The sequence below is a fragment of the Burkholderia sp. Ac-20345 genome (genome assembly GCF_017104825.1).
In the GTDB taxonomy this organism is placed as follows: domain Bacteria; phylum Pseudomonadota; class Gammaproteobacteria; order Burkholderiales; family Burkholderiaceae; genus Burkholderia; species Burkholderia lata_B.
The window spans coordinates 112,558-170,228 of the sequence record NZ_JAAGPO010000004.1; the positions used below are offsets into that span (position 1 = coordinate 112,558).

General features: G+C 64.7%; 47 protein-coding genes (1 of these 47 running past the window's edge). 27 read left to right on the plus strand and 20 right to left on the minus strand.

Translation table 11 applies throughout. The features are described 5' to 3' along the window. The 3 genes from G3O06_RS03660 to G3O06_RS03670 form a co-directional block, all read right to left on the minus strand. Positions 1-219: the 5' portion of a hypothetical protein gene (locus G3O06_RS03660; RefSeq protein ID WP_174972446.1), read on the minus strand. The gene continues 54 nt to the left of window position 1, outside the view; only the first 219 of its 273 coding nucleotides appear in the window; its start codon is at positions 217-219; its stop codon lies off the left edge, out of view. A gap of 852 nt (positions 220-1,071) precedes the next feature. Beyond that, entirely contained in the window at positions 1,072-1,704 is a 633-nt protein-coding gene (locus G3O06_RS03665; protein ID WP_174972444.1) for a 2OG-Fe(II) oxygenase, read from the minus strand. A 99-nt stretch (positions 1,705-1,803) separates the two neighbouring features. Then, the gene (locus G3O06_RS03670) at positions 1,804-2,784 is read right to left on the minus strand and encodes a hypothetical protein (RefSeq protein ID WP_205815036.1); all 981 of its coding nucleotides are present in this window, start codon (positions 2,782-2,784) and stop codon (positions 1,804-1,806) included. Positions 2,785-4,111: 1,327 nt separating this feature from the next. Between G3O06_RS03670 and G3O06_RS03675 the strand changes: the two genes are divergently transcribed. The 4 genes from G3O06_RS03675 to G3O06_RS03690 all read left to right on the plus strand — a co-directional run bounded on the left by G3O06_RS03675 (position 4,112) and on the right by G3O06_RS03690 (position 8,258). Then, entirely contained in the window at positions 4,112-5,461 is a 1,350-nt protein-coding gene (locus G3O06_RS03675; protein ID WP_205815037.1) for a reverse transcriptase family protein, read from the plus strand. 327 nt (positions 5,462-5,788) lie between these two features. Further along, on the plus strand, positions 5,789-6,118 hold the full coding sequence (locus G3O06_RS03680; protein WP_027792132.1) for an H-NS histone family protein: 330 nt from the start codon (positions 5,789-5,791) through the stop codon (positions 6,116-6,118). 296 nt (positions 6,119-6,414) lie between these two features. Beyond that, entirely contained in the window at positions 6,415-7,662 is a 1,248-nt protein-coding gene (locus G3O06_RS03685) for an MFS transporter (RefSeq protein ID WP_205815038.1), read from the plus strand. 44 nt (positions 7,663-7,706) lie between these two features. After that, positions 7,707-8,258 carry a DNA-binding protein gene (locus tag G3O06_RS03690; protein ID WP_205815039.1) on the plus strand — a complete coding sequence of 184 codons (552 nt, stop codon included), beginning with the start codon at positions 7,707-7,709 and terminating at the stop codon, positions 8,256-8,258. Between the two features lie 56 nt (positions 8,259-8,314). On the opposite strand, the gene G3O06_RS03695 is transcribed toward G3O06_RS03690, so the two are convergent. Then, positions 8,315-9,211 carry a DUF1932 domain-containing protein gene (locus tag G3O06_RS03695; protein WP_205815040.1) on the minus strand — a complete coding sequence of 299 codons (897 nt, stop codon included), beginning with the start codon at positions 9,209-9,211 and terminating at the stop codon, positions 8,315-8,317. Positions 9,212-9,382: 171 nt separating this feature from the next. After that, positions 9,383-10,636, minus strand: a complete 1,254-nt coding sequence (locus G3O06_RS03700) for a LysR family transcriptional regulator (RefSeq protein WP_205815041.1) — start codon at positions 10,634-10,636, stop codon at positions 9,383-9,385. 453 nt (positions 10,637-11,089) lie between these two features. Here G3O06_RS03700 and G3O06_RS03705 point away from each other — a divergent pair, with 453 nt between their 5' ends. From G3O06_RS03705 to G3O06_RS03740, 8 genes are all read left to right on the plus strand, one after another. Further along, on the plus strand, positions 11,090-11,644 hold the full coding sequence (locus G3O06_RS03705) for a hypothetical protein (RefSeq protein WP_205815042.1): 555 nt from the start codon (positions 11,090-11,092) through the stop codon (positions 11,642-11,644). 81 nt (positions 11,645-11,725) lie between these two features. Then, positions 11,726-13,030, plus strand: a complete 1,305-nt coding sequence (locus G3O06_RS03710; protein ID WP_205815043.1) for a gallate dioxygenase — start codon at positions 11,726-11,728, stop codon at positions 13,028-13,030. Between the two features lie 123 nt (positions 13,031-13,153). Continuing rightward, on the plus strand, positions 13,154-14,503 hold the full coding sequence (locus tag G3O06_RS03715; RefSeq protein ID WP_205815081.1) for an aromatic acid/H+ symport family MFS transporter: 1,350 nt from the start codon (positions 13,154-13,156) through the stop codon (positions 14,501-14,503). Between the two features lie 68 nt (positions 14,504-14,571). Then, positions 14,572-15,597, plus strand: coding sequence for an amidohydrolase family protein (locus tag G3O06_RS03720; protein WP_205815044.1), 1,026 nt, complete (start codon positions 14,572-14,574; stop codon positions 15,595-15,597). 2 nt (positions 15,598-15,599) lie between these two features. Continuing rightward, positions 15,600-16,283: a 4-carboxy-4-hydroxy-2-oxoadipate aldolase/oxaloacetate decarboxylase gene (ligK, locus tag G3O06_RS03725; protein WP_205815045.1), complete on the plus strand. Its 684-nt coding sequence runs from the start codon at positions 15,600-15,602 to the stop codon at positions 16,281-16,283. A 14-nt stretch (positions 16,284-16,297) separates the two neighbouring features. Then, positions 16,298-17,005, plus strand: a complete 708-nt coding sequence (locus G3O06_RS03730; protein ID WP_205815046.1) for a substrate-binding domain-containing protein — start codon at positions 16,298-16,300, stop codon at positions 17,003-17,005. 280 nt (positions 17,006-17,285) lie between these two features. Next, the gene (locus G3O06_RS03735) at positions 17,286-19,049 is read left to right on the plus strand and encodes a tannase/feruloyl esterase family alpha/beta hydrolase (protein WP_241019501.1); all 1,764 of its coding nucleotides are present in this window, start codon (positions 17,286-17,288) and stop codon (positions 19,047-19,049) included. Positions 19,050-19,122: 73 nt separating this feature from the next. Continuing rightward, positions 19,123-20,340, plus strand: coding sequence for a porin (locus G3O06_RS03740; protein ID WP_205815048.1), 1,218 nt, complete (start codon positions 19,123-19,125; stop codon positions 20,338-20,340). Positions 20,341-20,409: 69 nt separating this feature from the next. On the opposite strand, the gene G3O06_RS03745 is transcribed toward G3O06_RS03740, so the two are convergent. The 5 genes from G3O06_RS03745 to G3O06_RS03760 form a co-directional block, all read right to left on the minus strand. After that, positions 20,410-21,510: a polyamine ABC transporter substrate-binding protein gene (locus G3O06_RS03745; protein ID WP_205815049.1), complete on the minus strand. Its 1,101-nt coding sequence runs from the start codon at positions 21,508-21,510 to the stop codon at positions 20,410-20,412. Between the two features lie 237 nt (positions 21,511-21,747). Beyond that, a complete protein-coding gene (locus G3O06_RS48860) occupies positions 21,748-21,969 on the minus strand; it encodes a hypothetical protein (RefSeq protein WP_254609118.1) in 222 nt (73 codons plus the stop codon). Positions 21,970-22,577: 608 nt separating this feature from the next. Continuing rightward, complete coding sequence (locus tag G3O06_RS03750) at positions 22,578-23,510, minus strand: ornithine cyclodeaminase (RefSeq protein ID WP_205815050.1); 933 nt, start codon at positions 23,508-23,510, stop codon at positions 22,578-22,580. Between the two features lie 11 nt (positions 23,511-23,521). Then, the gene (locus G3O06_RS03755) at positions 23,522-24,580 is read right to left on the minus strand and encodes a proline racemase family protein (protein WP_205815051.1); all 1,059 of its coding nucleotides are present in this window, start codon (positions 24,578-24,580) and stop codon (positions 23,522-23,524) included. 119 nt (positions 24,581-24,699) lie between these two features. Continuing rightward, positions 24,700-25,662, minus strand: coding sequence for a LysR substrate-binding domain-containing protein (locus G3O06_RS03760; protein ID WP_346779481.1), 963 nt, complete (start codon positions 25,660-25,662; stop codon positions 24,700-24,702). A gap of 576 nt (positions 25,663-26,238) precedes the next feature. Between G3O06_RS03760 and G3O06_RS03765 the strand changes: the two genes are divergently transcribed. Both G3O06_RS03765 and G3O06_RS03770 read left to right on the plus strand, forming a co-directional pair. Beyond that, positions 26,239-27,291 (plus strand): proline racemase family protein, encoded by a 1,053-nt coding sequence (locus G3O06_RS03765; RefSeq protein WP_174972409.1) that lies wholly within the window; start codon positions 26,239-26,241, stop codon positions 27,289-27,291. Positions 27,292-27,393: 102 nt separating this feature from the next. Then, entirely contained in the window at positions 27,394-28,365 is a 972-nt protein-coding gene (locus tag G3O06_RS03770; protein ID WP_174998579.1) for an Ldh family oxidoreductase, read from the plus strand. A 74-nt stretch (positions 28,366-28,439) separates the two neighbouring features. Here G3O06_RS03770 and G3O06_RS03775 read toward each other — a convergent pair whose 3' ends face one another. From G3O06_RS03775 to G3O06_RS03790, 4 genes are all read right to left on the minus strand, one after another. After that, positions 28,440-29,456 (minus strand): DMT family transporter, encoded by a 1,017-nt coding sequence (locus G3O06_RS03775; protein WP_205815087.1) that lies wholly within the window; start codon positions 29,454-29,456, stop codon positions 28,440-28,442. Further along, on the minus strand, positions 29,416-29,613 hold the full coding sequence (locus G3O06_RS03780; RefSeq protein WP_174972405.1) for a tautomerase family protein: 198 nt from the start codon (positions 29,611-29,613) through the stop codon (positions 29,416-29,418). The genes G3O06_RS03775 and G3O06_RS03780 overlap by 41 nt, the downstream gene beginning before the upstream one ends. 82 nt (positions 29,614-29,695) lie before the next feature. Then, positions 29,696-30,940: a Xaa-Pro peptidase family protein gene (locus G3O06_RS03785; RefSeq protein WP_205815053.1), complete on the minus strand. Its 1,245-nt coding sequence runs from the start codon at positions 30,938-30,940 to the stop codon at positions 29,696-29,698. A 281-nt stretch (positions 30,941-31,221) separates the two neighbouring features. Then, the gene (locus tag G3O06_RS03790; protein WP_205815054.1) at positions 31,222-32,142 is read right to left on the minus strand and encodes a LysR substrate-binding domain-containing protein; all 921 of its coding nucleotides are present in this window, start codon (positions 32,140-32,142) and stop codon (positions 31,222-31,224) included. A gap of 334 nt (positions 32,143-32,476) precedes the next feature. Here G3O06_RS03790 and G3O06_RS03795 point away from each other — a divergent pair, with 334 nt between their 5' ends. From G3O06_RS03795 to G3O06_RS03805, 3 genes are all read left to right on the plus strand, one after another. After that, positions 32,477-33,736 carry an aromatic ring-hydroxylating dioxygenase subunit alpha gene (locus G3O06_RS03795; protein WP_174972401.1) on the plus strand — a complete coding sequence of 420 codons (1,260 nt, stop codon included), beginning with the start codon at positions 32,477-32,479 and terminating at the stop codon, positions 33,734-33,736. Positions 33,737-33,744: 8 nt separating this feature from the next. Then, positions 33,745-34,896: a hybrid-cluster NAD(P)-dependent oxidoreductase gene (locus G3O06_RS03800; protein WP_205815055.1), complete on the plus strand. Its 1,152-nt coding sequence runs from the start codon at positions 33,745-33,747 to the stop codon at positions 34,894-34,896. A 172-nt stretch (positions 34,897-35,068) separates the two neighbouring features. Beyond that, positions 35,069-35,998, plus strand: a complete 930-nt coding sequence (locus G3O06_RS03805) for a GlxA family transcriptional regulator (RefSeq protein ID WP_174998582.1) — start codon at positions 35,069-35,071, stop codon at positions 35,996-35,998. Between the two features lie 96 nt (positions 35,999-36,094). Here G3O06_RS03805 and G3O06_RS03810 read toward each other — a convergent pair whose 3' ends face one another. After that, positions 36,095-37,159 carry an ABC transporter substrate-binding protein gene (locus G3O06_RS03810; protein WP_205815056.1) on the minus strand — a complete coding sequence of 355 codons (1,065 nt, stop codon included), beginning with the start codon at positions 37,157-37,159 and terminating at the stop codon, positions 36,095-36,097. 414 nt (positions 37,160-37,573) lie between these two features. On the opposite strand from G3O06_RS03810, the gene G3O06_RS03815 reads away from it, so the two are divergent. Both G3O06_RS03815 and G3O06_RS03820 read left to right on the plus strand, forming a co-directional pair. Continuing rightward, on the plus strand, positions 37,574-38,377 hold the full coding sequence (locus tag G3O06_RS03815) for an N-formylglutamate amidohydrolase (protein ID WP_205815057.1): 804 nt from the start codon (positions 37,574-37,576) through the stop codon (positions 38,375-38,377). 77 nt (positions 38,378-38,454) lie between these two features. Continuing rightward, positions 38,455-39,465, plus strand: a complete 1,011-nt coding sequence (locus G3O06_RS03820) for a LysR family transcriptional regulator (protein ID WP_174972391.1) — start codon at positions 38,455-38,457, stop codon at positions 39,463-39,465. Here the strand turns inward: G3O06_RS03820 and G3O06_RS03825 are convergent. Further along, positions 39,444-40,319, minus strand: a complete 876-nt coding sequence (locus tag G3O06_RS03825; RefSeq protein ID WP_241019489.1) for a TetR family transcriptional regulator C-terminal domain-containing protein — start codon at positions 40,317-40,319, stop codon at positions 39,444-39,446. The genes G3O06_RS03820 and G3O06_RS03825 overlap by 22 nt on opposite strands. A 248-nt stretch (positions 40,320-40,567) precedes the next feature. Between G3O06_RS03825 and G3O06_RS03830 the strand changes: the two genes are divergently transcribed. The 7 genes from G3O06_RS03830 (at position 40,568) to hutG (ending at position 52,062) form a co-directional block, all read left to right on the plus strand. Continuing rightward, entirely contained in the window at positions 40,568-41,716 is a 1,149-nt protein-coding gene (locus G3O06_RS03830; protein WP_174972387.1) for a branched-chain amino acid ABC transporter substrate-binding protein, read from the plus strand. Positions 41,717-41,921: 205 nt separating this feature from the next. After that, a complete protein-coding gene (pruA, locus tag G3O06_RS03835) occupies positions 41,922-43,532 on the plus strand; it encodes an L-glutamate gamma-semialdehyde dehydrogenase (RefSeq protein WP_174972385.1) in 1,611 nt (536 codons plus the stop codon). A 182-nt stretch (positions 43,533-43,714) separates the two neighbouring features. After that, positions 43,715-44,788, plus strand: a complete 1,074-nt coding sequence (locus G3O06_RS03840; RefSeq protein ID WP_174972383.1) for an ABC transporter ATP-binding protein — start codon at positions 43,715-43,717, stop codon at positions 44,786-44,788. Between the two features lie 245 nt (positions 44,789-45,033). Then, positions 45,034-46,296: an ABC transporter permease gene (locus G3O06_RS03845; RefSeq protein WP_241019490.1), complete on the plus strand. Its 1,263-nt coding sequence runs from the start codon at positions 45,034-45,036 to the stop codon at positions 46,294-46,296. A 4-nt stretch (positions 46,297-46,300) separates the two neighbouring features. Further along, positions 46,301-47,131 (plus strand): ABC transporter permease, encoded by an 831-nt coding sequence (locus G3O06_RS03850; RefSeq protein ID WP_174972379.1) that lies wholly within the window; start codon positions 46,301-46,303, stop codon positions 47,129-47,131. Between the two features lie 85 nt (positions 47,132-47,216). Beyond that, complete coding sequence (gene putA / locus G3O06_RS03855) at positions 47,217-50,957, plus strand: bifunctional proline dehydrogenase/L-glutamate gamma-semialdehyde dehydrogenase PutA (protein WP_205815059.1); 3,741 nt, start codon at positions 47,217-47,219, stop codon at positions 50,955-50,957. Positions 50,958-51,258: 301 nt separating this feature from the next. Further along, positions 51,259-52,062: an N-formylglutamate deformylase gene (hutG, locus tag G3O06_RS03860; RefSeq protein WP_205815060.1), complete on the plus strand. Its 804-nt coding sequence runs from the start codon at positions 51,259-51,261 to the stop codon at positions 52,060-52,062. A gap of 127 nt (positions 52,063-52,189) precedes the next feature. Here the strand turns inward: hutG and G3O06_RS03865 are convergent, their stop codons facing one another. From G3O06_RS03865 to G3O06_RS03880, 4 genes are read right to left on the minus strand one after another with little or no spacing between them, the layout of a single operon-like run. Beyond that, positions 52,190-53,119, minus strand: coding sequence for an electron transfer flavoprotein subunit alpha/FixB family protein (locus tag G3O06_RS03865; RefSeq protein WP_174972373.1), 930 nt, complete (start codon positions 53,117-53,119; stop codon positions 52,190-52,192). Then, positions 53,120-53,869 (minus strand): electron transfer flavoprotein subunit beta/FixA family protein, encoded by a 750-nt coding sequence (locus G3O06_RS03870; RefSeq protein WP_205815061.1) that lies wholly within the window; start codon positions 53,867-53,869, stop codon positions 53,120-53,122. 1 nt (position 53,870) lies between these two features. Continuing rightward, the gene (locus tag G3O06_RS03875) at positions 53,871-54,491 is read right to left on the minus strand and encodes a HutD family protein (protein ID WP_205815062.1); all 621 of its coding nucleotides are present in this window, start codon (positions 54,489-54,491) and stop codon (positions 53,871-53,873) included. A gap of 7 nt (positions 54,492-54,498) precedes the next feature. Continuing rightward, on the minus strand, positions 54,499-55,686 hold the full coding sequence (locus tag G3O06_RS03880) for an FAD-binding oxidoreductase (protein ID WP_205815063.1): 1,188 nt from the start codon (positions 55,684-55,686) through the stop codon (positions 54,499-54,501). A 565-nt stretch (positions 55,687-56,251) separates the two neighbouring features. Here G3O06_RS03880 and G3O06_RS03885 point away from each other — a divergent pair. Then, complete coding sequence (locus tag G3O06_RS03885; RefSeq protein WP_346779482.1) at positions 56,252-57,601, plus strand: MFS transporter; 1,350 nt, start codon at positions 56,252-56,254, stop codon at positions 57,599-57,601. Positions 57,602-57,671: the final 70 nt, after the last annotated feature.

Sequence of the window (57,671 nt, forward strand, 5' to 3'; positions counted from 1 at the left end):
GATAAAAAGGTTTCTGTTTTCCGAGTATGCCTGGTAAATAATTGAATAAACTTCCTTGGCACTGAACGAGTAGGCACCGTCGTTGATGGTCACCAGCAGGTTGCCGCTGGTGTCGGTTTCGATCTTGTCGATCTTGCCGGCCTTGCAAAGCGCCTGGGCGGACGCGCACGTGGAGGCGAGCATCAGTGCTGAAAACAGCACGGTTGCGATCTTCTTCATGAATTTCCTTTGAAAATGAATGGAATAATGCGATTTGACGACGTCGGTCACGTCCGGAGCGACAGATCTGTCTCTCCGGATTGCTGATTCACAAGTGTCTGGAAATCAACGGTGGCCTGGCAAGGGGAAACTTTGCGACAAAGCACGAATGCAATGATTCGTGCTGCGCCTCCGTTATATCGTTGATTTCTGCTCGCGGTGTTGCGGCGCACAACACAGACTATTTAGTTGGATTTGAGAATTCCAATCGAATTAATTTATCGTTAATCGGGTTCGATAATTTTTTGTTTGAATGTGATTTCATTGAATTCTGCGTCTCGTTGTTTTTGTTTTTAGATTGTTTCGGTATTTAAATAATCGGCGGCGAATATTGATTCGATGGTTGATGGTGGCGCGGGCATGGCAGGTGCAACGCACGGGTGTCCATCGAAGTTCGGGCGTGCGGTTCGTCCGGTCGGCTTTTCGCTAGCTTGATCAAGCCACGATGACCCGCTGGTTCTCGCGTTCTTGCTCTTGCCAACGGCCGATGAGGATCGACGGCGCCCGGTCGATGGCCGGGCAACATTGAACGGGATTTCGTACGTGGCGCACACCGGCGTTTTGCGGGAGGATCCGGCACCGGCCGCGAGCCCCCGGCGGGGATGAAGCGACAAGTCGCGCCCGATGGACTGACGCGAACCCGGGAGCAAACGGCACCTTGTCGAGGAGGCCCGCGGCATCCTGCCTGCGATCACGATCGCAGTGCCGATCGACATGACGTCACGGCATTCGACACAACGCGCGATGCCATTCCGGCGGTGCCGACGTTACCTGCGGAAACGCGGCACCACGGCACCACGACAGCGCCCGAACTCACTCGAGCATGGTGCGGCGATAGAAGGCTTTGCGCTGTTGCGATTCCTTTTCGCCGTACAGGAATGTCACCAGCGAAAAGCGGCGCCCCGATACGACCGGGGTGACTTCATGGAGCATGCGTCCGGAGAATACGATGGCGCCGCCGCTTTCCGCGCGATACAGATCCTCGCAAAATTCGGGAAATCTGAGGCAACCGCCTTCGTATTCGCCCACGTTGAGATTGATCGCGATTGCGAAAAGGCGGTGGGAAACGCCCTCCAATATGTCATCCCGGTGCGGCTTGAAGTAGCCGCCTGTCGATGCTTCGTAGCACCCCACTCGAAATTCCTCGAAGCGTGTCACATCAAACCGAAATGCCATTTGTATGGCCGGGCAGACTTTTTCGGTAATGTGAACTTTCAACTCGTCAAGAAGATCCGATTCGCCGATGAAATGGTCGAGACGCGCCTTGACTTCACGATCGTACATTCGCTTGAGGCTCCCGTCGGTCTGCTCGACCATCATGAATGATTCCTCGCTACCGGTATGCCAGAGATCGATGAGCTTTTGCCGCGTTTCATGGGGTATGACATCCGGAATGATCAGAACAGGCGCCGCTTGCGTGACGATATTGCTCTCGATGGTAGTCATATTGGAATCGCTCTTCTGTTTTGGGTGATGTGCAGATCGCAGAATGCGCGTCGATGACGGCCGGCGCGCATCTGCAATCTGTAAGCGTTAGCTTAAAAATTACTGAGATTTTGAATCGGAGGTTTCGGCACGGGCGGCTTCGACACGGGCCGCCTCGACCCGGCTGGCTTCGACGCGGGCCGCCTCGACACGGGTGGCTTCGACCCGGGTGGCTTCGACACGGGCGGCTTCGACGCGGGTGGCTTCGACACGGGTGGCTTCGACACGGGTGGCTTCGACGCGGGTGGCTTCGACACGGGTGGCTTCGACGCGGCTGGCTTCGACGCGAGCGGCTTCGACACGAGCAGCTTCAACCCGAACGGCTTCAACGCCAGACGCTTCGACGCGGTGAGCTTCAACCGAGCGGGTTGCCTCTGCCACGCGTGCGGCTTCAACCGACCGAGTCGCTTCCACTGACCGAGCGGCCTCGACCGACCGGGCGGCTTCAACCGAGCGGGCGGCCTCGACCGACCGAGCAGCCTCAACCGACCGGGCGGCCTCAACTGCCCGGGTGGCTTCAACCCCGCGCGCAGCTTCCACCGACCGAGCGGCTTCGACCAAGCGTGCAGCTTCCACCGACCGAGCGGCTTCAACCCCGCGCGCAGCTTCCACCGACCGAGCGGCTTCGACCAAGCGCGCAGCTTCCACCGTCCGTGCGGCTTCGACCGAGCGTGCAGCTTCCACCGAATGAGCGGCTTCAACCGAACGAGTCGCTTCAACCGACCGGGCAGCCTCCGCGATCGACTTGCTGCGAATGAACGCCGAGCCAATCTGATTGTTTGCTTCAATGCGCTCAAATGCGCGGTGCGCTTCCGCAACTCTTGCTGCTTCCACGCTCGCGGCTTCGACCCGGTGGGCCTCGACACGGGCAGCTTCGACCTTTTGAGCTTCTGCGAGTACGGCTTCGACCTGCTCGACTTGCGCGCGAACCGCTTCGACCTTCTGAGCCTCGACTCTTGTGGCTTCCACGCGGCTTGATTCAACTGCTTGTGCTTCTGCGACCTTATTTTGTGCATCCGCTGTTGAAGTATTTGCGGCCATTTTTGGTCTCCAAAATAGAAAATCGTTGTGTCGCCAACGAAGGTTGCAGTAAATGCTTGATGCCCCATATTTTGCGGAAAATGCGCGGCATCGGAATTAAAGGTAGCACCGAGAAAGGCGACTTCAAGCTGTATTTATTTCCAGTTATTTTTGGTAAATGAGCTTCGAATTAATTGACGGCGATGAAATGTGGATATTGAAACAATGGGTGAAGTACGTCTTTAAATTAAGCAGTGTTTTATGAAGTGGGTGGCGAATAATTTATTGCAATGTGTTCGCGAAGTTCGGAGGCTGTATTTTCTGTTGAAAAAAGATAAGGTGGGTAAATTGATATGGTGGGCGGCATTGGACGCACGGATGTCAATCGAGTCAGCGAAATGCTTGATTGTTTCAAGTGCTTTGTAAGCATCGGGGCGCTGGTTCGAGCCCTGTAGTCGTCGGTCGCTCCCAGGCACGGGAAGCTCGCCAGTCCTGTTGTGCCGTCGGCAGGTTTTCTGCCGCCATCCGGGCGTTCGTGGAAATCCTTCTGCACGACGCCCGTGTGCAAGTGGGTAAGTAGTCCGGTCGACGCGGCCCGATCTTCGACCGGGCGGCGCCGGCCCCCGTTGAACGACGGCACGAACCTCGGATTGATTGACCCGAGCCGCCCGTCCCCAACGACTCGATGTCGATTGTTCGTCTCGGCATCAGTGAATTTTTCAGATTGAAAAATCGGATGTCGGGTTGTATTGGCGGATATTGAATTTGATAAATAATTTATCTGCTTGGCAAGGCAGAAGATCGAATGGTGGGGTTGGTTGAAATTGAGGGAGGCATGATGCGAAAGTGTATTGGTTATCTTATGTGGTCCGTCAGGATCAAGGCAGTCAATCGGGTCGTATGAAAAAATCCAATTTCCCCATTGCCGCTTGCGGACGCATTTGGTGTGACCGATATGTGTCAAGCGGATTCTGGCAGTGAAAACTCGGCGGACTCATTGCTGGTCAGGGAATTTGTGTATCGAACAGGAACAAAGTGTGAGCGGCGCGACGGTCTCAAGGCGTTGAAGGCGACCCGGAGCACCGCATGGGTCGCGCTCGTGAATGCCGCGGCGGCGCCGGATCGAGCCCCGGTTTGACACGCGGCGTTCGCGGCCATTAAAGTCGCATCGCGGGCCGGTGGGTCAAGCACACACCCGGAACAGGCAGCCGATGTTCCAGGACTACGGGGCTACCCCGTGGATGAGATCGACACCCCGATGCATCGCAAGGGGCCGGGTTGCGCGTTGCGCAACGCCACCCCTCGCAGTACCGGTCACGTTGGCTCATCGTCCCGCCCATCTTTCTCCATGTCTTCATCCCTGCACGACACTACCCGCACGATTGCCGAAGCGATGCTGGCCGGTGCGCCCGAACGCGCCGGCGTCCTGTCCCGGATGGCCGCCGTGCTCGGCGGCGCGCCGCAGTGGACCCACGAAGTCGCGGATGCCGCGCTCGCACGTTTCGGTGCGCGCTGGGCGGACGTCGACATCGATGCGCTTGCGGCGGACCTCGCCGATGCGCCGGCTTTCGTGCTCGCCTGGTACGGCAGTGACCGGCCCGCCGCGATCCGCGTCGTGCGGCGTCCGCTGGCTCAGCGGCCGTTGCCTGCGCCGCTCGCGGGCTGCGACGTGCCGCAATGGGCGACGCCCGGCGATCTTGCCGGCTGGCTCGGCGTGAGCGTGCCGGAACTCGACTGGCTGTCCGACCACTGGCGCGTCGACGCGCGCAGCAGCGCGACGCCATTGCATCACTACACGTACGTGGCGCACGACAAGCGCAGCGGCGGCAGCCGCCTGGTCGAGATCCCGAAGGGCCGGCTGCGCGAAGCGCAGCGCCGCATCCTGCACGGGCTGCTCGATCGCATCGCGCCGCACGGTGCGGTGCACGGTTTTCGCAAGGGGCACGGGATCGTGTCGTTCGCGGCGCCGCATGCGGATCGCGATGTCGTCGTCCGTTTCGATCTGGCGGATTTTTTCGTATCGATACGCGCCGCACGCGTTCACGCGCTGTTCGTCACGCTCGGGTACCCGGCCGAAGTCGCGCGCACGCTCACCGGGCTGTGCACCAACCGCGTACCGTCCGCGCGGCTGCTCGCGCCCGACCTGCGCGACCGGTTCGACTGGATCGGCCGCCAATGCTATCGCGAACGGCATCTGCCGCAGGGGGCGCCGACGTCCCCGGCGCTGGCGAACCTGAGCGCGTTCCGGTTCGACATGCGGCTCGCCGCGCTCGCGCGTTCGCTCGGTGCCGCCTATACGCGCTATGCCGACGATCTCGCATTTTCCGGTGGCGGCGCGCTGGCGCGTGACGTCGAGCGGCTGCAGGTCCGGGTCGCCGCGATCGCGCTCGAGGAAGGCTTCGCGCTGCAACTGCGCAAGACGCGCGTGATGCGGCGCGGCATGCGGCAGCAACTGGCCGGCGTGGTCGTCAATCGTCATCCGAATCTGGCGCGCGATGAGTTCGATCTCCTGAAGGCCATCCTGACCAACTGCATCCGGAGCGGGCCGGCATCGCAGAACCGCGATGCGCATCCGGACTTCCGCGCGCATCTCGCCGGACGTGTCGCGCATGCGGCCGCGCTGAACGCGTCGCGCGGCGCGAAGCTGCGCGCGCTGTTCGACCGGATCGCTTGGGAAGCCCGCGAAGTCGGCCTTTAACCGGACGTATCCGCATCGACACCGGCCGACGTGTTCTGCAACACGGCGCCGAGCACTGCTATCATTCGCGCCATGCCGCGCCAGTGCCATGGTGCGGCGCTTACTTGCCGCCGCCGTTCGCCGTGCTTTCGTACACGGCGGGCTGCGCGTCGCCGGCCCGGTCCTGTCTGCCATTGATTGACGCACGACGTCGTTTAGTGCGTATCGCGCAAGCCATGCCGGCTCAGGCAGACGATTCAGACATTTGACAGCCCCCATCGGCGGAACTTCGTGGTAGGTTCCGCCATCGGAGCTTTTTGCGAAAACATGCCCAAAGAGGATGAATACATGACCCAGGCCCTGCAGGAACTCGAAGCACAACTTCGGGACCTGAACATCAAGCTGTCGGATGCGAAGCAGAAAGAGAAGCAGGCCGCGCTCGCGGCATTCAAGGAACAAGTCGAGCTTTTGGGAATTTCGCAGCAGGAAGTGCTGAGCGCGCTCGGTTACATCGTCCAGCGAAAACGCAAGGCACCTGCCAAGTACTACGATCCGACGACCGGCCGCTCATGGTCGGGCCGCGGCCCGCGGCCGAAATGGCTCGAAGGCAAGGATCTCGATACGCTGGCCGTCGACCGCGAGGCCAAGACCTGGTGGCCCGGAGACGATCAGGGTTGAGGCCGGCCGGGCCGCCAGGCCACCCGGCGCCGTCCGGTTCGCGCAAGCGGGCCGGACGGCAACGCTCCGCCAGCATGCTGCTTTTCATTCGGTGTCCGGCCTGACCGCGACATCACCGGCTTCGCCGCCGACACCGGATCGCCGTTTTTCCCTCCCGCTCATTGCCCGCAGATTCCCGCTCGCCGTTCCGCAAGCGGGTGCCGACGCGCGCGCGAACCATCGTCACCGGGGGCTGCCGGCCCTTCGCTCACGGGCACAGGCCTTAAAATGTCGCCGGACAATCGTGGCGGGACACCATGGCAGCAAACATGAATTCTTCGTCGCTCGGCGGCCCGTCGGCCCCGCGCGTGGAGCAGGTCGGCGCGTACGCGTGGAAAGCGCTGGCCGGATCGGCGATCGGCTATGCGATGGACGGCTTCGACCTGCTGATTCTCGGCTTCATGCTGCCGGCGATCACGGCGGCGCTGCAACTGACGCCCGGGCAGGGCGGCGCGCTGGTCACGTGGACGCTGATCGGCGCCGTCGCGGGCGGCATCCTGTTCGGTGCGCTGAGCGACCGTTACGGGCGCGTGCGCGTGCTGACCTGGACGATCCTGCTGTTCGCGATCTTCACCGGGCTGTGTGCGTTCGCCCAGGGCTTCCAGGATCTGCTGGTGTACCGCACCATCGCGGGCATCGGGTTGGGCGGCGAGTTCGGGATCGGCATGGCGCTCGCGGCGGAAGCGTGGCCGGCCAGCAAACGTGCCCGCGTGTCGTGCTACGTCGCGCTCGGCTGGCAGGCCGGCGTGCTGCTGGCCGCACTGCTCACCCCGTTCCTGCTGCTGCACATCGGCTGGCGCGGGATGTTCCTGGTCGGCGTGCTGCCCGCGCTGCTCGCCTGGGCGATGCGCAACAAGCTGCACGAGCCGGAAGCGTTCGTGCAGCGCGCGACGCAGCCGAAGGCCAACGCGTTCCGCCTGCTCGTCGCGGACGCCCGCACCGCGCGCATGAGCCTCGGCATCGTGATCCTGTGTTCGGTCCAGAACTTCGGCTACTACGGGATCATGATCTGGCTGCCGACCTTCCTGTCGAAACAGATGGGCTTTTCGCTGACGAAGTCGGGGCTGTGGACGGCGGCGACGGTCGTCGGGATGATGATCGGCGTCTGGGTGTTCGGGCAACTGGCCGACCGCATCGGGCGCAAGCCGACGTTCCTGCTGTACCAGTTCGGCTCGGTCGTGACGGTCATCGCGTACGCGCGGCTGTCGGACCCGACCGCGATGCTGTGGGCCGGTGCGCTGATGGGCATGTTCGTCAACGGGATGGTAGGCGGCTACGGGGCGCTGATGTCGGAAGGCTATCCGACCGCCGCACGCGCGACCGCGCAGAACGTGCTGTGGAATATCGGCCGCGCGGTCGGCGGCTTCGGCCCGGTCGCGGTCGGCGCGCTTGCCGCGCACTATTCGTTCCAGACGGCCATCGCGCTGCTCGCCGGCCTCTACGTGCTCGACATGGTCGCGACGCTGTTCCTGATTCCCGAGCTGAAGGGCGTCGAGCTCGAATGAGCGCGGCGATCGCGCGCAACCCGGCGACTTCACCAGAAACCACGATGCAACAGAAGAACAAGACGATCGGCGTGATGGGCTCGGGCAAGGAGCCGTGGCTCGCGTTTGCGGAGCCGCTCGGCACCTGGCTCGCGCGGGCCGGTTTCAACCTGCTGACGGGCGGCGGGCAGGGCGTGATGCTGGCGGTCGCGCGTGCGTTCACCGGCGTGCCCGGGCGGGCCGGCCGGTCGATCGGCATCCTGCTGACGCAAGCTGATCCGCTCGCGGGCTTCGTGCCCCTCGACGGCTATCCGCATCCGTTCGTCGACATCCCGATCCTCACGCCGCTGCCGCGCCGCGAGCCGGATGCGGCGCCGCACACGATCAACCGCAACTACGTGAACGTGCTGAGCAGCGACCTGATCGTCGCGCTGACGGGCGGGCACGGCACGGCCGAGGAAATCGCGCTCGCGCGGCGCTGGCGCAAGCCGCTCGTCTGCTTCGGGCCGGACGGTGCGTTTTGCGAGCTTGCGGTGGGCGCTACGTGCACGTCGTCGCTCGACGACGTGATCCGCTTCGTGGAAGACGCGTTTTCGGCGGAGCAGGCGCTGCGATAGCGCATCGAACGGCGTCGCACGCGGGTGTCGCGATGTCCTCGCGGCATGGCCGGTTCCTACGTTGTCCGGCCGTCCAGCAGGTCGAGCGTCTGCGCCCAGTCGAACGGCAGCAGCGGGTCGTAGTCGAGCCCGCGCTCGGTCATCCTGTCGACGAAGCGATCCTGTACGCGTGCGCATGCCGCGCTCATCTCCGGCGCGATGCCGCCTTCGCGCAGCGTCTCGCAGACTTCGCGCATTTCCGCCGCGCGGCGGCGGCCGTGTTCGGCGACGCGGCTGATCAGGTAGCCGGGAAGGTCGGGCACCGTCGCGAACTGGTCGAACGTCTTCCGCAACGACGCGAGCACGAGCGCGTCGGCGCCGTACGCGCGGGCGGCGCCCAGGCATTCGACGGTCAGCGCCTCGATGCCCTTGATCATCACGCTGCGGCACATCTTGGCCGCCGACGCGACGCCGACCCGCGCCGACACGGCCCGGGCATTGAAGCCGAGCGCCTTCAGCTCGTGCGCGACCGCTTCGGCTTGCGGGCCGCCCAGCAGCATCGGCACGGCGAGCCCGTACGGCGGCACGGGCGCCATCACGGCCGCTTCGACGTAGTGGCCGCCGGCGGCTTCGATCCGTTGCTGGCCGTGCTGCTTCAGCGCCGGTGATACCGAGTTGATGTCGATGAAGGTCTGGCCCGGCCGGATGCACGCGGCCACGGCGTCGGCGACGTCCGCGTCGGACGACGCCGTGACGGCGGAGACGATCCACCGCACATCGCGAACCGCATCGGCGAGGGTGGGCGCGACCCGCACTTTCATGCGCGCGGCCCTGTTGCGCATCGCCCGCGCGGCGTGCGCATCGTCGAGCAGCCGGTCGTACATCGCCACGCGCACGTTTTGCGCAGCCAGCGCACCGCCGAGGAGGCTCCCTGCCTCGCCGAATCCGATGAATGCGATCGTCGAATCGTTCATGCGTGTCGCTCCTTCACGATAGGGGACGGCGGCGCTCACGACGGACGGTATCCGGCGCGCTGATGACGGCACCGCGAATCGATGCCGGGCCGACCTGCCGCCGCTGGATATTGTCGGTTCATGTCCTCCGCGCGGGCAATGCGAACCCGCCGCGACAGCCATGCGCTCTGCTTATCGCACGACGGCAGCGTGCGGTGCACGCGCAACCTCGGTTGCCACGATGCGGATCGCGTCGATCAAAGCACGCGCGGCCGGCGAAGGCGGGCTGCCGATGCGCGTCATCAGCCCGATATCGCGCGTCGTCTCGCGCATCGGCGGGACGTCGAGCACGGCCAGCAAGCCCGAATCGCACTCGTAACGGAGCTGCTGCGCGGACAGCACCGCGAGCATGTCGGTGTGCAGCAGCAGGCCGCGGATCACCGCGAGGTCGGCCGTCTCGACCGTCGGCATCGGCGGCTTGAGCTTCATCCGGCGGAACAGCGCTTCGAACAGGCCGCGTGCGGGCGAATGAATGCGCGGCAGGATCCATTGCGCGCTGGCGAGGCTCCTGATGCCGAGGTTGCGCACGCCGGCGAGCGGGTGATCGCGCCGCGCCAGCACGACGAGGCTCTCCGACATCAACCGTTCGTTTCCGAGGTCGCTCGTCGGGTCGCTCGCGCGCAGCGCGCCGAGGATGAAGTCGATGTCGCCCGCGCGCACGCCCGCGACGAGCGCTTCGTACGCGCTTTCGTCGGTGATCACGCGCACCTTCGGGAAGCGCGTGACGACGCGTGCGACGGCCTCGGGCAGCATCAGCGTCCGGCCGAGCGGCAGCGCGCCGACGGTCACGATGCCCTGGATACTGCCGTGCAGCGCCGCGACGTCGTCGGCGACATGCCGCAATTCGTTCAGCGCACGCCGCACGTGCAGCAGGAACGTTTCGCCGTCGGTCGTCAGCAGCAGGCCGCGCGGATGGCGATGGAACAGCGCGAACCCCGCGCCGCTCTCGAGAATCCGGATCGCGCTGCTGACGGCCGGCTGCGTGACGCCGAGCGTGCGCGCGGCGCTCGGCATGTGCCGGTGCCGCGCGAGCGTCGAGAACAATTGAAGCCGCCGCGTGTTGAGCAGGTAGGCCGGCAGCCCGCCTTCGGCCGATGCCCGCCGGCGCGACTGGCGCAACGCGCACCAGTTCGCCAGCTCGCCGAGTTCGGCGAACACGCGCTCGCCGCGCTTCAACACCGCGCGCCCGACCGGTGTCGCGAGCATGCCCGACGGTTTTCGGTCGAACAGCGGCTCGCCGAGCGCCGTTTCGATTTCCTGCACGGCGCGCGTGACGGCCGATTGCGCACGAAACAGCGTCGCGGCCGCGCGGCTCACGCTGCCGGCAACGGCCACACGCTGCACCGCGTACAGGCATGCGAGGTTCGGGAGTTCGGTGTCGTCCATGGTGCGGTCAAGTGCGGACGGGCCGCATGGCGTGCCGGTTGGTGCGCGGCGCGCCGGCGGCAGATGTCGACCGACTTTACCGGAACGGCGGCGCAGCAGCTTGCATCGTGCTTATCGGCCTATCTGTTTTGTTTATCGGGTTTGGCGTGCGTGGACCGATGGCGGCACTCGTGATCCGGCGTGCGGCCGGGCGCGTGTGCCCTACCCGGCGGGCCTTCCGGCTATCCATCGGATGAATGGCGTCGCTGTCGAACACCTCAATGTCATGCCGTTTCGACGAAATTTAAGGGTTTTCCCCTGCTACGTGATGCGGTCGTCGATTGCGTACTTTCGATCCCGGCAGCCGCATCGGCGCAGTTGCCGGCGTAGCGGACCGCCATCTGATTCATTGTTTGTCCGACCACCCCGGGCGTTGCGCGAGCGATGCGCCCATCTGACGAGCGAGGCAGCGCAATGGGACGACAGCAGACATTGGGAGCCGGCAAGCCGGCGGGCGGCATGCACGCCGATGCATCGCCGGGCCGGGCCGCTTGGGCGGACACGGTGCGCGCGGGCATGCGCGGCGGCGTGGCGGGCGCGGTGCTGATCTGGGTCTACGAGGCGCTGGTCTGGGTCGGCGCGCAGCACCTGATGCCGCTGGCCGGCATCCCGCGCAACGCGACGGGGCTCGTGTTCGGCAAGGGCGTGCAGGACGCGCTCGGCATCGGGTCGTATTTCATCGGCACGGCGATTCATTTCGCGTTCGCGATCGCCTGGGGCATCGTGTTCGCGGCGATCTGGCCGTGGTTCCGCCGGCGCGGCTTCGAAGCGACGTTCGTCGCGCTGTTCTTCGCGATCGTCGCGTGGATCGTGATGCACGTGATGATCATGATCGCGTCGAGCAACCACCCGAACTACTTCGACCCGAACGTGATCATCGGCGGGTTCATGTCGCACTTTGTCTTCGCTGTCCCGCTCGCGCTGGTTGTCAAGCGCAGCCTGGCGCCGCAACCGCGCGGCTACGCGTAGGCAGCGGACGCACACCATTCATTCTGTCGCGGCCGGCCCGGCGGGCCGGACCGCAATCGAGCATCAGGAAGGAGCATTGGCATGGCACGGATCATCGGGGGCATCGCGGCCTCCCACACGCCCACGATCGGGTTCGCATTCGACAAGAACAAGCGCGACGACCCCGTGTGGGCACCGATCTTCGAGAACTTCGCGCCGCTGGCCGCGTGGCTCGCCGACCGGCGCCCCGACGTGCTGCTGTTCATCTACAACGACCACGTCACGTCGTTCTTCTTCGACCACTACTCGGCGTTCGCCCTTGGCGTCGGGCCGCAGTGGCATCCGGCCGACGAAGGCGGCGGCGCGCGCGACCTGCCGCCGATCGCCGGGCACCCGGCGTTTGCCGCGCATATCGGCCAGTCGCTGATGGCCGACGAGTTCGACATGTCGTTCTTCCAGAACAAGCCGCTCGATCACGGCTGCTTCTCGCCGCTGTCGGTGCTGTGCCCGCACCAGCCCGACTGGCCGGTGCGGCTGGTACCGCTGCAAATGGGCGTGCTGCAGTTGCCGGTGCCGTCCGCGCGCCGGTTCTACCGGCTCGGCCAGGCACTGCGCCGTGCGATCGAAAGCTATCCGGAGGATCTGCGCGTCGCGATCGTCGCAACGGGCGGGCTGTCGCACCAGGTGCACGGCGAACGAGCGGGCTTCAACCATCCCGAATGGGACGAACGCTTTCTCGACCTGCTTGAGCGCGATCCCGAACGTCTCGCCGGCATGCCGCTCGCCGAATACGCGACGCTCGGCGGCTACGAAGGCGCCGAGGTCGTGATGTGGCTCACGATGCGCGGCGCGTTGCCGGCCGGCGTCGTGTGCCGGCATCGCAGCTACTACCTGCCGTCGATGACGGGTATCGCGACGGCCGTCTACGAGCCGGCGGACACCGATATCGACACGGCGGCGGCCGAACGGCACCGGCAGCGGATCGCGGCCGAGCTCGCCGGCGTCGAGCAGTTGCCGGGCACCTATCCGTTCACGATCGCGAAGGCGGTCGACGCGTACCGGATCAACGACTATCTGCATCGGATGATCGAGCCCACGCATCGCGCGCAGTTCCTGGGCGACCCCGAAGCGAGTTTTGACGAGGCCGGCCTGACTGAGCAGGAGCGCGACCTGATCCGCCGGCGCGACTGGCCGGGCCTGCTGCGCTACGGTGTGATCTTCTTCCTGCTGGAAAAGCTCGGTGCGGTGACGGGTGTATCGAACCTGCATATCTACGCGGCGATGCGCGGCGAATCGCTGGAAGCGTTCCAGCGCACCCGAAACGCGCCCGGCGCGCTGTATTCCGTCGCGGGCAAGAGCGCGGGGCCGCTCGGCTGGGACGGCGCGGAGCAGCAACGCAACACGTGACGGGTGACGAAGGCGCGTAACCACGCGCGCCTTCGTTCCACGGTTTCGGCAACGTACCAGGCCATATAAATAGGATGACGAATCGATATGAGCGATCGTCGCCAAGGAGACAGGAGAGACATGATGGGAAGCGGAAAGGCAATCGACATCAAGTCGTTCATCGACGACCGGCCGGTGACACGCTACCAGTGGTTGCTGGTCGTGCTGTGCTGCCTCGTCGTGATCGCCGACGGGATGGACGTCGCGATCATGGGTTTCGTCGCGCCGTCGATCATCCATGACTGGGCGATCTCGCGGCCCGAGTTCGGGCTCGTGATGAGCGCGGCGCCGATCGGCCTGGTGATCGGCGCATTGGTGGCCGGCCCGAGCGCGGACCGGTTCGGGCGCAAGCGCGTGCTGATCGCGTCGGTATTTCTGTTCGGCGTGTTCACGATCGTGACGGCCCAAGCGCATACGCCGTTCGAGATGGCGATGCTGCGGCTGCTGACGGGCATCGGTCTCGGCGCGGCGATGCCGAACACGACGACGCTGCTGTCGGAGTACGCGCCGAAGCGGATGCGTGCGTTGATGATCACCGTGATGTTCACGGGCTTCAATCTCGGCTCGGCGTTGATCGGGTTCGTCGCGGGCTGGCTGATTCCGCTGCACGGCTGGCGCGCGGTGCTGCTGTTCGGCGGCACGCTGCCGCTGCTGCTGATTCCGCTGCAGATATGGCTGCTGCCCGAATCGGCCCGGCTGCTGGCCGTGCGCGGCGCGCCGTCGCAGCGCATTGCCGCGTTGCTGAACCGCGTATGCGGCGGGCAATTCGCCGGCAACGAGACGTTCGTGTCGAACGAGCCGCCGCTGCCGACGCGCAGGCCGATCGGCGTGCTGTTCTCGCAAGGCTACGGGTTCGTCACCGTGTCGCTGTGGATCACGTATTTCATGGGCCTGCTCGTGATCTACCTGCTCACGGGCTGGCTGCCGACGCTGATCAAGGACGCGGGCCTGTCCGTCGGCACGGCCGCGAACGTGACCGCGATGTTCCAGATCGGCGGCACGATCGGCGCGGTCGGCGTCGGCTGGCTGATGGACAAGGTGCGGCCGGCGCCGGTGATCGGCGCCGCGTATCTGGGCGGCGGGCTGTGCGTGGCGGTGCTCGCATGGGCCGGGGCGCTGTCGTCGTCGCTCGCGCTGCTGGTGTTCGCGGCCGGCTTCTGCATGAGCGGCGCGCAGACGGGGCTGAACGCGTATGCGCCGGGACGCTACCCGACGGTCGCACGTGCCACCGGCGTGAGCTGGATGCTCGGGATGGGGCGCTTCGGCAGCATCTTCGGCTCTGCGATCGGCGGCGCGCTGCTGGGGCTCGGCTGGAAGTTCGACGCGATCCTGTCGATGCTCGCGGTGCCGGCCACGCTGGCCGCGATCGCGATCATGACGTCGCAGCGCGCGCCCGCGCCCGAACCGCAGGAACTGGAAAACCCGGCGCACTGAGCGCGCCGCGCCGAACCGGCGCGGCGGCCGGCACGCGGCGGAACACGTCATCACACGCAGGAGTTGCAATGATCATCGACATTCACGGCCACTACACCACCGCGCCGAAGGCGCTGGAGGCGTGGCGCAATCGCCAGGTCGCGGCGATCAACAGCCCGTCGGAGCGGCCGAAAGTCTCCGAGCTGAACATCGGCGACGACGAGCTGCGCGAATCGATCGAGCTCAACCAGCTCAGGCTGATGCGCGAACGCGGTCTCGACCTGACGATCTTCAGCCCGCGCGCGAGTTTCATGGCGCATCACATCGGCGATTTCAGCGTGTCGAGCACGTGGGCGGCCGTGTGCAACGAGCTGTGCCACCGCGTGCACCGGCTGTTTCCCGATCACTTCGTGCCGGCCGCGATGCTGCCGCAGAGCCCGGGCGTCGATGTCGCGACCTGCATTCCGGAGCTGGTCCGGTGCGTCGACGAATACGGCAATGTCGCGATCAACCTGAATCCCGATCCGTCCGGCGGCCACTGGACTAGCCCGCCGCTGTCGGACCGCTACTGGTACCCGGTCTACGAGAAGATGGTCGAGTACGACATTCCCGCGATGATCCACGTGAGCACGAGCTGCAACGCGTGCTTCCACACGACGGGCGCGCACTACCTGAACGCCGATACGACGGCCTTCATGCAGTGCCTGACCTCCGACCTGTTCCGCGATTTCCCGACGCTGCGTTTCGTGATTCCTCACGGCGGCGGCGCTGTGCCGTATCACTGGGGACGGTTTCGCGGGCTCGCGCAGGAGCTGAAGAAGCCGCTGTTGAAGGACCACCTGCTGAACAACGTGTTCTTCGACACGTGCGTGTATCACCAGCCCGGCATCGACCTGCTGACCGGCGTGATTCCGGTCGACAACATCCTGTTCGCGAGCGAGATGATCGGCGCGGTGCGCGGGATCGATCCCGAAACAGGCCACTACTACGACGACACGAAGCGCTACATCGACGCGTCGTCGCTCGATGCGCTCGCGCGGCACAAGATCTACGAAGGCAATGCCCGGCGCGTCTATCCGCGCCTGGATGCACAACTGAAAGCGAAGGGGCAGTGATCATGAACGAACTCGGCGTGGTTTACCGCACGATCCACCGCGCGGACGCAGGCGTCGCCGCGCGGCTCGGTGCGCTCGGCTCGGCGACGGTGCACGAGGCGATGGGCCGCACGGGCCTGCTGAAGCCGTACATGCGGCCGATCTACCCGCGCGCGTTGGCGTCCGGCACGGCCGTCACCGTGCTGCTGCATCCGGGCGACAACTGGATGATGCACGTCGCGGCCGAACAGATCCGGCCGGGCGACGTGGTCGTCGCGGCGATCACCGCCGACTGCACCGACGGCTATTTCGGCGACCTGCTCGCGACGAGCTTCAAGGCGCGCGGCGCGCAGGCGCTGATCATCGACGCGGGCGTGCGCGACGTCGCGGTGCTAGAGGCGATGCAATTCCCGGTGTGGAGCAAGGCGATCTCCGCGAAAGGCACGATCAAGGCGACGCTCGGTTCAGTGAACGTGCCGGTCGTGTGCGCGGGTGCGCTCGTCCATCCCGGCGACGTGATCGTCGCGGACGACGACGGCGTGGTCGCGGTGCCGGCCGCGCGTGCCGCGCAAGTGCTGGAGAAGGCGCTGGCGCGCGAATCGAACGAAACCGCGAAGCGCGCTAAGCTCGCGTCGGGCGTGCTGGGCCTCGACATGTACGACATGCGCGAGCCGCTGCGCCAGGCCGGCCTGCGCTATATCGACTGATGCGGGCGGCAGGGATGACGCAGACCGCATGCGCGGCGACGGCCGTCACCGGCATCTCGTCGATGGCGACGCGGCCGGTGCTGGCGCGACTGGCGGCCGCGCATTCGGATGAAACGGGATGCCGCGTGTCGATCACGTCCGTCGGCGGAGTCGACGCGGCGCGGCGCGTGCGGGCCGGCGAGCCGTTCGATTTCGTCGTGCTCGCGTCCGACGCGATCGAGCGGCTTGCTGCCGATGAGCATGTCGACGGGAGCAGCCGGGTGGATGTCGCGCGTTCCGGCATCGCGGTTGCGGTGGCGGCAGGCGCGGCGCGGCCGGAGATCGGCACCGAAGCAGGCGTTCGCGACGCGGTCCTGCGCGCCGGCCGGATCGGCTATTCGACGGGGCCGAGCGGCGCGCACCTGAATCGCCTGTTCGTACGCTGGGGCATCGCGGACGCGATCGCGCCGCGTATCGTCCAGGCACCGCCCGGCGTGCCGGTCGGCGAGATGATCGCGGCGGGCGACGTCGACCTCGGTTTCCAGCAGTTGAGCGAGCTGATGCACGTGCCGGGCATCGACGTCGTCGGTGTATTGCCGGAAGCCGTTCAGGCCGTCACGGTGTTTTCCGCAGCGGTGTGTCGTGCGGCACGCGATCGCGCTGCTGCCGCACGGTTTCTTGCTTGCCTGGCATCGCCGCACGCCGATCGCATCAAGCGCGAACACGGGATGGAGCCGGCGTAGGGCCGAACGGTGCAGCCGCGGCGGTGGCTCGCCGGAATCGATAAACGGATCAGATGGGAATTGGTCGTCTTCGCAACGCGCTCGCGCAGTGAGCTTAGTTATGCTGATGAAGAAGACGGTCATGTGAAGGTTCGATTCACTCGAGGTATCGCAGACGTTTCGTGAAATCGCCGCATCGTCACCTGACGACGCGGCAAGCCAACCAGAACGACAGGAGACAGGAATGCAGACGAACTGCAGGGCAGGGTGGAGCGCGCGCGAATGGCGTCGCGCGGCAGGCATGCGGCGCGATGCGCTGATCCGGATACTGGCGATCGGCATGATGGGCTTGTGCGCGATGTTGGCCGGCTGGTCGAACGCGGCGAGTGCGGCAAGTGCCGCGAGCGCTGCCGGCGGCCTCGCGAATCTTCCAGCGGTGATGCCGGCGATGTCGTGCCCGGCCATCGCGGCGCTCGACCTGAGCGGCGTGACCGACGGCACCGTCACGATCACGTCGGCGGTGCTGCTGCCCGCCGGCACGGTTGTCGGGAACAACACGCTGCCGGCACCCGTGTGCGACGTGAAAGGCACGATCGGCCCGGGCGCGTCGCTGTTCGAACTGCAACTGCCGACACAGGGCTGGACGCAACGCTATCTGCAGACGGGATGCGGCGGACTGTGCGGCAACCTGTCGGTCAACGCGCCGATGGCGTCGACCTGCGTGCCGGTGACCAACGGGACGATCGCGATGGCCGCGACCGACATGGGCCACGAAGGCGGCAACGATGGCTCATGGGCGCTCGACCCGAAGGCGAAGCTCGACTTCGCGTATCGCGCCGAGCATGCCACCGCGCAGGTGGCCAAGGCGATCATCGGCAAGTTTTATGCGCGGCCCGCTCGCTATGCGTACTTCGACGGTTGCTCGGACGGCGGCCGCGAAGCACTGATGGAAGCGCAGCGCTTTCCCGACGATTTCGACGGCATCGCGGCCGGCGCGCCCGCGAACGACCTGATCGTGCAGAACACGTTCCATCACGCGTGGCCGGCCGCGGTCAACACGGACCCGAAGACGGGCAATGCGATCCTGCTCGCCGGCAAGCTGCCGATGCTGCACGCCGCGGTGCTGAAAGCGTGTGACGGGCTCGATGGCGTGGTCGACGGCGTGATCGACAACCCGCGCGCGTGCCGGTTCGATCCCGCGACGCTGGTGTGCGCGGCCGGACAATCGACCGCGACGTGCCTGACGCCGCAGGAAGCCGACGTCGTGCGCCGCATCCATGACGGCGCGACGACCGCCAACGGCACGCGACTCGAACCGCTCGTATCGCGCGAATGGGGTTCGGAGCTGAACTGGAGCCTGTTCGTGCCGGCCACCGCCACCGCGCCGAGCGGAACGATCAGCTTCGTGCTGCCGTTCCTGCGCTATCTCGACTACTACAACGCGTCGTATCCGTCCGCGACGATCGGCGACATGAAGTTCACGCTCGACGCGTTCGCGAAGACGGTGCCGGTGTCGAACTACCTGGCCGCGACCGATCCCGATCTGGGTCACTTCGCCGGCCGTGGCGGCAAGCTGCTGCTGTGGCACGGCCTCGAGGATCAGCACATCTCGCCGCGTTCGAGCATCGCGTATTACGAAGCGATGAAGAAGACCATGGGCGACGCGCTGGTCGACCGCTTCGCACGCTTCTACCTGTTCCCGGGCGTCGCGCACTGCGGCGGCGGGCAGGGGCCGGACGTATTCGACGTCCTCACGCCGCTGATGGCATGGACCGAGTCGGGAGCGACGCCCGGCAAGATCGTCGCGTCGATCGTCGATGCGAACGGCAACACGACACGCACGCGTCCGGTGTTTCCGTACCCCGCCAGCGCACGCTACACGGGCAGCGGCAGCACGGACGACGCGGCGAACTTCGTCGCCGATACGCCGAGGGCCGACCCGTATGTGGATCTGCACTGGGCCGGCGAATGGCTGTACTCGCCGGGCTACGAGGCGCAGTGCCGGGTCAATGGCGCGCAGCTTGTCTGCACGGGCGGCAACGGCTGGCGTGCATACCGACCCTGACGTCCGTGAGCGGGCGGCAAGCAACCATAAAGACAATTCACTTACTCGAGAAGACAAGGAAGGAGACGGATACATGAAGCAACAGGCATTGCGGATGGCGCTGACGTCCGGCGTCGCGCTGGCCGCTGTCGCGCCGGCGTTCGCGCAGAGCAGCGTGACGCTGTACGGGATCGTCGACAACGGCATCGGCTACCAGAGCAACGCGACGACGGTCGGCTCGACGAGCGGCGGGAAGTCGGTCGTCCGGATGAACCAGGGCGTGTGGGCCGGCAGCCGCTTCGGGCTGAAGGGCAGCGAGGATCTCGGCGGCGGCACGAAGGCGATCTTCACGCTCGAATCGGGCTTCAACTCGGCGACGGGTGCCGCGCAGTACACCGACGCGATCTTCGGGCGCCAGGCGTGGGTCGGGCTGACCAACGCCACGTACGGCACGCTGACCGCCGGCCGGCAATATGCGTCGTACTACCAGACGATGTCGCCGTTCAGCCCGACCACGTGGATCACCGGCTACTACGGCGCGCACCCGGGCGACGTCGACGGCCTCGACACGATCTACCGTGCGAACAACACGATCGAGTACACGTCGCCGAAATGGTACGGCGTGACGTTGAGCGGTTCCTACTCGCTCGGCGGCGTGGCCGGCAGCACGAACGCGGGCTCGACATGGGCGACCGGCATCCAGTACGCGGCCGGCCCGTTCGGCGCGGGCGTCGCATTCGAGCGCGTGAACAACTCGAACACAGCCGGCGGCACGTGGGGCGCGAACTCGACGACGTCGAACGGCGGCGCGCAGATCGGCGTGTCGGCGATCACGAACGGCTACCAGACCGCGAAGGCGCAGCAGCGGTTCGCGGTGGGCCTCAGCTACCGGTTCAGCGATGCGTGGGACGCGACGGCGACCTACACCAATACCGAATACATCCCGGGCGCGGCGTCGAAGTTCTTCAATACCGCGATCTTCAACACGGCCGGCGCGGTGCTGCACTGGAAGCCGTCGGCGGTCTGGGATTTCGGCGCGGGCTATGCGTACACGCGTGCGACGGAATCGAACGGCATCACCGACAGCGCGCAGTATCACCAGTTCAACCTGTCGCAGTACTACTCGCTGTCGAAGCGCACGGGGTTGTACCTGCTCGAAGCGTACCAGCACGCGAAGGGCAAGACGCTCGGCACGAGCGGCGCGGGCAGCATCGTCGACGCGACCGCGACGCTGGGCGACGGGTTCAACACCGCGCCGTCGTCGACCGGCAACCAGTTCGCTTTCGGCGCGGGGATCATTCACCGGTTCTGATGCGGAAGTGACCGCACGTGCCTCCGGCCTGGACGGCCGGAGGCGCGGCGGCGTGTCACGTGATGACGTTCAACGTCCCGTCTTCAACTGCGCCCACAGCCGGTTTTGCAGCCGGCGAATCTCGGGCGGCATCGGCTTGAGCAGCGTCATCCTGCTCAACACCTCGTCGGCCGGATACACCGACGGATCGCGCGCGATCGCGGGCTTCACGTACTGGCGCGCGGCCTTGTTCGCGGTCGGATAGAACACCGCGTTGGTGATGCCGGCGTTGACCTTCGGATCCTGCACGTAGTTGATCCATTTCAGCGCGGCGTCGCGGTTCGGCGCGTCCTTCGGGATCACCATCATGTCGAACCACAGCAGCCCGCCTTCCTTCGGGTTCGCGAAGCCGATCTCGTACGGGCGCTTCGCTTCGGCGGCACGGCGGTGCGCGATGCCGACGTCGCCCGAGTAGCCGAACGCCACGCACAGGTCGTTGTTCGCGAGATCGTTGATGTAGCCCGACGAGTTGAACTGCGTGATGTACGGGCGCACCTTCTTCAGCACCTCGTATGCGGCGCGATAGTCGGCCGGGTTCGTGCTGTTCGGATCCTTGCCCATGTACTGCAGCGTGGCCGCGAACACGTCGACGGCCTGGTCGAGGAACGACACGCCGCAACTTTTCAGCTTCGCCATGTTGGCCGGATCGAACACCAGTGCCCAGCTGTCGACCGGCGCCTTGTCGCCGAGCGCCTTCTTCACGGCCTGCACGTTGTAGCCGATGCCGTCGGTGCCGTACGCCCATGGCACGCCGTACCGGTTGCCCGGATCGGCATCGGCGACCATCTTCATCAGCAGCGGATCGAGGTTCGACAGGTTCGGCAGCTTCGACTTGTCGAGCGGCTGGTAGACGCTCGCCTGGATCTGCTTGGCCATGTAGTTCGAGGTCGGTACGACGATGTCGTAGCCGGAATTCCCCGACATCAGTTTCGCCTGCAGCGTGTCGTCGCTGTCGTAGTTGTCGTAGCGGACGTGGAGGCCCGTCTGCTTCTGGAAGCTCGGGATCGTGTCCGGTGCGATGTAGTCGGACCAGTTGTAGATGTTCAGTTCGCCGGCAGCATGGGCGGTCGTGCCGGCGGCCGACAGGAGGGCGGCGGCTGCAATGGCGCTGCGAAGCGTGCGGATTCTCATGACGAAGTCTTCCATTTCGGTGCGCATGCCGATCCGCGAAGAGCGGGTCGTGGCGCGACGGTTCATCGGATGAAGCAGACGTGCGTGACCGCCGCTCGCACCGAGCGTGGCGCACATCGATCAGAAGTCCGTTTGATTGCGAGCCGGATCGCGCGGAAACGAAGCGCGAGCCGGTCCCGTTACCGGTCGGGCGACGCGGCGAGCAGATCGAACGGAGTCGGGGAAAGGGGCGGGGCGCTAAGGCAGTAGCGATGCCACGTCGTCGGTATGGATCGCGACGTACGCACGCGCGGCGACGGCGTTGTGGCGGCGAACGGAACGGCGGGACAGGATGGTGTAGATCGACAGATGCAGGCGAGGGCTTTGCCAGCCGTCACTGTCGTCGGGGGACGCGATCGTAGCGCGCAGGTTTCGCGCATCGCCTCGTCTCCACCGCACCAGCGGGCCTCGGAATCTCACGATTACTCTCGACCGGGTTGTTGAAAGTATTGAACACCTGACGATTCGCCAGCGCTTGCCGTTTCAGGTTTCGGTCTCGCGTTTGCCGCGCGGCGGCATCGGCTTCGTGACGCGAATTGAAAGCTTGGCGGACTGCTGGATCGCCGAAACATGACGCTTCCGTGAATCATCAGATAAATCGCTGTAAGGATGTCTCGGGATTTTCCCTAGTGAATCGAAGACCGATGAATGCGCTTGGCGTGCAGGCGATGATGTAGACATACAAAGAAGATCGCACTTGGGAGAAGGGGGCGGAAATGTACAAAAAGGGCTGCACTGCCGATTTCAATATGCAATGAATCGACGTAACCGATTGATGGAAATGTATTTTTTGTGCAGCCTGCGTTAGGCGTTCCTGAGTGTCGGTAGCGGGCGCCCGTCGCGGAAAATAATAAGTATTTCTAATCTAATGTGAGTGCCAGGTTGATGTGGCAAGGGCAAGCGACGCCCTTTAATTTGCCATTCTGGATGGGGCGCAATGTAATTCGGTTCAGTAACGGGCCCGGGGAGGCATCACCTGGTGTCGGCATTCACCGGGCGAGTAACAGGTGTCCGAGGAGATCTGCTGGTCAGCGCGACTTCAGTTGCTCGATCACATATTGACTGACGATCAGGTCCAGGTGCGCACCGCCGGCATTCTTGTAAACCGTCCGGTCCCCGGCTGAACGGTGGAATGCGGGCATCCGGCACAGATCGAACAGATCGCCTTCGATATCACTTTCCCGAATCACGCCCGCCTGCATCGGGATTTGAACGTCTCCTGACTGTGCAGCATTCTGGCGCTCGTCCACGAAAATCCGTGCCCCACGGAACACTTCGCAATCGGCCTCCTGCATGTCCGGGCGGTATCCGCCCACGAGATCGACGTGGGTACCGGGGCGCACGCACTCGCCCCGGATCACCGGCGTGGATGCGCTGGTGGCGGTCACGATGATGTCGGCCCGGGCGACCGCGGCATCGAGGTCGTCAACGATGCGGACCCCGACGTTTCTCGCGTCGATCGCCGAGCGTGCGTCTTCCAGCTTCGACGGCGTGCGATTCCACAGCAGCACTTCGCGGATGGACGGCCGGATGTGCAGGTAAGCGTCCGTCAACGACCGTGCGACCGGGCCCGCGCCCAGCACCAGCAACACCTCGGCGTGCTCGCTGCTGAGCACGCGTGCCGCCAGCGCGGAATCGGCCGCGGTTTTCCAGCGCGTGATTTCGGGGCCGTCCAGCATTGCGACGAGCCCCTTGGTGCACTCATCCAGGACGAGGAACGCGGCCTGCTCCGACGGCAGTGGCGGGACGGCCGCGCCATTGGCCGGATGGATCGACGCGATCTTGACTCCGGCACCCGTGCCCGGCAGGATCACGCCCCGGCTGAACAGGCCGAAGCGCGAATCCCCGATGAAGTAGCTGCCGCCGCTCGGTCGGGCACCAGTGTGCCCGCGGTGCAGCGCGTCGAGAACACCGGGCCAGCCGAGTACCGAACGGATCTGCTGCGCGGAAATGATCTGCATGCGTACCGTTCCTACTGCTTCGGCCAGATATCGCCAAGGGTGTAACCCTCGGGAAACGGATCGTCGTGATCCAGCACGATGGTGTGGATGCCGTGGATCCAGCTGGTGCCGGCCAGCGTCGGCACCACGGCCGCGTGCTCGCCGATGCGGGTCGTCTCCTCCAGGCGGCCGGTGAAGACGGTTCCGAGGATGCCCTGGTGCCGGAAGTCCCGGTGCAGCGGCAGTTCGCCCTTGGCGTGCAACACGGCCATCTTGGCGCAGGTGCCGGTGCCGCAGGGGCAACGGTCGATCGCACCGGTCCAGGTGGCCGGGTCGTCCCAAGAGAGCGGCCCGGTGGGCATCGTGACCGCGTTCTTCCAGTCGGCTCGCGGGTCGTCGGTGGGACCTGAAAGCTGGGAAATCGTGATGCCGACACCTGGATAGTCGGGATGAGCAACCGGCAACTGCTCAATGGCAGCGTGCCGGACCATGGCCGAAATTCGGGCGATCTCCTTGCCGTGTTCGGGCTTCAATTCAAGCCCCGGAAACTGGCGCACGTCGGCAATCGCGTAGAACATGCCGCCCCAGCCGACATCCACACGCACCTTGCCCAGATGCGGCACGTCGATCACGGCATCGAGATACGCGGCAAATGCCGGCACGTTTCTGAACTTCACGCTCCTGACCTTGCCGCCCCTGCACTCGGCCGTGATGCGGATCAGGCCGGCCGGTGCCTCCAGCGTCAGTTCGGTCACCGGCTCCTGCATCGGCAGCATACCCATCTCCAGCAGCACGGTGGCCACCGAGATGGTGTTGCCGCCCGACATCATCGGGTACTCGACCTGCTCCAGGATGATGTAGCCGGCGTCCGCCTCGGGATGACACGGCGGCACGACGATGTTGCAACAATGGGCCGGGTAGCCGCGCGGCTCGCGAAGCAACAGCTTGCGCAGTCCGTCGTCATTGGCCTCCAGCCATTTCATCTTGGCCTGAACGGTGTCGCCCGGAATGTGCGGGATGCCGCCGGTGACGACGCGCATCGGAATACCCGAATGGGTCTCCACCGCATGGATGCTTCGCTTGAAACCCATGTGCTGATTCTCCTCTTGCGTACCGCCGCCCCTGTGCGGCGTAAGGAGAAATTTATGCCGGTTCCGCTGCGAACTTAAGCGACATTTCCTCCGGTATTCCTTCAACTTTTGGTTGAAGATTACGCGGCGAGCTCCTGCCTGATCCACTGGCAGAATCGCCTGCATACGCTCGCGTCCATCTTGCCCTTCCGCACGGACAGGTAATGGCCGCGATTCCGCATGACGGTCGAGTGCGGCAGCGGACGCACGAGATCACCGCTGTCGACCAGATGCCCGATGAGGTGATGCCAGCCGAGCGTCACGCCCTGGTGCGCCAGAGCAAGCTGCACGATGGCCGGATAGTCATTGCTGGTGAACAGTTGCCGAGGGACATCGGCACGCCAACCCGTATCCACATCGTGCAGCGCCAGCCAGACTTTCCAGTCGATATGCTCGGAAATCTGCGAGCGGCCGTAGGCGCTGAGATCCAGCAGTGACCGGTCGAGCAATCCTTCCGGTGCCGTGATCGGGCCATGGCGCTGCAGGTACTGCGGCGTGCAAACCGGATAGACCTCGTCGTCGAACAGGTGCTCGCTGTCGTATCCGTCGCGCAAGCTGGCCAGCTTCGCGATATACACGTCCGGCTGCACGCCTGCTTCCATCGAGATGAAGTTCTGCGTGGCCAGCACGGTGAGCTCGACATCCGGCGCATCCTGCAGGAATTCGGGTAGCCGCCGGTGAAGCCACAGCGCCGAAAACGCCGGCGAACAGCATACGATCAGGGTCTGTCGGGCGGGAATTCTCTTGCGCAGGCGTTCGGCGGCCTGGTGAAGATTGATCAGCGAAAGCTGGGCGGCATCCTTGAACATCTCGCCATCGGCGGTCAGCGCGACGGTCCTGCCCGAGCGGACGAACAGCGTCGTCCCGAGATAGTCCTCCAGTTCCCGCACCTGCTTGCTGACGGCGGCCGGGGTCACGTTCAGCGCGTTGGCGGCTCCCGTAAAGCTGCTGAACTTCGCGGCCGCGAGAAATGACTTGATGGCCCGCAGCGACAGTGCGCCGACGAGGGTTTCGCCGATTTCGAATTGAGGCGCCATAACCATTCGACCGACCTATGGGGAGCCGGACAGTGTCCGGATTCGGCACTTGCCCGAAATGACATGGGGTACCGGCGCCATCCTTGTATTGCGACGGGCCGCGTTAAGACAGCCGTAGTGTCACACACGATCAAACCTTCCGCGACGTGGGATTGTGCAGTTTGGTCCGGAGGTGAGCGGTGGCTTGACCGGAGCGATATCGACGTTCCTGAACGACGCAGCTGAACTTTCTTTCCGAAATGGGGACGAGGTCATTGATATCAGCCCGTACCGAAGTTCAAGGGCGGACAGCAGGCGCACACCTCGTCGAGGAGATCGGGGGCCTGGAAAATGCGGCGGGAGGCTGCGATTTGCAGCGCTTCCCCCGGTTGCCTAAGCGCTGCTTATGATCAGCACAACCTCGGCTAAATCAGATCGGCCGATCATTCGACCGGAGTATGTTGCCTCATCGAATCGATGACCATGACCGGGACGCGTGAGCGCCGTCAGGTCGCGGGGACGGCGTTGCGCGATACATTGAGACGTTCGCGCCACGCCGGGAACGATCATCGTCGGTAAAGAACGTAGGCAAACAGGACGATCATGACTTTCAAGCGCACTTTCCATGCGGTCGAGACTCACTCGGGTGAGCCGATGCGCGTGATCACCGGTGGCGTTCCCCATATCCCGGGCAACACGGTCTACGAGCAGATGAAGTGGCTCGAGCAGAACGACGACCAGATCCGCATGCTGATGCTTCGGGAGCCGCGCGGCTATCCGCCGCTCTGCTGCAATCTGGTGGTGCCGGCAAAACATCCGGATGCGGCGGCGGGCTACATCATCATGGAGCAGGTCGAATATCCGGTGATGAGCGGCGGCAACACCATTTCGGTTGCAACCGTGCTGCTGGAAACCGGGATGATCCCGATGCAGGAGCCCGTGACGGAGTTCCAGCTCGAAGCGCCGGCAGGACTGATCGGTATCCGCGCCGAATGCCGCAACGGCAAGGTCACGTCCGTCACCTTCAGGAACGTGCCGGCGTTTGCCGCCCACATCGAGAAGGTCATCGACGTGCCGCATCTCGGCAAGGTCACGGTGGACGTGGGCTGGGGCGGCATGTTCTACGTGATCGCCGACGTTCGCCAGTTCAAGGGCCTCGAGCTGAAGTCCGAGCATGGCCGGGAAATCACCCGGGTCTCCGCGCTGATCCTGAAGGCCGCTCAGGAGCAGTTGCCCGTCGCACACCCGCATTACCCGGGTTACGGGATCACGATCGCGCAGCTGTCCGGTCCGACCGAGAACCCGAATGCGGACTGGAAGAACGCCGTCACGGTTGCCAGCGGCGCAATCGACTTCGACAATCCGGCGACGTGGACCGGCGCCATCGACCGGTGCCCGTGTGGAACGGGCACGTCCGCGAAGATGGCCACGCTTCATGCGAAGGGACAGCTGGACCTGAACCAGCCGTTTCGACACGAAGGCGTGCTGGGAACCGTGTTCACGGGCAACCTCGTCGAGCGGGCCAGCATCGGCGACATCGACGCTGTGGTGCCGACGATCTCCGGCCGTTCGTGGATTTACGGCTACAACACCTATGTGCTCGACCCCGACGACCCGTTCGTCAACGGCTATACGATGGGTGACATCTGGGCATGACACAGGGCGGCCTGGCAGGCCGTCGGTCGGCAGGGCAGGCAGGCGGGCGACCTGGGCACATCGAAGCGGCTCGGGTCGTCCACTGCATTTGGAGTCGAGACGATGAAATACGAGCGTGAAGCGGCGCGGCAAGTGGCGTTCGACGCAATCAAGGCGGTGGGTGCGAACGATGCGATCGCGCATTCGCTTGCCGAGGCCGTGATATCGGCTGAACTGGCCGGCAGCAAGGCGGTGGGGTTTGCGCACCTTCCGGATTACCTGGACGGTTTCGCGAAGGGCAGGATTGCCGCGCGTGCCGAGCCGGACGTGAGTTTTCCGGCTCCGGCCGCCGTACGGGTCGACGCGCGCGGCGGAATCGCACAACTGGCCTATGACCGTGTGTTCGACGAACTCGTCGACAGGGCGAAGACTTATGGCGTCGTCACGCTGGCCGTGTCGAACAGCTTCACCGTCGGCGAACTCGGCTACTACACGCGCAGGCTGGCGGAGTCGGGCCTGGTCGCGCTCGGCACCTGCAACGCGACGGCGCAGATGACCACACTGGAGAGCGGCAAGGCCGTGTTCGGAACCAATCCGGTGTCGTTTGCCGCGCCGGTTGCGAACGCGCGGCCTTTCGTGATTGACCAGGCATCCAGCGCAACCGCATTCGTCAACGTGCGCAAGGCCGCGGAAACGGGTGAGGCGATTCCCGACGGATGGGCGGTGGACGGGCATGGCATGCCGACCACCGATGCGCGCGCGGCAATCAGTGGCCTGCTGTTGCCGTTCGGCGGCGCGCGCGGCGCCAACATCGCGATGACGATGGAGATCCTGGCCGCGGGCGTGACCGGTGCCAACTGGTCGATGGACGCGCCGCATTACGCGCAAGGCAGCGAGACGCCGGGTGTCGGGCTTTTCGTCGTGGCCGTGAAGGCCGGCGTATTCGACAGCGATTTCGAAGCACGGCTGGCCACGCAGCTCGCAAGACTCGCGCAGGCCGGCGTGCGTATTCCCGGCAGCCACATCAAGGTGCACGAGATCGATGTCCCGGACGACGTCATGAACCGGGTCCGTTCGTTCGGAACGGGCCGCTGAGCCGCGCATGCCGCGCCGGCTCGCCGGGCGGCAGCCGACAGTCGATCCGGTCGCGCTGCAATTCTGCAGCGACGTCACTCGGCGGGGGCCGCGCCCTGGATGAATCGCGATTGCTGCCGCGCGCGGGTTTGGCGGCCCGCTTCGAGCATGGCGATGCTGCCGAGAATCAGGACGGCAGCCAGAATCTCCGTCAGTCCTATTGCTTCGCCGCTGCTCCACCCGATGAGCAGTGCGACCACGGGCGTGATGTACACGGCGCCTGCGGCCGCCACGGCGCCGAGTTTCTGCAACAGGTAGTAATACAGAATAAATGCCGAGCCGGTGCCGAACAGTCCGAGCCCAATCACGATGCCGGTTGTCGCACGGCTGTCCTCGAAGATCCGCCCGATGCCGTGGACGTCGGTCAGTGCGGCAAGCATCAGCAACGCAACGCCCATCTGCCAGGTCACGATGGCTAGCGGCGCGAGGCCGGTCGGCGACAGGAAGCGCCGGGCGTAGATGTACGAGAATCCGAAGAGTGCCGACCCCGACATCATCCATGCGATGCCGGGCAGACTGATGGCGCCGCTATTGCCCATGCCGGCCCATGGCCGCGCGATCAGCACGATGCCTGCCATGCCCAGCGCGACACCGTATTGCGTCGGGCGGTTCATCTTCTCGCCGCGCAGGAACAGGCCTGATGCCAGTGACGTGAAGAGGGTGGACGACCCACCCAGCACGCCGGCGATACCGGACGGGAGCAGCGTCGTCCCCTGTGCCATTGCGAAGTACGGGAACGCCGCAGCCAGCGCGGCCATCACGGCGAAGTGATGCAGGTAACGTATCTGGCCGACCCGGATCGCGCGTTGATGCCATGCGAGAGCGGCTAGCGGCGCGAAACCGAACAGCACGCGCAGCAGCGATATCTGAACCGGGCTGATAAATGCCCCCGCCCATTTCATGTAGATGAAATTGGATCCCCAGAACACGCCGAGGAGGATGAAGGCGCAATAGGTTCGTATCAAGATGGGTTGGGTCCGGCGGGTTGGCGATCGGCTCGGGCGCGCTTCGTCATGCGGGGCGCAATTGCTCGGCGCACAGCTCGCCCGCAATGGCCCAATCGCTTGCGGGAACGTCCTCGAAGATGACGAAGGTATGCCTGGGTTCGATCCCGGCATGGCGAAACAGGCTCTCGGTGATCTCGGCCGCGACGGCCTTCTTTGCAGATGCTTCCTTGCCCGCGAGCCAACTGACGCGAACGACCGGCATGGGTATCTCCTTTCTCGAAACAGTGGGTTGTCGATCTCGGCGCAACCGACCGACTACGCCGAGCGATCGTCGCCGGGTGCCATTAGAGCCAATCCGTCTCGAATGGGAACGTCGAAAGCGGAATGCAGCCCGTTTCTGTCAGCAGAACCTGTTGTTCGAGCTTCACCCCTTCTTCGCCGCCTTCCGCACCGATATAACTTTCGACGCAGAGGGCCATTCCACTTTCGAATTTGCCGTCATAGCCGCCGCTTTCCCAATCGATGTCGTGTGCGACCGACGGATATTCATCCACCATGCCGATCCCATGTGCGATACAGCTGTACCGATTTTTCCGGTAGGCATCTGGTATCTTCCAGCTGCGCTCGGCGAACTCGCGAAAGCTCATGCCCGGACGCAGCAATTCCATATTGGTATTCAATTGCTCATATGCCTCTGCATAGAGCCGGCGCTGGTTGTCGGTGGGACGAACGTGGCCGACGGTCCAGGTCCGCGAAATATCGGCGCAGTATCCAAAAGGACCCACGAGATCGGTGTCGAACGCGATCAGTTCGCCTTGCTTCATGATTCTTGCGCTGCATTCCTGCATCCACGGATTGGTGCGTGGCCCGGACGCGAGCAAACGCGTCTCGATCCATTCGCCGCCGAGCCGGATGTTCTCGTAGTGCAGATGGGCCCAGAGGTCCTGCTCGCTCATTCCGGGCGTCAAGACATTGCGCATGCGCTGGATGCCCTGTTCGCAGACGGCGACGGCCGCTCTGATCAGCACGAGTTCGTCGTCGGACTTGACGGCTCGCGCGTGTTCCATCAGCGCTTGGCCGTCCACTATTTCGACGTCGTGTTGCAGTAACGCCTGCGCACCTTCGGGATCAAGTCTATCGACCGCGATGCGCATCTCGGACGCCGCGTGCTCGCGTAGCATGTCCACAACCTCCTGAGCCCATTTCCTGGCTTTGCGTGTCGATTCCGGTCCGGAGCTGAAGTAATTCCAACATGTCGCGCCGCGCAGCTCGACGTCGAGCATGTTGCCCTTCCACACGTGTTCGCAATTGTGGAACTCGAAACCGATGACGGGGCCGTGGGCAAATACGATCACATAGCGAGTCGGATTGCGTCCCGTCCAGATCTGCATGTTGGACGTATCGGTTGCGTAGCGAATGTTGACCGGATCGTACAAAACGATCGCCGGGCATTGCCGCGCAACAAGCTCTTTCCTGACCCGCTCGATACGATAGGCGCGTACGCGCTCCATCAGATCGTCTGGCAAGCCCGGAGGACTCACGTTCGTTTGCATCGTGGTTGCGGCATGAAGCGTACTGACAGCCGACATTGCTCCTCCTGTTCGTTGGTATGGACTGTGCGCCGTCTTCCTGAGTTAGGGCGCATGGATCGGACGTCAGCGTACGATTCAGACCAGTATCGAAAGGACGAAAAGGCCGGTCAACGGCCTATATTTTCCTCGTTGCATTACATTAGGTTATGCGAGTGCCGCCGCAGGCAGCGACGGCAACGCGACGCAGCGAACGCGCGCAGGGCAGGGCAAAGTCGACCGGCTTCACTGACGTGATGGCGGTCGGTCAACGATGAGTATGGAAGGACGACCGGCGCGGTTCAGCGAACCGGGAGATCCTCGCGCAGCCAGTCGATCAGCTGGTGGACGGCAGGCGTGATCGAGCGACCGTGAGGAACGACGACGAAATAGGCGTCGGTCATCTTGCAGGACCCGACTGGCAGACGGACCAGCTCGCCGCTCGCCAGCAGGTCGTGAACCATCCGGCTCCAGCCGAGTGCGACCCCTTGCCCGTATCGCGCCGCCTGGACGGCGTCGGTGTAGAGGCTGCAGCGAAGCACGTAGTTCAGCCGGCTCGGGCGGTGGCCCGCCGAGTGGAACCATGCGTCCCAGCCCATCCATCCCTCGTAGGTCGAATCGGATTCGACGAGCGGCAGCGCGGCAAGCGCCTGGAGCGATTCCGGCATGCCGTTTTCCTCGAGGAAGCGCGGCGAGCAGACGGGAAACACTTCCTCGTCGAACAAGAGGATCGACGTGCCGTCCGCCCAGCGGCCGTCGCCATAGCGTACGGCGACATCGACCTCGACATGCCGGAGGTCGGCCGTAAACATCTGGGTGGTCAGCCGCAGCTGCAACGGGGGCGACAGCTGCTTGAGCTTGGGAAGCCGCGGCAGCAGCCGAAACTGCGCGAACGGTGCGGTCGACGCGAGGACGAGTTCCTGCTGCTCGGCGCCGGTCGACAGGCGATCGAAGACGCCGGCGATTTTTTGCATGGACTCGGCCACCGTCAGGTACAGCATTTCACCCTCTGTCGTCAGCGAGATCGAGCGATGCAGGCGATGAAAGAGGCGGACATTCAGCGTTTCTTCGAGGACGCGTACTTGCCGGCTCACGGCCGCCTGCGTCACACCCAGCTCGGTTGCGGCAAGCGTGAAGCTTGCGAGGCGCGCGACCGCTTCGAACTCGACCAGCGCCGTCAACGACGGGACGATGCGTCGATACCCTTTGGTTCGTTTTGTCATGTTCATCAGGTTGGTGTCATGCGGGGTACAGGCTCGAGGCAGGACGGAGCCCTGCCACTGGAAATCCCGTGGAGAGGACCATCGACCGACGCGCCGGCGCGACATCCTGTGCTGACAAATTGCCAGGGTCAAGCCGGTGCGCCGCGGTCGCCGGAAGGCGCGGGATGCATTGCGGGCAGGTCGAATCAGCGTAGATCAGGATGGGGAAAAGGTCGCATAACTTAAAGTAATGCGAAGCAGAAAATAAGGCGCGTTGACGCTACGAATCGGCACTCCAATACTTCGGGCAAAGCGCAATACGAGCATTGCGAAAATCAACCCATTGGAGGAGTACATGTCCGCGATCCCGCTCAAGACCCACCGCGAGTTGCTCGACAGCCGCAAGCCCGGACACGGGATGCCGGCCGAGCTTTTTGGCCGTCAGGACGTGTTCGAGACGGACGTCGAAGTCTTCTTCGAGAAGCTGTGGATCTTCGTTGCCGTGACGGCCGATGTTCCGGAACCGGGCGACGTCTATGCCGTCGATATCGGCAAGTCGTCGATCCTGATCGTGCGCGATGACGACGAGAACATCCGCGCTTACCGGAACGTCTGCCGGCATCGCGGCGCACGCCTGATGAAGGGCGGTGCCAAGGCGACCGTCGGCATGGTGGTGTGTCCGTATCACCAGTGGACGTACGACCTGGACGGCAGCCTGAAACATGCGACCCACATGGGCAAGGATTTCGATACGAAGTGCCGGAGCCTGATTCCGGTGCACGTCAAGGTGGTCGGCGCGCATGTGTTCGTTTGCCTCGCCGACGAAGCGCCGGAAGATTTCTCGACGCTCGAGACGGTGATGACGCCGCGCTTCGCGCCACACGACATGCAGCGAACGAAGATCGCGCACGAGATGACGATCGTCGAGAACGGCAACTGGAAGCTCGTGATGGAGAACAACCGCGAGTGCTACCACTGCGGCGGTACGCATCCGGAGCTCACGCAGTCGTTCCTTGCGCACGACTTCGGCTTCTGCCCGGACGGGCAGAGCGACGAATCTCTGCGCGAGTATGACGAATACCTTGCGCACAATGCCGCCCGCAAGGAAGAGTGGGAGGGGGCAGGCTACATCTGCGACGCGTTCGAGTCACTCGACGAGAGCGTCGAGACGAACTTCCGTTCGCAGCGGCTCGTCATTGCCGGCGCCTGCGAATCGCAGACGATGGATACGAAGGTGGCGTGCACGAAGCTGCTCGGCGGCCTGGAGCGTCGCGATCTGGGCGACGTGCACATGTGGGGCCATCACTCGTGGACGCACGTGATGAGCGATCACGCGGTGGTCGCATACGTCCTGCCGCTTGCGCCGGACAAGACGCTGGTGCGTACCGTGTGGCTGGTGCATCAGGATGCGGTCGAAGGTGTCGACTACGACCTGAAGACGCTGACGGAAGTATGGGATGCCACGACGCGGCAGGATGCCGACCTCGTCGCGATCACCCATAGCGGGACGCAGGACCCGGGCTATGTTCCCGGCCCGTACTCGACCTACACGGAAGGCGCGCTCGATCAGTTTGCACGCTGGTACGACGCACGCCTGAACGCGCACGGCATCTGAGTTTCATCATGACTGTCAGAGAGAATTTTTGCCTGTCCGGGCCGGCCGTGGCGGCACGGGATCGCTTCGCGGACCCCGGCACCTGGGAACGCGCAGAGCCGCAATGGTCCAGCGGCGAACGCAAGACGCTGGTGTGCTGCAGGGTGCGCGCTGAAACGCACGACGTCCGGACGTTCGTGTTTCGTGGAAAGGACGGACAGGCCTTCAGCTTCGAGCCCGGCCAGTTCATCACCGTATCGGCCGACATCGACGGCGTGCCGGTCAGCCGCTGCTACACGATCTCGTCGCCGCCGACGCGGCCGTATACGTTGTCCATCACGGTCAAGCGCACACCCGGCGGGACCATGTCGAACTGGTTGCACGACACCATGCGGCCCGGGGTCGAGCTGAATGCGTTCGGCCCGTCCGGCATCTTCACGCCGGCCAGTGCGCCGGCCATGAAGATGCTCTACCTGTCCGCCGGCTCGGGCGTGACGCCGCTGATGTCGATGACGCGCGCGGCGATCGATCTCGGCCTGAACCTCGATATCGTGTTCGTACACAGTGCGAGAACGCCCGAGGACATCATCTTTCGCGACGAGTTGACCCGGCTGCGGGAGGACGCGGACCATCTCCAGGTGATTCACGTGTGCGAAGCGCTTGGAGCCGAGGCTGGCTGGAGCGGTCCGATCGGCAGGCTGAGCGTGGAACTCCTGAGCCAGTATGTCCCGGACTATCGCGATCGCGAGGTGTTCACCTGCGGCCCTTCGGGCTATATGAACGCCGTCCGGGATCTTCTCGTCCAGGGCGGCCACGATCCGGCCCGCTACCATCAGGAAAGCTTCAACTTTGCCGAAACGGTGGCGCCGCTTGCGGACGTTGCCGACGCATCCGGCAACGCGGAGCAAGTGGCGGACGGCACCTATACGGTTCGGCTGTCCAAGTCGGGAAAGACGTTCGAGATGAATGCGTCGGAGACGGTGCTCACCGCCGCACGCAAGAACGGCGTCGCGTTGCCTTCCTCGTGCAGCCAGGGCATTTGCGGCACGTGCAAGACCGCGGTGCTCGAAGGGTCCGTCGACATGCAGCACAACGGCGGCATTCGCCAGCGGGAAATCGACAAGGGCCTGCGTCTGATGTGCTGCAGTCGGCCTACGTCGGATCTCGTGCTGGATCTGTAGTTCGCGCCGAACCTCCGGTTTCCCCGCCTTCAGTCGGACAGCGTCCCGGTCGGCTTTTCCACGAAGCCGTCTCGGGACGCTTTTATCCAGGTCCGTTCACTTTCCTTGCGTTGCAATCGTGCACGACGTCTCGCTTGTCCCGGATTCGAAACCGCGCCATTTCGGGTTTCTCATGCTTCCGTCGTATTCGATGATCGCGTTCACGCATGCGCTGGAAGCGCTGCGTATCGCCAATTACCTGGACCGCGTCGAGCACTATCGCTGGACGGTGTTCTCCGTCGATGGTGTCCCCGTCGAAGCCAGCAACGGCATCTCGATTCGGCCCGTGCAGGCGCTGGAGCCATCCGGCGATCTGCCGGACGTGATGATCGTATGCGGCGGCACGCACATCCGGGAGACCGTAGACGCGCGGCTGCGGCAGGCGCTCGTCGCGCTCGCGAGCCGCGGGATTGCGCTGGGCTCGCTGTGCAGCGGTGCATATGCGCTGATGTCGGCGGGCTTGCTCGACCACTACCGTTGCGCGGTGCACTGGGCGGATCTGTTCAGGCTGCGCACCGAGTTCCCGGACGTCCGGATTACGCGTGAACTGTTCGTCGTCGATCGCGACCGCATGACCTGTACCGGCGGCACCGCCCCGCTGGACATGATGCTCAATCTGATGTCGACGCATCTCGGCCCGCACCTGGTCGTACGCGTGTCGCAGCACCTGCTTCTGACGAGGCTTCGAAGTGCGAGCGAGCACCAGCCGATACCGATCGGCGCGCGTCTCGAGTCGGCGCGTGCGGAGCTCGTGGAGGCGGTGACCCTGATGGAAGCCAACGTCGAAGAGCCGCTTTCGTTCGACGATATCGCGCGGCTTGTCGGACTGTCGGAGCGCCAGATGCAGCGCATGTTCAAGCAGTATCTGAACGCGTCTCCGCGTGAGTACTACCTGAGCGTTCGCCTGAAGCACGCGCAAGGGCTATTGCGCACCGGCAACGATTTCATCGCGCACGTATCGAGCCGTTGCGGATTCCCGTCGGCGTGCAGTTTCAGCAAGGCGTATCGACGGGAATTCGGCCATGCGCCGATCGCCGAGCGTCGCATTCCGCGTCACGCATAGTCGGTCATCGGGACCGGCCGGAATGGTCGTCGGCAAGACAGGGTCGGGCCGTTCGCGATCCGGCGCACGGCCCAGCCCTGCCGTTGCGTCGCTGGCTTACTTCTGGCCGAGCCAGACCGCAAACTTCTGGTTCAGGTCGTCGGAATGATCGGCCCAGAATGCGACGTTGGTGTCGATCGCGTTCTTCTGGTTCTGCGGCGCGGTCGGCAGGTACGGCGCGACCTTCGGATCGACCAGCTTGACCGACGACTGGCGCAGCGGCCCAAGCGCCGTGGCCGTGGCCAGCTTCGCGAGCGCCTCGGTCGAGGTCGCATGGCGAATGAAGTCCTGGGCGGCCTTCTGGTTCTTCGACCCCTTCACGATCGCATAGCCTTCGATGTTCTTCACTTCGCCATCCCACAGGAATCCGAACAGTTTCTTGTCCTGCGTGGCGGCGACGTAGATCCGGTTGTTATAGGCGCTCGTCATCGTCACTTCGCCGTCGGCCAGCAGCTGCGGCGGTTGCGCGCCGGTTTCCCACCAGACGATCGACGACTTGATCGTATCCAGCTTCCTGAATGCCCGTTTCAGGCCATCGGGCGTCGCGAGCGTCTTGTAGACGTCCGCGGCGGAAACGCCGTCGGCGAGCAGTGCCCACTCGAGCGCGGCTTCCGGCGACTTGCGCAGCCCGCGCTTGCCTGGGAACCGCTTCAGATCGAAGAAGTCCGCAATTTTCGTCGGTTCTCCGCCCTTGAACGCATTCTTGTTGTACGTGACCACCGTGGACCATGCGACGTTGCCGACCAGGCAGTCCGACAGGCCGCCCGGCATGAAGTCGGACTTTGCCGCGGCGCCGGTCGAGGCCGCCGGCAGGGACGCGGGATTGATCTTCTCGAGCAGGCCTTCGTCGCATGCGCGCGTGGCGTCGGCGAGCTGCATGTCGACCACGTCCCACGTGACGTTCTTCGTCTCGACCTGGCTGCGGATCTGGGCAATCCCGCCGTTGTAGGTGTCCGTCTTGACGTTCGTTCCCGATTGCGACGCAAACGGACGCACAGCGGTCGCGTTTTGCGCGTCCTGATACGAGCCGCCCCACGACGAGAAAACGAGTTCGGCGGCCGTGGCAGGCAGCGCCGCCATGCCGATAACGACGAGTGCCAGCGCCTTCATAGAGTGATTCATTCAAAGCCTCACCAAGAAATTTGCAGAAGTCTCCGCGATTGTTTTCGAGCGGCAGACGGCTTTCTACCGAAGCCGGAAATGGTGCGTCTGCCGCGGTCGGCACACCCATCTGAATCTCCGCTGCACGCCCTGTCACGTGATCCGGCTTGCGGCGGGTATTCATACGTCATGCTTGCGAGCTGCCTTCGATGATGCCGCGATCCGCAAGCCCGCATTCCGGTCGCGAAATCATCTTGGGGTGGACGAAATTGGCACCATTCTTTCCAACGGACGCTTATGCATAGATAAAGGCGCGCTTACGATACCGGGCCGATCGGTCGTGGCGCGTAGTGTTAGCCGACGCGCGAACACGAACGTGTGTCGCCGTCGCGCGCGGCGGGACATGCGTGCGGACACGATATCGAGGGCGACGTTATGTACGATGAGGCCGGCGGTCAGATCTATCGCGGCGACGGGCCGATCCTGGTTGCGGCGCCGCATGTCGGCACTGCGATTCCGGAGGAACTGCTGGCGCTGCGCGCGTGGCATGCCGTACGGCAGGTGCGGGTGGATCCGGGCGGCACACGGCTCCAGGAAGCCGCCGTGGCGCGCGGGATGTCGTGCATCACCGCGCGCATGCATCCGTGCGTGATCGACGTCAACATGGCCGCCGACCATCAGTCGCTTGCGTCCGAACTGGGCCGCAGCGCGCTGTGCCGGCCCCATTCTCCGGCGGGGGAGAGCCTCTACGGCGGCGTGGCGCAGCCGTCGGAAGTCGAGGTCGCGCGGCGCGTACGACGATACTGGACGCCTTATCACGAAACACTCGCGGGCGAGCTGAAGCGACTGCGCGACCTCCACGGCGACGTGCTGCTCGTCGTGCCGCACGCCAGCTCGCGGCTCTCGCCGTTTCAATACCTGTCGGGCGCATCCGATTGCAACGTGGGAACGAACCGCGGTGCGTCGTGCGACAAGCTGCTCGTCAACACACTGACGAAGGCGGTCCAGCGCGGCGGACGTTCGTGGGTCGTCAACGGAAAGCTGGCGGATTCGTTCGCGGCACAGCACTACGGAAGGCCCGCGGCCGGGATTCACGTTGTCGAGCTGGAAGTGGCCGGCAAGTGGCGCGACGCGTGCGAGACCGCGCCTGCCGTCTCGCCGATCGCGAGCGAATTCGACGCGCTGCTCGGTCGTCTGCTGGACGCACTGTCGACGCTGGCGCATGCCGATGGCACTTGACGAGCGAATCGCGAGACCGATTCGCGGCAAGGGCTTCAGGGCGACACCATCCCGTGCTACAGTCATCTGTCACCTTGATGCCCATCATGAAAGAAAGCGGACCTGAACGGTATCCCGACTGGGATCTCCTTGCCAGCTGGCTGGCGGTCGTGGAAGCGGGTTCCATCTCCGATGCCGCCGATCGGTTGAATATCTCGCAAGCGGGCGTGTCGCAGCGCATCAAGGCGCTGGAGACGCTGCTCGACACTACGCTGCTTGATCGTGCGACCCGGCCGGCGAGGCCGACCGCGGCCGGACAGCGCCTGTTCGAGCATGCCGCGTCGCTGCTGCAGAGCGCGGACCAGATGGTGGAGAGTGTGCGCAACGTGTCGCGGGCCAAGCGCGTCGTCGTGCGGCTCGGATGCGTGGATTCGTTTGCCGCGACGATCGGCCCGATCATCATCAAGGCGCTGTCGGGTGCATCGCACCAGATCCGGCTCTGGTCCGGCATCACGCCGGCGCTCGACGCGCAACTCGAAGCCCGTCAGCTGGACGTTGCGGTGACAACGAGCGGCACCACGCCGGCCATGGGCATTCGGAAGCAGAAGCTGTTTTCCGAACCGTACTTCGTGGTCCTGCCCAAGGGTTTCGAAATCGATCGCCTGACGACGCTGACCGAGTTGGGCAAGCATCTTCAGTTCATTCGCTACAGTGCGAGATCGGTCATCGGGCAGCATGTCGACGCGTACCTCGCCGCGCATGCCGAACACATCGAGCGATCGTGCGAATTCGATGCAACGGATCCGGCGCTGAGCCTCGTGGCAGCCGGGCTCGGCTTCGCGATCACCACGCCGCTTTGCGTGTGGCAATCGCGTCACTATGTTCCCGACATCACGGTCGTGCCGCTCACGGCGTTTTCGCGGCACGGGCGGCCGTATGCGGGCCTCAGCCGTTCGTTCTACCTGTCATACCGCGAGAACGAGCTTGGCCATCTGCCCGCCGACCTCTATGACCTGCTTCGTCGTGCTTACGAGCGCCAGGTGTCGCGCGATATCGCGCGGACGCTGTCGCTGAAGCCGGAAGACGTCTACCTGCCCGAAGTCGATTGATTCCCGCGCGCCCCGGAGCCGTCCGGCGTCTGGCGCCGCGGCCCGCCGCGCATGTTCATCCGCCACAGTTGCCCGGTCGCATCGTCGATCATGCCGTGGAATACCCCGATCACTTCATCGATCGTGATGGTGCTTGCCACGCGGTGCTCGATCCAGAGCCCGTGCACCAGCGCCATCGCCTGAATGGCCCAGATCGTGGCCATGGTCCGGTCGCACCCGGCGTTTCGCAGGTCGTGGATGAAGTTTGACCGCAGGCGCCGGGAGAAGGCGGTGCACAGCCGCCTCACGTCGGCGTCGTGTGCGGACGAACTCCACATGTGCGGCCAGACGTTGGCCGCGCCGGGGCTCAGGACTTCATCGCCGAAGCACATGTCCGCCGTGAATTTCATCCGTTCGACCGGGTCGGCGATGCCGCGCCGGCCGGCGGTGAGTTGTTCGCGCACGCGCCGGATGAGATACACGAACGTCTTGTAGACCAGGTTGTTCTTGTTCTCGAAGTGATGGTGCACCAGGCCGACCGAAACTCGCGCGTATTCGCTGACTTTCCGGATCGTCAGGTTCTCCAGCCCGACTTGACCGACGACTTCGAGTGTCGAATCGATCAGCTTGAGCCGCATGCCCTCGTATTGCGCGAATTCTTCCTTGCGGCCGTCAGAAGCGGTTCCGCGGCGGCTGCCATCTTCCATGATCGTGCTCCGTGCCGTCCAGATTGAATGCTGCCTGCCGTCATCCCGGGCGGAGCAGTGAAGGGTTCGCAGATGATAGCGCCGAATGCTGGTGACTGAACAAGTGTTCATGCCGATTCGGCTGCTGCCGGCGCTTGCATTGTACGGCGTGATTGAACAATTGTTCATGCGTGCGTGCGCTGAGGTGGCCGTCGCATGGCAGAAAATGGCGGATTGCTAGTGTTAACGCGCATGCGAGCCGCACATTTTTATTTTTGATATCGGATAGATGAGTTATATAGTTCTTTCAGCCATGCGTATGCTGAACAAATGTTCAGATTCTTTGGCCGGTATGTGGCGCCGTAAATAGGGGTCATATTTACGGGCAAGTCGTCATGGCGATCGATCTCCCTATCTCTATCTGCGGGACTGAACCCATGCTCAATTTTTCGCACAAGGCGCTCGCCACCGGCCTGAGCGCCGTCGCGTTGTCCGTCGCCTGCGGCGCGGCCTACGGGCAACAGGTCGTCAAGATCGGTGTATCGAGTCCGCTCACCGGGCAGAGCGCGGCAAGCGGCAAGGACATCGAGAACGGCGTTCGCCTCGCGCTCGAGGAGGCGAATGCGCAGCACATCAAGCTGGGCGGCCAGGAAGTCCGCTTCGAGCTCGATGCGGTCGACGACCAGGGCGACCCGCGCATCGGCGTGCAGGTCGCGCAAAAACTCGTCGACGATGGCGTGGCCGCGGTGGTCGGCTACTACAACTCCGGCGTGGCGCTGCCGTCCGCGCCGATATTCGCGAAGGCCGGCATTCCGCTGATCGATCCGGCGGCGACCAATCCGGCCATCACGCGCCAGGGATTGAAGACGGTCTTTCGCATCATTGCGACGGACGCGCAGAACTCCGGCAATGCCGGCAAGTACGCGGTGACCGTCACGAAGGCGCGGCGCATTGCGGTGATGGATGACCGGACCGCGTTCGGCCAGGGCGCGGTGGAGGAGTTCAAGAAGGCCGTTGCCGCGGCCGGCGGCAAGATCGAGCTCGCGGAATACACGAACGACAAGGCCGTCGAATTCAACGCGCAGCTCACGAACGTGAAGGCCGCGCAGGCCGATCTGCTGTACTTCGGCGGTCTCGACGTGCAGGGCGGCCTGATCACGAAGCGGATGCGGCAGCTCGGCATGCGCACCCAGTTCGTCGGCAGCGGCGGCATTGCCGATCGCATCTTCATCAACGACGCGGGGCCGGCCGCGGAGGGCGCGATGGCGTGGGAGTACGGGCGGCCGATCGACACGTTGCCGCAAGGCGTGGCGTTCATCCAGAAATACAAGAACCGGTTCGGCTCCGACATGCTGACCTATGCGCCGTTCGCGTATGACTGCGCATGGGTGGCGATCCACGCGATGAAGCAGGCCAATTCCGCGAAACCCGCCGACTTCCTGCCCGCGCTGCGCGACACGCACTACGACGGCATTACCGGAAAGATCGCATTCGACGCGAACGGCGACCTCAAGAACCCGACCTCGACGCTCTATCAGGTGAAGGGCGGCCGCTGGGTCCCGGTCACGACGATCGGCGCGGAGTAGGCCCCGGCGTTCCATAACGATGTCCGATCCTTTGCATAAGTCGACATGAAGAAGCGCGAGGCTTTTTTGGCAGCAACTACTCTCGAAACTGAAGTGGCCGATCCGGGAAAAGCTGCCAGGAAGCCGCGCCGAACACGGGGCAAACCCGATGACGGATACGGCATCCCCGATCGGTTTTATCGAAACGATTTGACAAGGAGTTAGCGTGAGTTCAGGTGCACAATTTCCGCTGCCGGCCAATGAACCGGAAGTGTCGTTCCGCCCGGGAACCGAAGCCGCTGACGCACTGAGCAAGGCCCTCGGGCAACGCGAAGTCGTCGACATCCCGACCGTCATCGGCGGGAAGAAATATTTCTCGAACGATACGGTCGAGGTACGCGCACCGCACGATCATCAACGCGTGCTGGCCCGTATCCACCGCCCGACCGAAGCGCAGGTTTCGGAGGCCATCGCCAGCGCGAAATCGGTGGCGCGCGACTGGGCGAGCCTGACGCACGCCAGCCGCGCGACGATCCTGCATCGGGCGGCCGACATCATCGCGACGCGCCTGCGCGTGAAGATCAACGCGGCGACGATGCTCGGCCAGAGCAAGACGATCGACCAGGCCGAGCCGGACAGCGCGTGCGAACTGATCGACTTCCTGCGCTTCAATGCGTTCAATGCGCAGCGCGTGTACGCCGAGCAGCCGCTGTCGGTGCCGACCGCGGTCAATCGCGCCGACTGGCGCCCGCTCGAAGGCTTCGTGTATGCGGTGTCGCCGTTCAACTTCACGGCCATCGGCGGCAACCTGACGACCGCGCCGGCGATCATGGGCAATACGGTGCTCTGGAAGCCGTCCGAAAAGTCGGCGCTCGCGAACTACATTTTCTACGAAGCGCTGGAGGAGGCGGGCCTGCCGCCGGGCGTCATCAACTTCGTACCCGGCGACGCCGAGATGACCACGCGCGTCGCGCTGTCTTCGCGCGAGCTGGCCGGTATCCATTTCACGGGCTCGTCGGCGGTGTTCCAGTCGCTGTGGAAGGGCGTCGCGTCGAAGGTCGACGCGTTCCGCACGATTCCGCGTCTCGTCGGCGAAACGGGCGGCAAGGATTTCGTGCTTGCGCATGCGTCGGCGAACCCGTCCGAAGTGGCGATCGCGCTCATTCGCGGCGCATTCGAGTACCAGGGGCAGAAGTGCAGCGCCGCATCGCGCGCCTATATCCCGAGCAGCCTGTGGCCGGCGGTGAGCGAGGAACTGCGCGAGCGCCTGGCGGAACTCAAGGTCGGCGACGTCGCCGACGCGAACACCTTCATGGGTGCGGTGATTTCGCAGGCGTCGTACCAGAAGCTCAGCCGCGTGATCGGTGCCGCGAAGGAGGACAGCGCGGTGACCGTCGTGTCGGGCGGCAAGACCTGGTCGGATCCCGGCTACTTCGTCGAGCCGACCGTGCTGCAGGTCTCGGATCCGAAGCACGCGCTGATGACGGAAGAGCTGTTCGGCCCGGTGCTGTCGGTGTTCGTCTACGACGACGCCGCGTGGGCGGACACGCTCGAGCTCATCGATGCGACGAGCCCCTACGCGCTGACCGGCTCGATCTTCAGCACCGACCGCTTCGCGCTGCACCAGGCCGAAGCCGCGCTGATCAACGCCGCGGGCAACCTGTACCTGAACGACAAGCCGACCGGCGCGATGATCGGCCAGCAACCGTTCGGCGGCGGTCGCGCGAGCGGCACGAACGACAAGGCAGGCTCGTATCTGAACCTGCTGCGCTGGGCGTCGCCGCGCGTGGTCAAGGAAACGTACCTGCCGCCGCGCGAGTGGCGGTTCGGCGAATAAGCCCGGGTAAGGTTTTCCGCGCAGCTTTGCATGAGGTCAGGGTGCGAAGCATGGGGCCGGGGGCAGTGCCGACGCACTGGCTCCGGCCGACGCAGGCGCGAAGGCGCCGACTCCGATCAATCGCGAAGCATGGGATCAGGGTAAGGCGCCGTAGCGCCAACGCTGATTCACTGGAGAATACGATGTCGACGATCGTCTCATTCAAGAACGTCCAGAAGACCTACGACGGCGAAACGCTGGTCGTGAAGAATCTCAACCTCGAGATCGAGCAGGGCGAATTTCTCACGATGCTGGGGCCGTCCGGGTCGGGCAAGACGACTTGCCTGATGATGCTCGCGGGCTTCGAAACCGCCACGCACGGCGAGATTCTCCTGCAGGGGAAACCGATCAACCGTATCCCGCCGGAGCGCCGCAACATCGGCATGGTGTTCCAGAGCTATGCACTGTTCCCGCACAAGTCGGTCGCGGAGAACCTCGCGTTTCCGCTGAAGGTCCGGAAGGTCTCCAAAAGCGATATCGACACGAAAGTGATGCGGGCGCTGCGGATGGTCAACATGGAGAAGTTCGCGAACCGCATGCCGGCGCAGTTGTCGGGCGGCCAGCAGCAGCGCATCGCCGTGGCACGCGCACTCGTGTTCGAGCCGGCGCTGGTGCTGATGGACGAACCGCTCGGCGCGCTCGACAAACAGCTGCGCGAGCAGATGCAGTATGAAATCAAGCAGATTCACGAGCAGAGCGGTCTGACCGTCGTCTACGTCACGCACGACCAGGGCGAAGCGATGACGATGTCGGACCGGATCGCCGTGTTCAACAACGGGATCATCCAGCAGCTCGCGTCGCCGTCGGAGCTCTACGAGAAGCCCGCGAACGCGTTCGTCGCGCGCTTCATCGGCGAGAGCAACGAGCTCAACGGGGTCGTGTCGTCGCTCGATCATCCGCGCTGTGTCGTGCGTCTCGACGGCGGCCACGCGATCCATGCGAGCGCGAACGGCGGGATCCAGCTGTCGGGCAATACCAGCGTGTCGTTGCGTCCCGAACGCATCGCCGTGGGCGAGCAGGCGCGTACGTGCGACAACGTATTCAGTGCCGGCGTGAAGGACCTGATCTATTACGGCGACCACCTGCGCATCGTCATGCAGGTGTGCGGCCGTGGCGACTTCATCGTGAAGCTGCCCAACGACGGCGCCGCGCGCAACCTGCGGATCGGCGACTCCGTCGATATCGGCTGGATGGCCGACGCGTGCCGGGCACTGTAACGTCGCTGTAGCAGGGCCGGCGTCTCGCCGGAACACCGGGGCAATTCAGCGTGGAGACCGCGAGGCGAACCGGGGTGAATTATATGGATTCCTTATCGTCATGCTCTGCACGGACAGAGCCGGCGAGCTGAACCAGAAGTTTGCGGTCCGGCCGGCCCGGAAGTCACCGGACCGACCACTGCCCATACCAGGAGGCGCGGTTGCAACCGCCGAACATGATGATTCTTCCCAGTGATATGACGGTCATGACACACGGGATCGAGAACGTTGCCGTTCCCGATTCGAAGGCGCTCAAGGCCAGATTGCGCAGGACCGAACGTGCGGGGCAGATCAAGGCGATGCTGCTGATGTTTCCGCTGCTCGCTTTCCTGCTGGTGACGTTCCTCGTTCCGATTGGCAGCCTGCTGCTGAAAAGCCTGCGCGACCCGACGGTGTCGCAGGAGCTGCCGCATGCCGCGGCCATGCTGCGTCAATGGGAACCGAAGGCCGGCAAGCTGCCGGACGAGCAGCTGTATGCGACGTTCGGGAAGGAACTGGTCGCGAGCCGGGCAGGCGAGGGGCTCAGCCGCATCGCGTCGCGTCTGAACTACGACGAGACCGGGATGCGCGGGCTGCTGATGAAGACCGCCCGGCACCTCGCGGACGATACGGCCGCGTCGGGCGGAACGTGGCGCGCGCGGATGGCGGAGATCGATCCGCGCTGGGACGAGCTGCGCACCTGGTCGACGATCAAGTACGCTGCGTCGCCCTGGACGTTCGGCTATTACCTGAAGGCCCTCGACTTCAAGCGCGACGAAACGGGCGAGATCGTCCGTCAGGCGCCTGGCGAGCGGCTCTATATCGACGTGTTTCTGCGTACGGCCTGGGTCAGTATCGCGGTGAGCCTGCTGTGTTTGCTGTTCGGCTATCCGGTGGCCTACTTCCTGGCCAACATTCCGGCGCGGTACAGCAACGTCCTCATGATCATGGTGCTGTTGCCGTTCTGGACGTCGATCCTCGTGCGCACGACCGCGTGGGTCGTCGTGCTGCAGACCAACGGCGTGCTCAACGACTGGCTGATCCGGCTCGGGCTCACCGATACGGCGCTGCCGCTGATCTACAACCGCTTCGGGGTGCTGGTCGCGATGACGCACATTCTGCTGCCGTACGCGATCCTGTCGCTCTACAGCGTGATGAAGGGCGTGCCGAACCTGTACATGAAGGCGGCGCGCTCGCTCGGGGCCGGCCCGATCCGGTCATTCTTCCAGGTGTATTTCCCGCAGACGCTGCCCGGCGTCGGCGCGGCCGGCATGCTGACCTTCATCCTCGCGGTCGGCTACTACATCACGCCCGCGATCGTCGGCGGTCCGGAAGATCAGCTCGCGAGCTACTACATCGCGAACCATGTGAATTCGACGTTGAACTGGGGACTCGCCAGTGCATTGGCCACGATCTTGCTGGCAGGCGTGCTGATCGTGTACGGGATGTTTGTTCGACTGACCGGCGGTGCCGGCGTGAAGCTGGGGTGAAACCATGTTCAATCTTCCTGCATACGTGACGATCTGGGGGCGTGCCGGGCGCTACGCGCATGTCGCGATCTCGCTGCTCGTGCTGCTGTTCCTGGTGCTCCCGGTGCTGGTCGTGATGCCGCTGTCGTTCAATTCGCAGCCGTACTTCACGTATCCGATGCCCGGCTTCAGCTTCCGCTGGTACGAAGAGTTCTTCGACAGCGCCGAATGGATGTTCGCGCTTCGCAACACGTTGATCGTCGGTGTCGGCTCGACGGTGCTCGCGAGCCTGCTGGGCGTACTGGCGTCGCTCGGCCTCATGCATCCGCGACTGAAGGGCAAGTCGTTCATCACCGGCGTGCTGGTCTCGCCGATGATCGTGCCGGTCATCATCACCGCGGTCGGCGTGTACTTCGCGTTCAGCCCGCTCGGGCTGACAAGCAGCCTGCTCGGCCTGACGTTCGCGCATGCGGCGCTCGGCGTGCCGTTCGTCGTCGTGACGGTGACCGCGACGCTGGCGGGTTTCAACGAGACCCTGACGCGCGCCGGACGCAGCATGGGCGCATCGCCGATGCGCGTGTTCTGGCAAGTCAAGCTGCCGATCATCGCGCCGGGCGTCGTGTCGGGCGCGCTGTTCGCGTTCGCGACGTCGTTCGACGAGATCGTCGTGGCGCTGTTCCTGACGGGCCCGGACCAGCGGACGATCCCGCGGCAGATGTGGGCCGGCATCCGCGAGCAACTGAGCCCGACCATCCTCGCCGTCGCAACGGTGCTCGTGGTCGTCTCGACATTGCTTCTCGTCACGCTCGAATGGCTGCGGCGCCGCACCGAACGGCTGCGCGGGCATGCCGGTTGAGGATCGCGTGGTTTCACGCAAGCGAAACACCTAAATTGTCGAAGCAATCAGTGGGTCTATCAAAATGCTGACGGAATTCAAACCAATGCAAACGGCGTCGACGGATTTGAGCGCGCTGCGCCGTAGAATCGTCGACGCTTCCTCGCTGGACGAGCAGGTCGTCGTGCTGGCGCTGATGCAGGAGGCCAGAATGGACGGTCCGACGCTCGCGAAGGCGCAGGCGCTTGCGGGCAAGCTCGCACAGGGGGTTCGCGATGCGCGGATCGACGCGGGCGGCGTCGATCTGCTCACGCAGGAATTCTCGCTGGACAGCCGCGAGGGGATCGCGCTGATGTGTCTCGCCGAAGCGATGTTGCGCATTCCGGATACGGAGACGCGCAACCAGCTGATCCGCGACAAGATCGTCGACGCGGACTGGCGCGCGCATCTCGGCAAATCGCCGTCGTTCTTCGTCAATGCGACCGCGTGGGGCCTGCTGATCACCGGCAAACTGTTGAAGAAACCGGACGATGCCGCGCTGACCGAGGCGCTGATGAGCGTGCTCAGGAAAGGCGGCGAGACCGTGGTGCGGGCCGGGGTGGCCTACGCGATGCGGATGCTCGGCAAGCAGTTCGTCACGGGGCAGACGATCGAGGAGGCCATCGGGGTCGCGAAAGGCCACGAAGCGAGCGGGTATCGCTATACGTACGACATGCTCGGCGAAGCCGCGCTGACCGACGAGGATGCGCTCGCGTATTTCAATTCGTACAAGCATGCGATCGAAGCGATCGGGAAGGACGCCGGCGGGCAAGGGCCGATCGAAGGTCCGGGCGTATCGGTGAAGATCTCGGGCCTGCACGCACGCTATGAATTGCCTCAGCGCGAGCGGGTCATCGCGGAACTGTATCCGCGGCTGCTGCAGCTTGCCGAACTCGCGAAGCGTTACCAGATCGGTTTCCACCTCGATCAGGAAGAGTCGGCGCGTTTCGACCTGACGCTCGAGATGCTCGAGCGGCTATGCCGCGAACCGAGCCTGCGCGGGTGGAACGGCATCGGCATTTCGCTCCAGGCGTACCAGAAGCGCGGGCGCGCGGTGGCCGACTGGATCGTCGCGCTGGCCCGCGCGACCGGCCGACGCATCAACATTCGCCTCGTGAAGGGGGCGTACTGGGATACCGAGATCAAGCTCGCGCAGGATGCAGGCGCGACCGGGTACCCGGTTTTCACGCGCAAGGTGCATTCCGACGTCAGCTATATCGCCTGCGCGAAGGCGCTGCTGGCTGCGCCGGACGCGATCTTCCCGCAGTTCGCGACGCACAACGCGTTCTCGCTCGCCGCGGCGTTCACGCTGGGCGGGGACCAGGAATTCGAGTTCCAATGCCTGCACGGGATGGGCGAAACCGTCTACGACCAGGTCGTCGGCAAATCGAAGCTCGGGCGTGCGTGTCGCATCTACGCGCCGGTCGGGCCGCATGCGACGTTGCTGGCCTATCTGGTCCGGCGCCTGCTCGAGAACGGTGCGAACTCGTCGTTCGTGAACCAGATCGTCGACGAGGCGGTCAGCATTGACGACATCGTCGAGGATCCGGTCGCGCGTGCGGCGCGCACCGGCGGCCGGCCGCATGCGGGCATCGTCGCGCCGACGGGCGTGTTGCCGGGGCGCGTCAACGCCGCTGCGCTGAGTTTCGGCGAGTCGGCGGAGTTCGATGCGGCCATCGCGGAACTGCGTGCGAATCGGCTGAGCGCACAGTCCATCGTCGCCGGCGTGGTGGATGTCCATTCGGATGCGACCGCGCTGGTGTTCAGTGCAAGCGATTCGTCCGAGGTCATCGGCAGCGTGACCGCATGCCGACCGGACGCAGTTGCATCGGCACTCGCCGCGGGCGCGCTTGCGGCCGTCGCGTGGGGCCGGCGATCCGCGGACGATCGCGCCGCGTGCCTCGATTCGGTCGCCGGTCGAATGGAGCGGAGCGCGTCCCGGCTGGGTGCGCTGCTGGTGCTCGAAAGCGGCGCGACCATGGCGGAAGCGGCCGACGAGATCCGCAAGTCCGTCAACCTCTGTCGCCTGTATGCGTACCAGCTGAGAACGGACAGCCGCGTCGAGGCGGCGGAGCCGCTCGGTATGGTCGTGAGCATCACGCCGTCGGCTTCGCCGCTGGCAACCGCGGTCGGTCAGATCGCAGCCGCGGTCGCCGCCGGCAATGCCGTGATCGCCAAACCGTCGTCGTCGGCCGGTTCGCTGGTCGCGCATGCGGGAGTCCGCCTGTTCCTGGAGGCCGGCATTCCCGACGGCGTCGTCCAGCTTCTGCTGGGGTCGGGACAGGAAGTCGGGCGTGCGCTCGTCGCCGACCGCCGCGTGGCGGCCGTTCTTTTCACGGGTACGTCGCGTGTGGAGAAGGCGATCGCGTTGCAGCTCGCACAGGCGTCGCATGCCGCGAAGCTGATCGCAACCGTCGGCAGCGTGAACGCGCTGGTCGTGGACAGCTCGGCGTTGCCGGAACAAGTCATTTCCGACGCGATGGTGTCGGCGTTCAAGCATGCCGGACAACTCGCGTCGTCGCTGCGCATCCTGTGCCTGCAGGATTCCACGGCCGAGATCGTGCGGCGGATGCTCACGGGGATGCTGAGCGAGCGGCGCATCGGCGATCCGCTGGATGCGGCGACGGACATCGGACCGGTTGCGACACGCAAGCTGCGCGACCAGCTGGACGGCTACCTCGCGGACATGGCGCGTCGCGGCTTCAAGGTCATCCGCGCCCGCGTATCGGGCGATTGTGCGAAAGGGCAGTTCGTCGCGCCGGCCATCGTCGACCTCGGCACACTCGATGCGTTGTCGGGTGTTGATCTCGCGATCGCCGGTCCCGTGCTGCACGTCGTCCGGTGGAAGACTGGCGAAATGGACAGGCTGATGGACCGCCTCAACGCAATCGGGTGCGGCGTAGTCGGACTGCATACGCGCATCAACGAGGCCGCCGGCACGCTGCTGTCGCGTTCGACCGCCAACAGCGTTTGCGTCAATCGCGCGATGCACAGTGCGTTCGTCGGCATGCAGCCTTTCGGCGGCGTGAATGCATCGGGAACGGGGCCGATGATGGGCGGCCCGCTGACGCTGCTGGCGCTCACCCGGCAGATTCCGAATGCCTATGCGGGCGCGAACGGCCCGTTCGCGCCGTCGTCCAGGCTGAACAGCGAAAAGTTCTACGAGTTTCCGGCGCAGACCGGCGAAGGCCGCTTCGTGGCGCGGCAGGCCGCGCTTCAGCAGGCGAAGCAGGCGAGCCGGGCTCGCGTCGATGCGCTGTTCTCGCTGGCATCGGAGCGGCGCTTGGCGGCGGCCAACGTCATCGCGAATGCGGGCATGAAGCTGTGCGGCCTGATTGCCGACACGCTGCCGATCGGCTTGCCGGCCCTGACGGGCGAAGAGAACACGACGGAGGTACTCCCCCGCGGCCAGGTGCTCTGCGCGGGTGCGTCGATGAGCAGCGTGATCGTGCAGGCCGTTGCGGCGACAGCGTTCGGCAACGAGGTGATCTTGCTGAAGTCGCCGATGGCCGACGACGTGGCTGCGCGTCTCGCCGGACATTGCCGGATCGTCGACTCGGACGACGTGCGGCGTGTCGTTCGCGGCGAGATCGCCGGTGTTCGCCCGGTGGTCGTGCTGGTCGACGACGAAGCGCGGGCAGCATCGATGCGTGCCGCCGCCGCGGATGCCGCCGCCATCGTGCTCGCGCCGGACGTTCACGGCATGTACGACTGGACCCGCCTCGTTCGCGAACGCGTGACGACGGTCAACGCGAGCGCTGCCGGCGGAAATACGCAGCTCATGGTGTTGAGCGAGGATTTCGCGTAGCCGATCGCTTCTCACCTCCATTCGGCGTTCGGGTAACGCCGATTTCCCGCCAGCCGATCGACGTGTCCAGCCGGAACGCGATCGCGCGTGGGCGGGGCGGCGCGACGGGATTCGAACGGATCCCGTCGCGTCGTTGCCTGGCCGCGTACCGGAGCGGCGCCGGCCGTCGCATTGCCGCGACGCACGCGGAACCGCACCGGCAGCCGGGCCTTGCGTCCGAGGCGTTCGTCCGGCCGCGCGCGACCGGGCGCCTGGACGCAACCCATCCATCCCGGCCCCATTCCTCCATGGAGATTCCATCTTGACCGACGCCGTATTCGACTTTCATCAGGGGGAACTGCCGCTCCTGATCTCGATCCCGCATCTCGGTACCGACATCCCGCCGCAGGTCCGAAATCAACTGACCGGCGTCGCGGAACACGTCGCCGACACCGACTGGCATCTGGACCGGCTCTACGCGTTTGCGAAGCACGCGGGGGCGTCGATGCTGGGGGCGCGTGTGTCGCGCTACGTGATCGACCTGAACCGGCCGGCCAGCGGCGAAAGCCTGTATCCGGGACAGACGACGACCGGGCTGTGCCCGACCGAGACGTTTCGCGGCGAGCCGCTCTATGCGAGCGGCGCCGCGCCCGACGCGGCCGAAATCGCGCGGCGCCTGGATGCGTACTGGCAGCCGTATCACGCGCGGCTGCGCGCCGAACTCGACCGCCTGAAGGCGGCGCACGGCGCGGTGCTGCTATGGGAGGCGCACTCGATCGCGAGCGTGCTGCCGCGGCTGTTCGACGGCAAGCTGCCGGACCTCAACCTCGGGACGAACTCGGGCGCAAGTTGCGATGCGCGCATTCTCGACGCGGTGACCGGCACGCTCGATCGCCAGCCGTTCACGTGGGTCGCGAACGGGCGTTTCAAGGGCGGATACATCACGCGCGAATATGGCCGGCCGGCTGAAGGCGTCCATGCGATCCAGCTCGAGATGTGCCAGTCGACCTACATGGACGAGACGCCGCCGTTCGATTATCGGGCGGATCGTGCCGAACAGGTCGGGCCGGTCGTGGCGCGCATGGTGCGGGCGGCAGTCGACGCGCTGCGTACCGTCGATCGTTGAGTGACGCGACACGCGCGGCACTTGCCGCCGCTTGCGTGCCAGCCCAAAAAAAGACCGCCATCACGGAGATCCGTTGATGGCGGCAAACGCGGGAGCCGGCCCGGCTACCCGCGTATCGAAGCCGTGCTCAGAGCCCGTTGGTCAGTTGCGGGACCACGTCGAACAGGTCGCCGACGAGACCGTAGTCGGCCACGCCGAAGATCGGTGCGTCCGCGTCCTTGTTGACGGCCACGATGATCTTCGAATCCTTCATGCCGGCCAGATGCTGGATCGCACCCGAAATCCCGACCGCGACATACAGCTCCGGCGCGACGATCTTGCCGGTCTGGCCGACCTGCCAGTCGTTCGGCGCGTAGCCGGAATCGACTGCCGCGCGCGATGCGCCGACCGCCGCACCGAGCTTTTCCGCCAGTGGGTCGAGCAGCGCGAAGTTCTCCGCACTGCCGAGGCCGCGGCCGCCGGCCACGACGACGCGCGCGGCGGTCAGTTCAGGCCGGTCGCTGCTCGCCACTTCGCGGCGCACGAACGTCGACAACCCGGTATCCGCGACCGCGGGCGCCGTCTCGATCGTTCCGCTGCCGCCGTGCGACGGCGCCGCATCGAACGCCGTGGTACGAATGGTGGCGACCTTCACGGGGTCCGGCGACTGCACCGTGGCGATCGCGTTGCCCGCATAGATCGGGCGCTGGAACGTATCCGCGGAATCGATCGCGATCACGTCGGAAATCTGTGCGGCATCGAGCCTGGCCGCGACGCGCGGCGCGACGTTCTTGCCCGCGGCCGTGGCGGGGAACAGGATGTGCGTATAGTCGCCCGCGAGCGCCAGCACCTGCGCGGCCACGTTTTCGGCGAGCGCGTCGGCGAAATGCGGCGCGTCGACGTGGATGACCTTGTCGACGCCCGCGACCTGGCTTGCCGCCTGCGCGACCGGCTGCGCGGCATGGCCGGCGACGAGCACGTGAACGCCGTTCGACAGCGTGCGGGCCGCGGCAATGGTGTGGAGTGTCGCGCTCTTCAGTTGAGCATTGTCGTGTTCGGCAATAACAAGCGTCGTCATTCAAATCACCTTGGCTTCGGATTTCAGTTTCTCGATCAGCGTCGCGACGTCGGGGACCCGCACGCCGGCCTTGCGAACGGGCGGTTCGACGACCTTCAGCGTCTTCAGCCGCGGCGACGGGTCCACGCCGAGTGCAGCCGGCGTGACGGTATCGAGCGGCTTCTTCTTCGCTTTCATGATGCTGGGGAGCGTGACGTAACGCGGCTCGTTCAGCCGCAGGTCGGTCGTGACGATGGCCGGGAGTGTCAGCGAGATCACTTCGAGGCCGCCGTCGACCTCGCGCGTCACCGTCGCGACGCCGTCGCCGATCTCGATGTGGCTGGCGAACGTCGCCTGCGGCCAGTCGAGCAGCGCGGCCAGCAATTGGCCGGTCTGCCCGGCGTCGTCGTCGATCGCCTGCTTGCCGAGGATGACGAGTTGCGGCTGCTCGTTGTCGATGACGGCCTTCAGCAGTTTCGCGACGGCCAGCGGCTGGAGTTCCGCGTCGGTCTCGATGAGCACGCCGCGATCGGCGCCGATCGCGAGCGCCGTGCGCAGCGTTTCCTGCGATTGCGCGACGCCGCACGACACGGCGACGACCTCGGTCGCGTGGCCGGCCTCCTTCAGCCGCGTGGCGGCCTCCACGGCGATTTCGTCGAACGGATTCATCGACATCTTGACGTTGCCGATCTCCACGCCCGTGTGGTCTGACTTCACGCGCACCTTGACGTTGTAGTCCACCACGCGTTTCACGGCTGCAATAACTTTCATGTCATATTCCTCTGAATATCAAATGTGCGTCTCCGACGGCAACGGGCTCGATGGTCACGAGCACGGCGTACGGCTCGTGCGCGGCTGCGTCGGCGCTTGCGGCATGCGGGGCGAGCCGTAGAGCATGGGCATGGTGTTCCGACACGAGAACGTGCCCGGGCATCACGTCGCCGGTCCGAGTGTCGGGGCCTTCGGCGAACGAGCACCCGCAGTCCATCGCGACGACGATTGCCGAACATCCCGGGCGCACGACGCGCGGCGCGTCGACGAGCCGGACGCTTGCGCGGTACCGGTTCTTCCTGGTCATCACGTTGAGCGCCAGCGACGGGCCATCGATCAGCGTGGCTTGCCAGTCCGCGTCTCCGTCGTATTCCGCGGCGATCCATGGCCCTAGCCGCACGACCACGTCGGTGTCGGTCAATGAAACGCCGTTACCGCTCAGGACCAGCGACACGCGGTCGATGCCGGGGAACCGCGAGTAAGGCCCGCTGCGCTCGATGGATGCCAGGCTGACACGCCAATCGGCACCGCCGGTCGCGAGGGTCCGCGTGACGCCGCCGCCATTGCGCCAGGGCTCGGGCGCAACGGACTCGATCGGATACACGTCGATCAGCGACCCCATGGCGTTCTCACGACACCGCGCCGAGGCCGTACTTGCCGCTGAGCAATTCGCCGGTGGCAAAGCGCTCGATCGAATACGGCTTCAGCGACACTTCGGTCGGCAGCCCGAGCGCTTCCTGCGCGAGCACGAGGCCGACCGTCGGCGACAGCTTGAAGCCGTGCCCGGAGAATCCGTAGCCGACCACCAGGCCTTCGATGCCCGGCAGCTTGCCGAGCACGGGGTTCCAGTCCGGCGTGACGTCGTAGACGCCGGTCCACGACGACGCGATGCCGGCGGTTTCGTAGTTCGGGAAACGCTCGGCGACCTGCGCGCCGACATCGACGATGTAGTCCATCGGGATGTCGCCCTGCTCGACGTCGGCCGCATTGAGTTTTTCGCCGACGACGCCTTCGCTGACGAGCATCTGGTTGCCGCCGTAGCTGCGGCAGTAAAGCATGCCGGGCGATGCGAGATCCTTGAAGACGGGCATCGAGAACGTGTACCTGGCCGCATCGCACTCGAGCGCGAGCACGGCGTGCCGCTCGGGCATGATCGGCAGCGTCTTGCCGGTCCAGCCGGCGAGTTCCGGCGTCCAGATGTTCTGCGTGCTGATGACCATCGACGTCTTGAATTCGCCGATATCGGTCGACACGCCGACGACCTTGCCGTTCTCGATCAGCACCTTGTCGACGTTGACGTTTTCCTTCACGGTGACGCCGCCGCGCCGCGCGGCACGCGCGAAGCTCGTCGCCACGAGATAGGCGTCGGCGAAGCCGGCTTCCGGCTCATAGCCGATCAGCGCGCAGTCGTCGAAGCGGGCGATCGGGAGCAGTTCGGCCGCCTGTTGCCGATTGAGGAATTCGAGCGGAATGCCTTGTTCCTTTTGCTGGTTGAGCGACGCACGCAGCGGTTCGAGCTTGTCGCCTTCCGACGCGACGATCATGTAGCCGCACTTGACGAGGCCGCACGATGCTTCGTCGTCGCCGAGATACTCGGGGAACGTATTGAAGACGTGCCACGACTTGCGGGCCAGCTCGACGTTCTCCTTGACGGAGTAGTGCGTGCGCAGGATGCCCGAGGACTGCGAGGTCGTGCCCGCGCCGATCGTGCCCCGGTCCAGGACGAGCACGTTCCTGGCGCCGAGCTTCGACAGGTGGAACGCCACGGAGCTGCCGATCACGCCAGCACCGATTACGACGACGTCATACGAGTTCATGATTCCGTTTCCTTCTGGTCAGGGTGAGAACGAGTCTGACGCGGAAAAAAACGGAGCCCGCGAATATAAGCGGGGGCAATCTTTAGCAAAAGGCGCAGCGTGGCGGGCGCTGCCGGCGTCGAGCGGATACCCCGGCGGCGTGCAAGACAGGGAAGATCAACGCGCGATTGTGTCGAGCATCAGGGGATCTTATGTCGAGCGATATGTCGGATATCGAACAATAAGATCGCTTCGACGCCGAACCGGGCGCGTTGCGGGAGGCGGTCGACATGCTGTCGATTTTCCGCCGAAGGACTGTTCGATCGTGCCGATTCACGGCGCACGCGATGGATCTGGCGGCGGCGTCTTCGTGCAGGTATCGCAATGTCCCGGGAGGTGGCGACTGCGCGACGCGGTGGTCGACGCGTCGGCCCGGCTGTGCGGTGCATCCCGCGCAAAACATCAACTTACCAGGAGACTGGCCGCCGATGGCGCTTGCGGGTTGATCGTCCAGTGCGGCAGTTCGGGCCGGAATATGCACTGACGTTTCCCGTAGAGCCTGAAGGTGTCCACGTGAGACATCATCGTGTCAAAGGTATTTTCTCGTGCAGTTCCCGCTCATTCCCTGCCCGCGGCAGCACTATCCGGCAAACACCGAAAGTTCCTCACGAAACTGACCGCCGTGATTTCCGGCGGCATGTTCATCGATGGATTCATCCTCGGCTGCATCGGCATCGTGATGCCTGCGATTACCCGCGACCTGCACCTGTCGCCGATCTGGCAGGGGTTGATCGGCGCATCGGCGCTGATCGGCATCTTCATCGGCGGCCCGCTCGGCGGATGGCTGGCGGACCGGGTGGGGCGCCGGCCGATGTTTACGGTCGACCTCGCCATCTTCCTGGTCGGTTCCGCTGCCCAGTTCTTCGTTGCCGAAGCGTGGCAGCTCTTCGTCGTGCGTCTGGTGATGGGGATTGCGATCGGCGCCGACTATTCGATCGGATGGCCGCTGCTCGCCGAATTTGCGCCTGCGCGCCTGCGCGGAAAATTGCTCGCGATACTCGAGCTGGTCTGGTACGTCGGCTATCTCGTGTCGTATGCGATCGGCTGGGGGCTGACCGAATCCTCGATGGCAAGCTGGCAGGTCATTCTCGGCCTGAGTACGGTGCCGACGGTCATTGTCTTTCTGATGCGCCTCGGCACGCCCGAGTCGCCGCGTTGGTTGATGAGCCGCGGCAAAGTCGCCGAAGCGAAGGCGCTTGCGAAGGAATACCTGGAACCGGACGAACTCGGGGAACTGCAACCGAGCGGCGCGTCAGAAAAGTACGGATTCCGATCGTTGTTCTCGCCCGGATACTTCAAGACGACCTTCTTCGTGTCGATGTTCTGGGTGTGCAACGTCACGCCTTACTTCGCCATCGGCGCGTTCGCACCAATCGTTCTCGAGCGGCTGGGGCTGAAGGAAGGGTTGACAGGCGGCCTGGTACTCAATGGCGTTGCCGTGCTGGGGACGATCATCGCCGTGATGCTGATCGAAAAAGTCGGTCGACGCGTGCTGGCCATTCCGCCGTTCTTCGTCTCCGCCGTCGCGCTGATGAGCGTCGCGCTGTTCTCCGACGTCTCGTCGGAGCTGATCCTCGTCTGCTTCTTCACCTTCTCGTTGGTCAACGCCATTTCGACGGTGCTGACCGGCGTGTATCCGGGGGAAGTGTTTCCGACGGAAATCCGCGGAATCGGCGTCGGCGTCGCCACGGCCGTTTCGCGCGTCGGTGCGGCAATGGGCACATTCCTCCTGCCGGTGATCATCGAAACGTATGGTGTGGGCGCGGCGATGATGATCGCCGCTGGCATCAGTCTCGTCGGCGGCGTGATTTCCTATGCGCTGGCACCGGAAACGAAAGGCAAGTTGTTGAGCGAGGCATCGGCTGCCCGCAAGTGAATCGGATCGACTCGGGGCGGCGCGCCCGACAGCTGCATCCGCTCGCCAATCCAAGCGGCGGTTGTTTGCA

Bases quoted from the DNA above. Each gene is read 5' to 3' on its own strand.
- G3O06_RS03665 (WP_174972444.1), bottom strand. From the start codon at position 1,704: ATGACTACCATCGAGAGCAATATCGTCACGCAAGCGGCGCCTGTTCTG.
- G3O06_RS03670 (WP_205815036.1), bottom strand. From the start codon at position 2,784: ATGGCCGCAAATACTTCAACAGCGGATGCACAAAATAAGGTCGCAGAA.
- G3O06_RS03675 (WP_205815037.1), top strand. From the start codon at position 4,112: ATGTCTTCATCCCTGCACGACACTACCCGCACGATTGCCGAAGCGATG.
- G3O06_RS03680 (WP_027792132.1), top strand. From the start codon at position 5,789: ATGACCCAGGCCCTGCAGGAACTCGAAGCACAACTTCGGGACCTGAAC.
- G3O06_RS03685 (WP_205815038.1), top strand. From the start codon at position 6,415: ATGGCAGCAAACATGAATTCTTCGTCGCTCGGCGGCCCGTCGGCCCCG.
- G3O06_RS03690 (WP_205815039.1), top strand. From the start codon at position 7,707: ATGCAACAGAAGAACAAGACGATCGGCGTGATGGGCTCGGGCAAGGAG.
- G3O06_RS03695 (WP_205815040.1), bottom strand. From the start codon at position 9,211: ATGAACGATTCGACGATCGCATTCATCGGATTCGGCGAGGCAGGGAGC.
- G3O06_RS03700 (WP_205815041.1), bottom strand. From the start codon at position 10,636: ATGGACGACACCGAACTCCCGAACCTCGCATGCCTGTACGCGGTGCAG.
- G3O06_RS03705 (WP_205815042.1), top strand. From the start codon at position 11,090: ATGGGACGACAGCAGACATTGGGAGCCGGCAAGCCGGCGGGCGGCATG.
- G3O06_RS03710 (WP_205815043.1), top strand. From the start codon at position 11,726: ATGGCACGGATCATCGGGGGCATCGCGGCCTCCCACACGCCCACGATC.
- G3O06_RS03715 (WP_205815081.1), top strand. From the start codon at position 13,154: ATGGGAAGCGGAAAGGCAATCGACATCAAGTCGTTCATCGACGACCGG.
- G3O06_RS03720 (WP_205815044.1), top strand. From the start codon at position 14,572: ATGATCATCGACATTCACGGCCACTACACCACCGCGCCGAAGGCGCTG.
- ligK (WP_205815045.1), top strand. From the start codon at position 15,600: ATGAACGAACTCGGCGTGGTTTACCGCACGATCCACCGCGCGGACGCA.
- G3O06_RS03730 (WP_205815046.1), top strand. From the start codon at position 16,298: ATGACGCAGACCGCATGCGCGGCGACGGCCGTCACCGGCATCTCGTCG.
- G3O06_RS03735 (WP_241019501.1), top strand. From the start codon at position 17,286: ATGCGGCGCGATGCGCTGATCCGGATACTGGCGATCGGCATGATGGGC.
- G3O06_RS03740 (WP_205815048.1), top strand. From the start codon at position 19,123: ATGAAGCAACAGGCATTGCGGATGGCGCTGACGTCCGGCGTCGCGCTG.
- G3O06_RS03745 (WP_205815049.1), bottom strand. From the start codon at position 21,510: ATGAGAATCCGCACGCTTCGCAGCGCCATTGCAGCCGCCGCCCTCCTG.
- G3O06_RS03750 (WP_205815050.1), bottom strand. From the start codon at position 23,510: ATGCAGATCATTTCCGCGCAGCAGATCCGTTCGGTACTCGGCTGGCCC.
- G3O06_RS03755 (WP_205815051.1), bottom strand. From the start codon at position 24,580: ATGGGTTTCAAGCGAAGCATCCATGCGGTGGAGACCCATTCGGGTATT.
- G3O06_RS03760 (WP_346779481.1), bottom strand. From the start codon at position 25,662: ATGGTTATGGCGCCTCAATTCGAAATCGGCGAAACCCTCGTCGGCGCA.
- G3O06_RS03765 (WP_174972409.1), top strand. From the start codon at position 26,239: ATGACTTTCAAGCGCACTTTCCATGCGGTCGAGACTCACTCGGGTGAG.
- G3O06_RS03770 (WP_174998579.1), top strand. From the start codon at position 27,394: ATGAAATACGAGCGTGAAGCGGCGCGGCAAGTGGCGTTCGACGCAATC.
- G3O06_RS03780 (WP_174972405.1), bottom strand. From the start codon at position 29,613: ATGCCGGTCGTTCGCGTCAGTTGGCTCGCGGGCAAGGAAGCATCTGCA.
- G3O06_RS03785 (WP_205815053.1), bottom strand. From the start codon at position 30,940: ATGTCGGCTGTCAGTACGCTTCATGCCGCAACCACGATGCAAACGAAC.
- G3O06_RS03790 (WP_205815054.1), bottom strand. From the start codon at position 32,142: ATGACAAAACGAACCAAAGGGTATCGACGCATCGTCCCGTCGTTGACG.
- G3O06_RS03795 (WP_174972401.1), top strand. From the start codon at position 32,477: ATGTCCGCGATCCCGCTCAAGACCCACCGCGAGTTGCTCGACAGCCGC.
- G3O06_RS03800 (WP_205815055.1), top strand. From the start codon at position 33,745: ATGACTGTCAGAGAGAATTTTTGCCTGTCCGGGCCGGCCGTGGCGGCA.
- G3O06_RS03805 (WP_174998582.1), top strand. From the start codon at position 35,069: ATGCTTCCGTCGTATTCGATGATCGCGTTCACGCATGCGCTGGAAGCG.
- G3O06_RS03810 (WP_205815056.1), bottom strand. From the start codon at position 37,159: ATGAATCACTCTATGAAGGCGCTGGCACTCGTCGTTATCGGCATGGCG.
- G3O06_RS03815 (WP_205815057.1), top strand. From the start codon at position 37,574: ATGTACGATGAGGCCGGCGGTCAGATCTATCGCGGCGACGGGCCGATC.
- G3O06_RS03820 (WP_174972391.1), top strand. From the start codon at position 38,455: ATGCCCATCATGAAAGAAAGCGGACCTGAACGGTATCCCGACTGGGAT.
- G3O06_RS03825 (WP_241019489.1), bottom strand. From the start codon at position 40,319: ATGAACAATTGTTCAATCACGCCGTACAATGCAAGCGCCGGCAGCAGC.
- G3O06_RS03830 (WP_174972387.1), top strand. From the start codon at position 40,568: ATGCTCAATTTTTCGCACAAGGCGCTCGCCACCGGCCTGAGCGCCGTC.
- G3O06_RS03840 (WP_174972383.1), top strand. From the start codon at position 43,715: ATGTCGACGATCGTCTCATTCAAGAACGTCCAGAAGACCTACGACGGC.
- G3O06_RS03845 (WP_241019490.1), top strand. From the start codon at position 45,034: ATGACACACGGGATCGAGAACGTTGCCGTTCCCGATTCGAAGGCGCTC.
- G3O06_RS03850 (WP_174972379.1), top strand. From the start codon at position 46,301: ATGTTCAATCTTCCTGCATACGTGACGATCTGGGGGCGTGCCGGGCGC.
- putA (WP_205815059.1), top strand. From the start codon at position 47,217: ATGCAAACGGCGTCGACGGATTTGAGCGCGCTGCGCCGTAGAATCGTC.
- G3O06_RS03865 (WP_174972373.1), bottom strand. From the start codon at position 53,119: ATGACGACGCTTGTTATTGCCGAACACGACAATGCTCAACTGAAGAGC.
- G3O06_RS03870 (WP_205815061.1), bottom strand. From the start codon at position 53,869: ATGAAAGTTATTGCAGCCGTGAAACGCGTGGTGGACTACAACGTCAAG.
- G3O06_RS03875 (WP_205815062.1), bottom strand. From the start codon at position 54,491: ATGGGGTCGCTGATCGACGTGTATCCGATCGAGTCCGTTGCGCCCGAG.
- G3O06_RS03880 (WP_205815063.1), bottom strand. From the start codon at position 55,686: ATGAACTCGTATGACGTCGTCGTAATCGGTGCTGGCGTGATCGGCAGC.